We start from the raw sequence: 57,671 nt of genomic DNA on the forward strand, positions 1-57,671 counted from the left end.
AAATGATGTTATTAAAACCAAAGAAATGTTGATTAATGATCAAGGAAATTATAGAGTGACATTAGTTGGATTAAATAAAATTATAAAGGACAATAGTGCCACATTAAATATTGAAAATAGAAAGTCAATCAATGGTAAATTAAAACTGGTTTTGCCAATTTTGTTTTTGTTTTCATTTATTTTCATACACTTATTTTCAAAGTATTATAAAAGTCAAATGAAAAAGCACAATTGATATAATTTCTTTCAAAACACTTCAGAATCAAACAGGCATTTAATTAATTTCAACAAATACAATTTCCTGAAATTTCGAAAAAAATCAATATGGGTTTCAATAAAATAAAAAAAAATCCAATTGTTTTACAGAGTTTTACAACTATGTTTTTAAGAATTATAGGAGTAGTCACTCTTTTTGGGTTTTCATTGTTTTTAACCCATAATTACGACCCAAAAATCATTGGTCAATTTGACTTTATAAGAATGGTTCTATTGGTTCTAAGCAGTATTTGTGTTCTGGGTACGGATCAATCCATACTATATTTTACCGGTATTTTAAAAAGCAGCAATGAAACAGAAAAACTGAAGGCGATTTATAAAAAAATTGTTGTGCTGATTTTTTCAATTTCTATATTGGTATTGACTGTTTTTTTTATCATTGGTCAAGATAGAATTAATCTTTTTTTTAATCAAAAAGGTACTTATTTACTTATAGCTAAGGCCGTTGTTGCTTTGTTTTTCTATTCAATAACCTTATTTAATACAGAAACAATCAGAGCATTAGACAAAATTTATATTGCTGAATTGTTTAGAAACACCTTTAAGTATGTTTCCGTTATTATTGGTGCGGTGGTCTTGTTTTATATCCATCAGGAAACGTATTTGGTTGATACTTTTTTAATCGGGTTTGTTGCCCTTGCGATGATAACGACGGTTATTGTTTTTCGACTTTTTAAAAAACAAAAAAAGGATTCAGTTATAGCGAAAGCCACTGATCTTTTTACCTACTCTTTTATCGTCCACAAATCATATCCTATGGCTGTTAGCAACTTAGCTATTTTCTTGATGATGACCTTTGATGTAGTGTTTTTGAAAAAGTTTAAAGGGGATGAAATGGTGGCCTATTATTCTATTGCAATGAAGTTGGTTTCTGTTTTGTTTATGATTAATAACTCAGTCTACATCTCTGTTTCTTTAAAAATTGCGCAACTTTATACGGAGAAGAATCGAACAGAATTAGTAAAAGTATTGAAAGAAAGTGCCAGAATCATCGTTATGTTGACATTGCCCGTGGTTTTAATTGTTTGTTTGTTTTCCGAAGATATTTTATATTTCTTTGGAGAAAACTATATAGAAGGGAAGCAAGCGCTTTTGATATTAATGCTGGGACAGTTGTTAGCTTCTTTTTTTGGAGTTTCTGCGATCTATTTAAATATGACGGGAAGGCAAAGTACTTTCCAAATCGTCTTGATTTTTGCGGTACTACTTAATTTAATTCTAAATATTATATTAATCCCAATGTATTCACTTACAGGAGCAGCAATTGCTTTTGTTTTGAGTTTATTTTTTTGGAATATAGTTACAACAATATATATTTATAAAAAAGATAAAATATTGGTGCTATTTCATTAAAATGCGATCCAAAATAGCAGTGATTTTTGAACCGAATTATTCACAAACAAAGTAAGGTTTTCTACAAATAGCAAAAATGCGAACACTAATAAAAAAAAATAAGGCAGTATTTATAGGGTTGTTTTTTTGCAATTTATTGGTTGCCTTTTTAACACCATATATTTTACCCGATAGATATTTTAATGATACTGTAATAATTGTATTTGATAAGGGTCGCGAAATAGGATGGTTTGGTAGTTATCCCTTTGCGATTATGTTTTATAAACTTACAGGTTTACGGCATCTTTCTTTTTTTCTTATTGCCTTGATTCAATTTCCCATAGTCACCTACATATTATATAAAATTGGGGTGCCGCATAATTTTCATAAGCTAAACGTAAAAAACATTTTGGTTTATATAGGGCTGTTGCTTTTAGGAATATACATGTCGATGCCTACTAAGGAGTTTATTACATTTTTAATGTTTTGTACCATCCCTTTTATATTTCAATCTAATAAAAAAGCGGTATTTAAAATTGTGCTGTCACTTATTTTAATCGCTTGTTTTTCGTTTTTCAGACCCTATTATCTATTGATGCCAATATTTGCAGTAGGGATGTATCTATTGTCGTTTATCAAATTTGAACACAAAACAGTATCTATTATTTTTTATGGGATATTGATTGCCATTTTTTTATCACTGAGTCACGGAGTTATAAAAGGCGAGTATATTTCGAAACAAACAAGAGAAAATTATGTTGTTGAGAATATAATTAAAAAGAATATAAATACAGCTGTAGTATCGCCAATATCACAAGACAGTTGGTACGGTGAGGCATTTGGTATTGTTTATGGTTTTATGGCTGTAAATGTGCCCGTAATTGAAGCAATCAAACATATTTTATCACCACAAGTCTTGGTTTTTGTATTTTGGCAGTTGTTACTATTTTATATTTTGTTTGTCCGGTTTTCCAGATGTTTAAAAAACAGGAAACAATATCAATTTGAGTTGTGGACCTTATTGATTCTATTTGCTTTTTTTATCGTTCAAGGTATATTTGAACCAGATTTAGGCACTTCTATCCGACATAAAATAGGGCTTTTTCCTTTAATATATTTTGCATTGTATTATGAAGATTTCAGAAAAGACATTCGACAAGGTATTTAATTTATTTTTATTTTTAATTGGGATTACTTTAATTTTCAGAAAACTGTGTACTGTTTTTTTGATTGCTTTTGTAGTTTTCAATTTGCTGTTTTTTAGAAAAATAAAAATTTCAAAAAACCAACTACCCATTATGTTGTTGGTTGCATCTCCATTCTTGATGGAAATATTGTTTTTCTGGAATAATGACTCTTATGCTCTAGGTTTAAAATCATTGGAGAAAAGTGTTTCATTGCTCTTTTTTCCAATATTTATAATTGGAAATTATCAGCGCATTCAATTTATAAAAATTTTGAAAGCCTATTGCATTACTACAACAGCTATTATGACATTCTTTTTTGTGCGTTTTATAGTGTTGGATCCGGAGCATTTCTTTAAATACCTTAACGGGAATGACCTTTGGGAAATGGGCTATGTTTTTGCTGACAGTATTGGTATTCATGCACCAGCGCTCAATATGCATTTGGCTTTTGTGGCTTTTTCAAATCTTTACTTCTTGTTTGAAGCTTCCAAAATTAATCACAGTAAATGGTCCAAAATAAGGGATTTAGTGCTTTTCACTCTTTCCTTCTTTTTTGTTTTGTATGTAAATACCAGAATGGCTTTATTAGCGACCTTAACTGGTTTTCTGATAGTTGTTTATTTCCAAATTTCAAAAAGTTACAGTTCTAAAGTAATCTTCAAAAGAACCATAATTTCGCTAGTTTTGATTGCTTCGGTTTTATTTTTATTCATACAGAACAATCCGTATATGAAGGAAAAGTATTCGACTCAAATTTTTTCGAATATGGACAAAATAGGAAAATTAGACGAGATCGATCATCCCGAATTAGTTGTTTACAGCTCTTTTGTTACAAGAGTATCCATCTGGAAATCGGCTTGGGAATTGTCACTCAACAAGCTTCCTTTTGGAGTAGGAGCCTCAGACGGAAAGCCAGAATTAGTAACCTATTTTAAAGAAACGAATCAAGTATTTCTGGCAGAATATGAGTTTCCAACCCACAATCAATTTTTAGATTTTTTATTAAAATTTGGAATAATGGGGCCCATTGTGGCCTTGTTCTATATTGGGTTTATTGCTTATCTGGGAATTAAGACTAAAAATGCAGTTATAATATCGTTCTTTTGTCTATTTTTCATGTCAAACCTCACAGATGATTTTCTCCTTCGTTTTGATGGAATTGTTTTCAGTGGATTATGGATTTCTATATTTGCGAGCTTTTGGCTGCAGCAAAAAAGCAAACCAATGCTTGTATAATGTTTTGAGATTAAGAAAAAAAAACCGCTTATTTAGCGGTTTGAATGACATCTTTTTTAAATTCTAAATGGGGGTATATTTCTCCTACTTCTGAAAATTGTTGCAGTGTTTCGATGGGCACATTTTTTACAACATAATCTTTTCCAGGAGGTAGTGTCTTAATGTAATCATCTGTTGCAGCGATTGAATTTGTTCTCCAACGAGCGCCTTCTTTTATTAAATACCATTGACCATTAGTTCCTAAAACAATTTTGCCTTCGTAACGGTCAAAGTCAGTAACATCAACTTTTACTTCATTAGATGTTGTAGGGGCAACCTCTTGCATAGCATCTTGCTGCGGTGTTTCCTCGTTCTTGTTCCCGCAAGAGAATGAAAATATTGCAACAACTGTCGCAATCAAAAACCTTTTTTTCATTTGAATTTATTTTAAATAGTAAAAATTAAAATTTTGGTAAATATCGCTATTTTTTTGATCAAAGAAACTGAATATATTTCATAAATCGAAGCGTCTTTTTTTAAAGATTCAAGTAGCATAATCTAAGGAATACTATGTAATTATTAAATTTGTGATACATTTGAGTTTTTAATACTTATTGTACAACAAATAATGAACGGTTATTATTTTTTTACATCAAAAAATGGCAAAAACCAAAATAGCCCATCTGTTACATTCCTTAGGAGGAGTCGATGTTTATGTAAGACTGTTGTTAAATAACATGGATACAGATTCATTTGAAAATATAGTTATTCATGGTACTAAAGACACTGCTGTGACTTTTTTGGATAAAAATAGGGAGAATGTAAAAGAGTATAAAATTTCAATTTTCAGAGAAATATCAGTATTCAATGATCTTAAAGCGACCTATCAAGCCTACCAAATTTTAAAAAAAGAAAGACCAGATGTAATTCATAGCCACAGTGCAAAAGGAGGAATAATAGGAAGGGTTTTGGGACCATTATTAGGTATAAAAGTGATTTATACACCACACGCTTTTTCTTATTTGAGTGCCCAAAGTAAATTAAAAAGAGGAGTTTTTCTGGGTATTGAAAAAATGCTTGAAAAAAGAACTAGTTTGCTATTAGCAACCTCTAATTCTGAGAGAAAACGTGCGATTGAAGAAGTTGGATTCGATCCTCAAAACATTATCGTTTTTAATAATTGTATTGAACCAATATCTAAAATAGAACCTCTATCTATTCCTAAAACATGGCCTGATAATTATGTATGCACTGTGGGAAGACCTTCCTATCAAAAAAACATTGAGCATATGATTAGGGTGATGAACGAGGTGAATAAAGAAGCTAAAATTCATTTAGTGGTAATGGGAGTTGGACCTGTTTCAGATCAATTAGAATCAGTAAAAAGTCTTATTCAAGAACTTGATATGGATGAAGATGTAACACTTTTGAGTTGGACTCAAAGAACAGACGTTTTTAATATAATTGACCAATCTAAATTGTATATTTCGACAGCTCGATATGAAGGCCTGCCATACGCTGTTATTGAAAGTTTAGCATTATCGAAGCCTTGTGTTGTAACCAACTGTGATGGAAATAGGGATTTAATTATAGACGGTTTTAACGGTTTTGTTGTTAATGAAGGCGTGATTCAATTCAAGGAGAAAATTTTAGAGTTGCTAAGAGATGAAAAGTTATTAGAGCGCATGTCAAAAAATTCGCAGCAAGTTTTTGCGAAAAATTTTTCAATTAAATCGAATATTAAGCAATTAGAAACTATTTATAAAAGCTACAATTAATTATAACAATTTCATGTTCAGAGAAATAATTAAAAAAACAATTAAGAAAGAAAAATTTAGTCCCGGGATACTTGGTTTTTTTATCAATTATAATTTTCTGATTAGAAGGTCAATATTTTCAGGAATTAAGGATCACGCTAGTAAATTAAATGGTTCATTATTAGATTTTGGTTGCGGTACAAAACCGTACAAAGATTTATTTGTCAATGCAACCGAATACATAGGAGTTGATTATAAAATTGAAGGGAGAGATCAAAACACTAATGAAATTGACCGATTTTATGATGGAAAAGTGATTCCATTTGAAAACGAAAGATTCGACTCTATTTTATCTACAGAAGTCTTGGAACATGTTTTTAACATTGATGAATTATTGCAAGAGTTTAATCGAGTTTTAAAGCAGAAGGGGAGAGCTATAATAACAACTCCATTTACATGGGAAGAACATGAAATGCCTTATGATTTTGCCAGATATACTACTCCTGCGCTACAGTTTTTATATCAAAAGCATGGTTTTAGGGTTATTGAAAATTTTAAAACAGGGAACTATATTGAAGTCATTTTTCAATTTCAGTTAAATTACATAAAGAACATACTTCCCGGCAATAAGAATTTAAGGCAGGTATTTCTTATTCCTTTTATTGTTTTCTTCAATTTTTTTGGACTACTGTTCAGTTTTTTATTACCAGTAGATAAAAACGCCTATTTTAACAATGTGTTTGTGTTAGAAAAAACATCAAATTTGGCAGAGTAAATAGTGGATTTGATAAATCGATTTACAATACTAAAAATTTTATAGGTATTACTTTCGCAATCCTAATGATAAAGTTATTTTTGACAGAATCAAATTTATCATAAAAGCGGAGGTCCGTTTTTCTATTCCATTCTGTATTTTTTTATACAGGCCTATTTCTAAATGTTTTATTATGAAAAGAATACTGATTACAGGAGCTGCAGGATTTTTAGGGTCACATTTATGCGATCGTTTTATTAAAGAGGGATACTTTGTAATGGGAATGGATAATCTCATAACTGGAGATTTAAAAAATATAGAACATTTGTTCAAACTGGAAAATTTCGAATTTTATCATCATGATATTACAAAATTTGTACATGTCCCAGGAGAATTAGATTATATCTTACATTTTGCCTCACCAGCAAGCCCTATTGACTATTTAAAAATCCCGATACAAACTTTAAAAGTGGGTTCATTAGGAACGCATAATCTTTTGGGATTGGCACGAGTTAAAAATGCCCGAATTTTAATCGCATCGACTTCGGAAGTATACGGAGATCCATTGGTACACCCACAAACGGAAGAGTATTATGGAAATGTAAATACAATAGGACCAAGAGGGGTTTACGATGAGGCGAAACGCTTTCAAGAATCTATAACTATGGCCTATCATACTTTTCATGGTGTGGAGACCAGAATCGTACGAATTTTCAATACTTACGGTCCTAGAATGCGTCTCAATGATGGTCGGGTGATTCCCGCCTTTATCGGTCAGGCAATTCGTGGTGAGGATTTAACCATTTTTGGTACCGGAATGCAAACGCGTTCGTTTTGCTACGTGGATGATCAGGTAGAAGGAATTTTTAGATTATTGCATTCGGATTATGTTTACCCAGTGAATATTGGAAATCCAGACGAAATCACGATTAAAGATTTTGCCGAAGAAATTATAAAATTGACGGGAACCAATCAAAAAATTGTGTATCATGCTTTACCAGAAAATGATCCTTTGCAACGTCAGCCAGACATCACTAAAGCAAAAGAAATTTTGGGTTGGGACGTGACAGTAAATCGTGCCGAAGGAATGAAAATTACGTATGATTATTTTAAATCTTTATCAAAAGAAGAACTTTCAAAGGAAGAGCACAAAGACTTTACCGCTTATATTAAATAGCAGTTCTATAAAGCTAGCGTTGTAAAAATGCGAAACAATAAAGGACAGATTAGCCAATTATGACAATATCCAAAATAGGAAGATATTCAAAATATATCAGGCCCATTAGTGTACTAATGGATCTGATTGTCATTTCAATATTGGCTTATTTTCTGTTTGACGATCTTAATTTAGATATTAATTATTATATTATTTATCTAAATATTGGCTGGGTATTTACTGCTTATTTTTTAAAATTTTACGAGATTTATCGTTTTACAAAAACGATAGGAATAATCTCAAAAATAATAAAACAAGGAGTTATTTTCCTTCTGATTGTCATTGCTTTTTTCCCTTTTTCGAGTCAAGCTATTTTTAGTGTGGAGCGTATTGCTCAATTTATAATTTATAGCTTGCTTTTAATCACGATTTCAAAATTCTTTTTGTTTTATTGTTTAATAAAATACCGATTAATAGTTGGGAATAATTGCAGATACGCTGTAATCGTTGGTTATACACCAGAATCGATTCAGTTAAAAGAGCTTTTTGAAACTAAGAAAGATTATGGGTATCAGTTTTTGGGTTATTTTTCAGATAAAAAAACAAACCAAGAGATTAAGGGTAACTTACTGGACTTAAAGACCTTTTCAATGGCAAATCAAGTGGATGAAATATACTGCTCTTTAAGTGAAGTTTCTAATTCACAACTGAAAGATTTACTGGAATTTGCTAGCGAAACCAGTAAAACGATAAAATTCATTCCAGACACAAAAGAAATTTTTTCAAAGAATTTAAGGATAGATTATTATGATTTTTTTCCTGTACTGTCTTTAAAAGACACGCTTTTAAATGAGCCTGCAATAAAGATATTTAAACGTTTCTTTGATATTACTTTTTCGTTAATTGTAATTATTGGTGTTCTATCTTGGTTAGCGCCATTAGTAGCTATATTAATCAAATTTGAGTCTAAAGGCCCTATTTTATTCAAGCAAGGAAGGCCAGGAATTGATGAAAAACCATTTTATTGTTATAAATTTCGTTCAATGCAAATCAATGCAGTGTCAGAAACTGAGGCCTTAAAAAATGATCCTAGAGTTACTAAAATAGGTAAATTTATGAGGAGATCGAGTATCGATGAAATGCCCCAATTTGTAAACGTTTTTTTTGGGGATATGTCTATTGTTGGACCACGTCCGCATCTGTGGTCACAAAATAAAGCTTATGGAGGTAAAATCAAGAAATACATGAAGCGTCATTATGTAAAACCTGGCATTACGGGTTTGGCTCAAGTAAGTGGTTATAGAGGAGAGATTGAGACAGAAAAAGACATGGTTAATCGAATAAAAATGGATGTTTTCTATATTGAGAATTGGTCTGTTATTTTAGATTTAAAAATAATTTACATGACTATTGTTAATATTTTGAAAGGAGATAAAAAAGCATATTAAAATATGGAAAGTGCACTTGTATCCGTAATTATTCCGACATACAATTCTGAAAAATTTATTTCAGAAGCGATACTTTCTGTGCAAAAGCAAAGCTACTTGAATTGGGAAATCATCCTTGTTGACGATTGTTCTACAGATGCCACTCTCTCTATTGTGTCAAAAATTTCTTTAAATGACAAACGAATTAAATACTCTAAATTGTCCGCAAATTCAGGAACTGGAGTGGCAAGAAATACGGCTTTGGCTGTAGCCAAAGGCAAATATATAGCTTTCCTAGATGCTGATGATTTATGGAAACCCAATAAATTAGAGTTACAGATTACTTTTATGAAAACCAATAATTTGCCATTTACTTTTTCGTTTTATGATTGCATTGATGAAGAGGGAAAACCCTTAAACAAGAGGGTCGAAGCACCATTAAATCTGAGTTATAGGCAATTATTTTTTTGTAATTATGTAGGGAATCTTACGGCTATTTATGAGGTCAATTACTTTGGTAAAATCCCCATTTCTTCTATTCGCAAACGTCAGGATTGGATGCTGTGGTTAACGGTACTTAAAAAAATAAAAATAGCTCATCCAGTACCTGAAAGTTTAGCGTATTATAGAATAAGAGATAACTCCATTTCGACTTCTAAGTTTGATTTGATAAAATATAATTTTGCTGTATATAGAAAGTTTCACGGTTTTATTTTCCCTATTGCCGTAGCCTGTATGAAACTGTTTTTATTCACACAATTGTTTATAAAACCATGGTATATAAAGAAAGTTAAACCATCGATTTAAACTGTTTCAGTTTTCCTCTTTTGTTTCTTTTTAAAATAGCTTTTCTTATAAAACTAAACTTTAAGTTGGGTTCTAGATAAAGAATAATGGCTTCTTCAATTTTTTCGATTTGAGCCAAATTTAATTCTTTATCACTGACATATTTTATCTCAAAAGTATCTGTTTTCGTCTGTTTTATGACAAATTCTTTTACGTTGCCATCATCTTCAATGATACTTTTTGTAATGTAATAAAAGGTTAATCCAGGTGCCTTTTTCCCACTAGGTAGTACGGCAACATCATTTGTTCTTCCAATTAATTTTTTCAGAATCGGTTTTTGAATGGTACTTTTTTCATCCAAGATTCCAATATCACCTATATCATATCTAATAAAAGGATGTGCTTTGTTGTACAGAGAAGTAATAACAATTCGGCCTTCCTGTCCGTGAGGTAAAACGGCATCATTTTCATCTAAAATCTCTACAAATAAGGTTTCTGAATTTACTTGCCATTCTCCTTCGGGATTCTGAAATGCTATTAAATCAAGTTCTGATGCACCATATTCATTGACAATGGGAATCCCTAATTGCTTTTCCAAAAGAATTTTATCATCTTCAAAAAGCATTTCTGAGGTTACCATGCAAACTTTAAGTGAAGGACAGATGTCTTTTAGTACGATATTTTTCCGCTGCAAAAATTTAGTAAAAAGTACAATAGAACTAGTGTACCCGTTAATGTAGTCGAATTTTTTGTTTCTAAAGTGAGTCAGAAATCGTTCTAAAACAGCATCTGACAAGTCAAAAATCGGAAAACGGAAACGGCTGCTTAAAAAATCTTTTAAACGTTCTTTTTTATTACCAGTGAAATCCATTGGAATTCCATAAAAACGTGCTTGGTAGGAAGTATTAAAATCAAGATCATACCAACCAAACCGATAAATGTTTGAAGCCCATGTTAAAGCATGGCAGTATTTGTCTTTGGCAAAAACAAAGGGATCGCCGCTTGAGCCTGATGTTTTGTTTCGATAAATACTTTTAAGCGTATAGCCTTTAGAAAGTCGTTCCTGCAATGGTTTTTGTAGGTTTTTTTTATTCAAAATAGGCAGTTCGTCCCAATTGCTAAAATCTTTTTTGCCAACCAATTCGCGATAAAACGGATTGTTTTCTATATGAAAAGCGACGATTTCTTCTTTTTTTTCTTCAATAAATGCTTTCTTATCCATTTCAGATAACGCTGTGATTTTCAATAAATCGGCATTAGCCCTTTTTATGGGATATCCGTTTAATTGAAGCGATAAGTCAAAAAGAGATAGCATTTTGTGTGTTTATTTCCTCAAAAATAATATTTAACGGCAACTAATAAGGGAGAACCAACAAGTTTTTAAAAATTAATTATTATTTACGTACAAAAGCAATTATTTTTGCACGACAACTAAAATAACAACACATGAATATTTTACTATTGGGTTCAGGAGGAAGAGAACATGCATTTGCATGGAAAATGATTCAAAGCCCGCTTTGTGACACTCTTTTTGTGGCACCGGGAAATGCAGGAACCGCTTCGATTGCAACAAACGTCAACATGAGTCCAACAGATTTTGATGCCATAAAAGCGTTTGTAATCGATGAAAAAGTAGAAATGGTTGTTGTAGGGCCGGAAGATCCTTTGGTAAAAGGGATTTACGACTTTTTTCTAAATGACGATAAATTAAATCAAATACCAGTTATTGGTCCCTCAAAAATTGGAGCACAACTGGAAGGAAGTAAAGAGTTTGCAAAGGAATTTCTTGTGAAACACAATATTCCAACTGCAGCTTATGACAGCTTTACAGCTGATACTGTAGAAAAAGGATGTGATTTCCTTGAAACGTTAAAACCACCATACGTGTTGAAAGCAGATGGGCTGGCTGCAGGTAAAGGTGTTTTGATTATTCATGATTTGGCGGAAGCCAAAGAAGAGTTAAGAAACATGTTAGTGAACAAAAAATTTGGTGCCGCGAGTTCAAAAGTGGTTATCGAGGAATTCCTTGACGGAATCGAATTAAGTTGCTTTGTACTTACAGATGGTAAAAGTTACAAAATCCTTCCTACGGCAAAAGATTATAAACGCATCGGCGAAGGCGATACAGGACTCAATACAGGCGGAATGGGAGCTGTTTCCCCAGTTCCTTACGTAGATGCTGTTTTGATGGAAAAAATAGAAACACGCATCGTTAAACCTACAATTGACGGTTTCCAGAAAGATGGAATACCATACAAAGGGTTTGTGTTTATTGGGCTAATCAATGTTAATAACGAACCTATTGTTATTGAATACAACGTTAGAATGGGTGATCCAGAGACAGAGGTGGTCGTTCCGAGATTGAAAACGGATTTAGTTGAATTGTTTTTGGCTGTAGCCAATGAAAAACTGGACGAAATCTCACTTGAAATTGACGAAAGAAGCGCGACTACTGTTATGCTTGTGTCTGGAGGTTATCCTGAAGATTTTGAAAAAGGGAAAGTTATTTCTGGATTAGAAAACATTACCGATTCAATTGTTTTTCATGCAGGAACAAAATTTATTGACAACGAAGTTGTTACTAATGGAGGAAGAGTGTTGACAATAACCTCTTATGGGAATGATTTTCAAGAGGCCATAAAAAAATCTTATCAAAATATAGACAAGCTACATTTTGATAAGATGAATTTTAGAAAAGATATCGGTAACGATCTACTATAAAATAGTATGTTCCTTAATCCCAAAAATATTTGGGGTTAGGGAATTTTATTTAAAGAAAGAGTGCGCTGTAGTATCTTGGTTTTCTTCGCCGTTGTCTTCAAATATTTTCAATTGTTTGATCCAATATACCATTGCAACCGCACAAATAATCATGAAGATCCAATTGATTGTGTTAGCAGCAAACCAAGATGAAAGTTCCAAAGAACGTAAAAAATCTAGGGGAGTAAATAAAATATTTACAAATAGGTATTGAATTCCTTCAAAAAATGCTTTCATATCGTATAAATTATTTTGTTATTTTTTTAATTCTCAGCGCAAAGGATATTCTTTTTAAACTAAAGGGTTTCCTTTTTAAACAAGTATTATATTTACAGTCACAAAAGTATAAAATATCCTTATGATTACAAGTGTTTTTAAAAAATCTACACCATTAAATTTTTCTCTTGTTGTATTTTTAATTTTGATTTTTTTTTTAATATATCAAATTCAGGATCTGAGTTGGACTAATTCGGCTTTGATGGTTTTTCAAAAAGTGGGATTATTGTCTGTTTTGTTGGGTTCAATTTTTATCTCAAATTTCGTTTCAAAGAAGAACGGACTCAGTAAAGACAGTAGTTATGCGATTTTATTCTACTTCTTATTTCTGCTTTTCTTCCCTTCGATCTTAGATAATATCAACTTAGTTCTAGCTAATTTCTTTGTCTTATTAGCACTTCGAAGATTAATTTCACTTCAGTCGCTAACAGCATCTAAAGAAAAAATATTTGATGCCTCTTTATGGATTTTTGTAGCCTCTATGTTCCATTTTTGGAGTATTATTTTTATTGTTTTGGTTTTTATTTCCATAATGTTTCACGTTGCAAGTGATTATAGAAACTGGATATTGCCGTTTATTGCTTTTTTTGCTGTGGGAGTTATCTTTACATTATTTTCATTAGTATTCCATATTGATGGGATTGAATATATAACGAGAAGTATAAAAACCAGTTTCGAGATTAGTTATTTTACTAATAATTACCAGAATGCCGCATTGTCGATTTATGCAACTGTGGCTATATTTTTTGTTGTGTCAATGTTTGCAACATTGTCAAGCAGACCTTTAGTGCTGCAATCCTCATTCAAAAAAATCATTGCCTCTTTTTTCATAGGAGTGTTGATTTTCTTAGTTTCTTCAAACAAAAGCAATGATTTACTGATTTTTACAATCGCACCTCTGGCAATGATGGCAACTGCTCACATCGAACTGCCGCAAATAAAATTAAAAAAAGAAATGGTTTTAGTGGTGCTTATGGCCTGTTGTTTGTTTACTTTTTTCTCTCAATTATAGTTTAGTACCATAAGCCAAGTCTCCAGCATCGCCAAGTCCTGGGACAATATAGCTATGTTCGTCTAGATTTTCGTCTAAGGAAGCAATCCAAAGATGGCAATTATCAGGTAACTTACTTTCAAGAAGAGCAATTCCTTCTGGAGCGGCAATGACCACCGCGATATGAACTTCCTTAGGACTTCCTTTCTCTATCAGTTTATTAAAAACAGCGACAATAGATTGCCCTGTTGCAAGCATAGGGTCAACAATTAGTAAGTATTTGTCATTATAATCTGCTATGGCTTGATATTCAACTACAATATCAAAGTAATCGTCATTATTGGGATGGTGTCTATAAGCTGAAATAAAACCGTTTTCGGCATTGTCAAAATAATTCAAAAACCCCATATGCAATGGCAATCCGGCACGTAAAATAGAGCAGACAACTAGTTGATCTGAAATTTCCGTTGTTTTTTTTACGCCAAGAGGGGTTTGGACTTCAACATCTCTATAGTGTAATTGTTTACTCAATTCATAAGACATTATTTCACCAATGCGTTCTATGTTTCTTCGGAAACGCATACTGTCATTATGGACATTTACATTTCTTATTTGGCCCAAAAAATGGTTAAGTACACTATTGGTTTCTGATAAATTATGAATTTGCATGATTGTTTATATTTGTAGTTTTATTGAAAAAATCAAGTTTGATATTGATTTTCGGGATCCAAAAATAGAATTGTTATTTGGAATTTTTTTATAAAAGTATAAAAAGTATCTTTGTATCTATAAAAATATAAAATTATGTTTTCAAAACTAGCGTATTCAATATTCGAACAAAGTATAAAAGATTATCATGAATTTGATAATGTAGATCAACCTATAAATAATCCATTCCCTAAAGACAAATTCGAACATTTATTGTATGTGAAAAATTGGATTGACACGGTGCAATGGCATTTTGAAGATATTATTCGTGATCCCAATATTGATCCAGTGGCAGCATTGACTTTGAAAAGAAGAATTGACGCTTCAAATCAAGAGCGTACGGATATGGTAGAATATATTGACGGATACTTTTTACAAAAATACAGTGATGTAAAAGTGAAAGAAAACGCTAAGATAAACTCAGAAAGTCCAGCATGGGCATTTGACAGATTATCTATTTTAGCTTTGAAAATTTACCACATGAATGAGGAAGCGACTCGTGAAGAAGCTTCTCAGGAGCACAGAGATAAATGTCAGACAAAATTAAATATATTGTTAGAGCAAAGAACTGATTTGTCAACTGCTATTGATGATTTATTAGCAGATATTGAAAAAGGAGATAAATTCATGAAGGTGTACAAGCAAATGAAAATGTACAATGACGATGAATTGAACCCAGTTTTGTACCAAGGAAAAAAATAATTGGCAATCCTTTTGCCAAATAAAATTAAACATATAGCCGTCATGAGACTTTCCGCAATGGGAGATGTCGCCATGACGGTTCCTGTTTTACGCGCGTTAGTAAGTCAACATCCAGAAGTTAAAATAACAGTCGTTTCTCGCCCTTTTTTCAAACCTTTTTTTGAAGGGATTCCCCAAGTGTCATTTTTTGAGTTTGATGAAAAAGAACGACACAAAGGGGTTGCAGGATTATTGCGTTTGTACCAAGATTTGCAAAAATTAGATACTGATGCCTTCGCTGATTTGCACAATGTTTTGCGTTCTAAAGTTATCAGGACACTTTTTGCTTTAAGCGGAAAAAAAGTAGCAGCAGTTGATAAAGGCCGTGGAGGAAAAAAAGCATTGACCCGTACTGAAAACAAAATCCTGAAACAACTGCCCAGCATGTTTGAAAGACATGCAGAGGTATTTGCTACATTAGGTTTCTCCATAGATTTAGCAAATCCTATTTTTCCTAAAAAAGCAGTTTTAAAGGAAGACATTACTGCTATAATAGGTACTAAAAGCCAAAAACTAATTGGAATTGCCCCTTTTGCTCAATACGATTCTAAAGTCTATCCTTTGGACTTGATGCGGTCAATAATTGAAGAATTGTCGAAAAATACGAATAATAAAATCCTACTTTTTGGAGGAGGAAAAAAGGAAATTGAAATTCTCGATTCCCTTTCGAATAATACAAATAATGTCACTAATATGGCCGGTAAAATTAAGTTGAAGCAAGAACTTGAATTGATCAGTAATCTTGACGTAATGCTTTCCATGGATTCAGGAAATGCACATATAGCAGCAATGCTTGGTGTAAAAGTGATTTCACTTTATGGTGCAACCCATCCATTTTCCGGATTTATGCCTTTTAATCAGCCTATAGAAAATGCTTTAGTACCTAATAGAGAAAAATATCCTCTATTACCCACTTCAGTTTATGGTAACAAATTAGTCCCCGGCTACGAAGATGCTATGCGAACCATTTCTGCAGAATTTGTAGTTGAAAAAATCAAAGAAAAATTAAACGACTAAATAGTACTAAAAAGTTATTGAATAAAAAAAGCCAAATTTCATCGTTTTGAAACTTGGCTTTTTTTCTTCAATATTATTTTTTAAACATCGTCAAAGTCGATGTAAATGTTTTCAGAAGTAGGATGTGCTTGGCAAGTCAAGATTAATCCGCTTGCAATTTCTTTATCAGTAAGAATCGAATTTTTAGTCATTTCAGCAGTCCCAGAAGTTACTCGTGCTAGGCAACTACTACAAATTCCTCCTTGACAGGAATACGGAGCGTCAATACCTTGTTTTAGCGAAGCTTCAAGGATAGTTTGTTTCTGCGACATTTCAAAAACTGTTTCTTCATCATCAACCATAACAGTGATTTTTGAATGACCTTCAAGTGATTCAGTAATTACTTTTTCATGAGACGAGGTCGTAAAAAGCTCGAATTTTATAGCTGATTCTTTTACATTTTTCTCTTTTAAAACACCTGAAACAAGTTCGATCATTTCCTCAGGTCCGCATAAATAGAACTTATCAAATTCTAATGCTGCGTGTTTGTTATTCAAAACAAAATTCACGGTAGATTTTTCTATTCGGCCAAATAAAGCATTTTCTACTTTCGCTTGGCTGTAAACGTTGTGAACAAAAAAACGGCTTACATATTTTAATTGTAGATCATGTAATTGTTGGTGAAAGATCGTCTCTTCTGGGGTTTTATTTCCGTAAACGAGAACAAAAGAGCTTTTAGGTTCGCTTTTCAACATCGTTTTAATAATTGATATAACAGGTGTTATACCGCTACCTGATACAAAAGCCGCGTAATTTTTTTGACGGTCTGCTTGAGGTTCAAAAGTGAATTTTCCTTCAGGTTTCCCTACTTCAAGTGCATCTCCAGCTTTTAGTTTTGTATTGGCAAACTGAGAAAAAGCACCGTTTTTAACTGCTTTAACGGCAATACGTAATTCGCCACTTTCTGGTGATGAACATATAGAATAAGCACGACGAATTTCTTGGCCGTCTAGTTTTAGTCTTAAATTAACATATTGACCAGCAACAAAAGTATAGTTTGGTTTTAATTCTTCGGGAACGTTAAAGAGAATGGAAACAGCGGCTGCGGTCTCGCGACGTACTTCTTTTATAATTAATTTTAAAAAGGATGGCATATGATATTTTTTTACAAATATACTAAAGAGATTAGGTTTCTTTAAAGCAAAATATTGAAATTTTACATACATAAGAATTCTATGTATAGGAAACTTATGTATATTTGTTTTTCAAAATGGAAGAGCTTATGAAAAACTCACAATTGTATAAAGGAAGTTTAAATACGATCATCATGAAGTTGCTGGAGGAAAACGGCAAGATGTACGGCTACGAAATCACCCAAAAAGTAAAAATAATTACCCAGGGCGAACTCAATATTACCGAGGGTGCTTTGTATCCTGCTTTGCACAAACTAGAAGCCGAAGGTATTCTGGATGTAGAAATAGAAAGGGTGGACAACCGCATGCGAAAATATTATAAACTCACCGAGAGTGGTCAAAAAGAAACCATAAACCGACTTGCGGAACTGGAAGATTTTATTCGAAACATGCAGAGCTTAGTAAACCCGAAACCTAATTTAGAATTTTAAACTTATGAAACTAACCAACCAACAAATAGAATACGTTGAAAACTATATCATTTCGAAGGACATTAAATGGTATGAGTTACAAATAGAGCTGACTGATCACATGGTGACTAGTATGGAGGAATTTTGGAAAAAAGACCCAGAGCTTACTTTTCATCAGGTCAAACAATATGCAGAGGAAAAATTTGGTAGAAACGGGTTTAAGGCTATTGAGGAGGAGCGGACACAAATTTTAAGAAAAGAGTTTAGAAAAGCACAATGGAAGATGATTGCGGAGTATTTAAAATTCCCGAAAATTATAATAAGTATGCTACTAGCTTTTTTAGGTTTTAAAGCCTCTTTTTATTTTGATGATCCCATTAGGTTTGTTACAATTTTATTCGGTTTGTTAATTATAGTTTCTATTCCAGTATTTTACTCTTTTTATTCAAATAGAAAAATTAAGGGGAAACGGTTTTTAGAATTAAATATTAGTCATAGGAGCTTAACAGGAATTTTTGGGTTATTGTATTGGATAATTTATCTATTAGGGTCTATCAAAGAGTCTATTCAATTGCATTCAATTTTGATATTGCCTTTCTGTTGTGTTTGGGTACTAGTATTATTATTTTTAATTACGGGGATTCATCTTCAAAAAAGAACAGTCCAAAATATCACAAGGCAATATCAATTAACTTAATTTTTAAGATGAAACTAACCAACCAACAAATAACCACAATAGAACAGACTTTAGTTTTAAATGGAGTTGTTTACGATGATATAAAACTCGAAATACTAGATCACATTGCTTCAGATATTGAGGCGGAAGTCATTAGTCAGGAAAGACCTTTTGAGACTGTTTTAAAAGAGGTGTTCGAAAAATGGAAACCGCAATTAAGACCAACGTCTCATAATTTATTGCTAGGTTATTCTTTTTCGGCTCCAAAGATTATTTCGGATAAATTAGCAGATGAGGCTAAAAAGGAACTCTTTGCAGCGGGAATTATTGTCAGTTTATTTACGATTTTAATTTTATTGATTAATAATGAGTTTGAAGAGCCATCACTTTTATCAGCAATTGTATTTTTTTTGCAAGCATCAGCCGTAATTGGTGCATTATTGATGATAAGTGGCAAATTATGCCTTTTAAAATCTAAAATAAATACCACTTATCTATTCCGGTTTAAAAGGGCTTTTTATGTTATTCTGCTTTACGGTTTGCTAATTGGGTTTGGTTGTTTCCCTATTCTACCTTTTAATAAAAGCATAGAAATAAAGGTATTTTCCTTAATTACAACGTTGATTTATTTGTTCTTAATTTATGGGAGTCTAAAGCTTTTTTACAAACATTTCCAATTTGAGAAAAAACTGTTTATTTCAAAATCATGAAACTATCCAACGAACAAATAGACCAACTTTTTGCCTTTACCCGCCAGCATTATGTGGAATGGTATGACCTGCAATCAGAGCTCGTTGATCATCTCGCGAATGCCATAGAAACACAATGGCAAGAAAACCCGAAACTTACTTTTGATCAAGCCCTTAATATCGAATTCAATAAGTTTGGTGTATTTGGGTTTATGGATGTGGTTGAAAAGCGCCAAGCTGTTTTAAGCAAGAAATACAGTCGCTTGGTATGGCAACATTTCAAAGACTTTTTTGGTATCCCTAAGATTGTATTGACAATGGCAATGACGCTAGTATTGTTTAGTATTCTAAAAATAAGTAATTATAACGAATGGATTATTATGGGACTATATCTGATTTTGATTGTGTTTACATTTTATAAAATTTTCAAAAACAGAAAAATCAGAAAACAAAAAATGCAATCAGCGCAAAAGAGATGGTTGTTTGAAGAAATCATAAATCAATATGGTAGTTTTTCTGGAGCAATTATTTTGCCTTTAAATATTTTTATTGAGGTAGCGAGTCACTCAGATAAATTTTTGACGAATGATTATTCGGCATTGGGTTTAAGTTTCTTTTTTGTCCTTCTTGCCATTGTTATTTTTATCATCTTTAAAATCATTCCTTCCAAGGCAGAAGATTATTTATTAGCTACTTACCCAGAATATATATTAGAAAAACTGTAACATTTTCTTACTTTTAATTACTTACTATAAAACCAAACCATTAAACTATGTTTAAACACTTTATCGATTTAGAATTAAAAGCTTTTTTTCGGTCGGCCAGCGTAGGGAAAAGTATTGGATTAAAAATACTGATGGGTTTTCTAGTAGTCTATTTTCTACTCGTTTTTTTAGTGTTGGGAATTGCGCTCTACCCACTGTTAGAGAAAAGTTTTCCGGATCAAAAACCTTTGGCTATTGTGAATAGTTTTGTAATTTTTTGGCTTGCATTTGAACTGGTATTCCGTTTTTTTATGCAAAGTTTACCGGTAATGAACATCAAGCCATTACTCATTTTGCCTGTAAAAAGGGAGTCGGTGATTCACTTTGTGTTATTAAAAAGTGCTACTTCAATTTTCAATATTTTTCCATTATTAGTAATTATCCCTTTTGGGATTTTAAATATTATTGAAGGAAATTACAATCCAGTTAATATGATTTTCTGGATGTTCGCAATGTACGTTTTGGCTTTGTCAATTAACTACGCGAATTTCTTAATCAAAAAGAAATTTGCCGAAAATATTGTTGCCTTCCTTCCATTTGTTGCAATAGGGGTTGTTTTATTTGGGTTGGATTACTATGGTACTTTTAAAATTAGCAGCTTGTCGGGGATTCTTTTAGATGGATTAGTGGCTCAGCCAATATTTGTTGTAGCTCCAATACTACTTTTAGTGACATTGTATTTTTTTAATTTCAAGTACTTAAAAACTAATTTTTATCTAGATAGTTCATTACAATCTAAAGTTGAAGAAGCAAAAACGTCTGATTTGACTTGGACCAAACGCTTTGGGGCGATAGCTCCATTCTTATCATTGGATATAAAAATGATTTGGAGAAACAAAAGACCCAAAACCACAATTTGGATTTCGTTAATTTTCTTGGCTTATGGCTTATTGTTTTATAGCAATCCATCTAACAGCGCACCCGCTTTTCTAGTTTTTGTAGGTGTTTTTATGACAGGAGCTTTCATGCTTAATTACGGACAATTTGTACCGTCTTGGGATAGTGATTATTACGGAATGATGATGTCACAAAACATTCCCATGAAACAGTATTTGGCTTCTAAGGCGGCATTAATGTCAGTTTCGGTACTTGTATTAGCTATTTTAAGCACTCCCTATCTTTATTTTGGCTGGAATATATTGGCCATTAATATGGCTTGCGCATTGTACAATTTAGGAGTAAACATTCCGGTTTTAATATTTGCGGGTTCGTTTAATAAAAAAAGAATTGATTTAGATAAAAGTCCTTTCATGAATTACCAAGGAACCGGAGCGACACAATGGATAATGGGATTACCCATCTTGGCATTACCCGCATTAATTTTCTATGCATTTTGTAAATTAGTAAATGTAGAGACGGCAACGATTACTATTGCAGTATTAGGAATCATTGGATTAGGAATGAGAAATGTGATGATGGAAAAAATTGCCCAGAGTTATCGCAAAAGAAAGTACGTTACCATCAGCGGATTTAAGCAGCAAGAAAATTAGTAGAGACAAGTTCTGATTGGAACAATAAATAAGACAAAGATGATACAAGTAAATAATATTTCAAAAAAATATAACGGAACTACAGTTTTAAAAATTGATAGTTTAGAAATTCCAAAAGGACAAAGTCTAGGTTTAGTAGGGAATAATGGAGCAGGAAAAACGACCTTTTTCAGCTTGTTATTAGACTTAATCCAACCTACAACCGGAAGCATTACAAATAACGAAATTCAAGTAAACACAAGCGAAGCTTGGAAGCCTTTTACAGCTGCTTTTATTGACGAGAGTTTCTTGATTGGTTACCTTACTCCGGAAGAGTACTTTTATTTTATAGGTGACTTACGTGGTCAGAACAAAGCAGATATTGATACCTTGTTGTTGAAATACGAAGAGTTTTTTAATGGAGAAATCCTAAAAAATAAAAAGTATTTGCGTGATTTATCTAAAGGAAACCAGAAAAAAGTTGGAATTATTGCCACTCTTATCGGTAATCCAGAAGTGATTATATTAGACGAGCCGTTCGCTAATTTAGATCCTACAACCGTAAACCGATTAAAAAAAGTAATTAAAGATCTTGCAGAAAATCCTGATATAACAATACTGGTTTCTAGTCATGATTTACAACATACGGTAGAAGTTTGTGATAGGATTGTGGCCTTAAACAAAGGAGAGCTTGTAAAAGACATTAAGACCTCTGAAGAGACTCTAAGGGAGTTAGAAGCGTTTTTCGCGGTTTAAATTTCTATATTTCAAAAAGAAACGTATTTTTACCAGTCATTATACTAAAAGACATTTTTTAAAGTTTAATGATAAAAACGTTTACCATTGAAAATCAACTCATTTAAATATTCAATTCCGGTAGGGTTGTTGTTGTTTTTGGTAGCCTGTTCTACTAAGAATAGCAGTTTCTTGTCTAGAAATTCCCATGCTTTAAGTACCCAATACAACATTTTATACAACGGTCAAATAGGATTGGACAAAGGTGTTGAGAGCATAAAATCCAGTAGTAATGATAATTTTTGGAAGCGTTTGCCCATCGAAAGAATGCAAATAAACGAAGATTTAACTGAAGAGGGGAAAGCTAAAAACCAGGATTTTGAATTGGCTGAAACCAAAGCAACAAAAGCCATTCAAAAACACTCCATGAATATTGACGGTACCGAAAGGAACTCACAAATAGATGAAGCTTATCTATTGCTTGGGAAAGCCCGTTATTATGACCAAAGATTTGTTCCCGCATTAGACGCATTCAATTACATATTGTACAAGTACCCAAATAGCAGCAAAATTTATGAAGCCAAAATTTGGCGTGAAAAAGTGAACATGCGATTGGGGAATGATGCTGTAGTAGTTAGTAACATGACTAAACTACTGAAGGATCAAAAACTTAAAAAACAGGTTCTAGCTGATGCAAATGCATTACTATCGCAAGCTTTCTTAAATCTTGAAGAGAAAGACAGTGCAGTTACTAAATTAAAATTAGCCGAAAAATATACAAAACGAAACAATGAAAGAGCAAGGTATCGATTTATCTTGGGCCAACTCTATGAAGAATTAGGCAAGAAAGACAGTGCATTATATAGTTATGAATCAGTAATTGAGATGAATAGAAAATCCGAAAGGAAATACGTTATTCAATCACAAGCAAGGAAAGCGCAGTTGTTTGATTATCAAAAAGGGGATACGACAGCCTTCCTTAAAAACTATAACAAACTAATTGCTGATCGTGAAAACAGACCTTTTCTGGACTTAATTTTCTATCAGAAAGCTGTTTTTTATGACAAAAATAACAATCAAAAACAAGCTTCTGAATTTTACAATGCTTCACTAAAAAAAGCCACAACAGATGAATATTTGATTGCTTCAAATTATAGAAATTTAGGAAATATGTATTTTAAGGATGCAAAATACCCAGTTGCAGCGAAGTATTATGACAGTACCTTAGTCAAACTCGATATAAAAACTAGAGAATTCATTCACATTCAGAAAATCAGAAAAGACTTAGACGAAGTTATACTATACGAAGCAATAGCTTCAAGAAATGACAGCATCATAAATATCGTTTCGTTACCTGAAGCATCAAGAATAAAGTATTTTGAAAACTATATTGAGAGATTAAAGAAGGAAGACGAAGATAAAAGAGTAGCGGAAGAGAAATTAAAGAGCAAACTCGAGAACATTGAAATAAATAGCAAAACAGCGTCGATAGACCCAGCTACTTCTAACCAAAACCCGGGGATGTCAGTGCAAAAATCACCGCTGTTGCCCCCGTCAATGTCAAACATAAATCAACAAGTAAGTATTTTTTACTTTTATAATCCTACAACGGTAGCGTTTGGGAAAGTAGAATTTAAAAAATCATGGGGACAAAGGGCTTTAAAGGGCAATTGGAGACAATCGTCGTTTACTCCAACTGCAATTTCTGCCTCATTTTCAACAGATTCAATTAATTCCAATAAAGTATCTGATGAGGATGTTCTTGCCGAAACGGAGCAAATTATAGAAGAGTACAGCACAGATTTTTACCTAAAACAACTTCCTACAAGTCAAAAAGTGATTGACAGTATTGCCAAGGAACGCAACTCAGCCTATTATCAGCTAGGTGTGATTTATAAAGAAAAATTCAAGGAATATGAATTGGCCACCAGTAAACTGGAACAGTTATTGAAGAATAATCCAGAAGAAAAGTTGATCCTTCCAGCAATGTATAATTTATATAAAGTATATCAAATTACCGATAGTGCCAAAGCAGAGGCGATGAGAAACAGTATAAATAGCAGGTTTCCAGATTCCCGTTACGCACAATTGATAAATAATAAAACAGCAGATGAAATCTCGTTGGTTGGTACTCCTGAAGGGGTTTACAATAAGTGGTATAAATTGTATGAAGAAGAGGATTATGTTCCAGTTTTAGAAGAAATAGACGGCTTGATCAACCAGTTTTCTGGGGATGAAATAGTTTCAAAATTCGAATTGCTAAAAGCAAATACAATTGCGAAATTAAAGGGGTTATCATCGTATAAAATGGCATTGCAATATGTAGCTGATAATTACCCGAACAGTGAAGAAGGCAAAAACGCTCAGGAAATTTTAGTGAATCAAATTCCTTTTTTAGAGCAGATGGCTTTTAATTCTAAAGACACTAAAAACTGGAAGATCCTTTATAAAGTGGCAGCAAAAGAAGATAAAAGTACTAAAGCAATAGAGGATAAAATCAAGAAATTTATTACAACTGTAAACGGTCAGGGTTTAAGATATTCATTTGATGTTTATACTGGTAAAGAGAATTTCATTACAATCCACGGTTTAAACAGTGCTGCTCATGCTCAAAATATAGCTTCGCTATTAAAAGTAAATAAAGAGTATAAAATTGATGAACTTGCAGTTGTGATCACTAATGAAAATTATAAAGTTGCCCAAATCAATAAAAATCTCGATGCTTATTTAGCATCAAAAATCGAATAAACATGTTTAATAGAAAAGCAAAGCCCTACACTGAACTTTTAGGAAAAACCAATAGAATAGTTGAAGGAACCGTTATTAAGGGAGATATCATCTCTACAGCCGATTTTAGGCTAGACGGAGAATTAATTGGTAATTTTCAGTCTACGGGTAAACTGGTTATCGGACCCTCTGGAAGCATTATTGGGGATATTATATGCAATAATGCCGATATCGAAGGGAAATTTAATGGAAATATTCAAGTTTCTGAAGTGCTTAACGTGAAATCTAAAGCAAGTATTCACGGTGAGGTTACGGTAGGAAAATTATCGGTAGAACCAGGTGCTGATTTTAGTGCTTCTTGTGTAATGAAGATTAATGTAAAAAACCTCTACATAACGGATGGACAAGAAACCGAACAAAAAAAAACAAGCTAGTAAGTGGCTTGCCCTTATTAATATCCCAATCCAAATGGGAGTTATCATCTTCGTGTTTTCTCTTTTAGGAAACTGGCTTGATGAAAACTACCCCAGCCCCAAAGTGTATTACAATAAAATACTTGTAATGGTGGGAGTTGCTTTGGCTTTATACAATGTCATACGACAAGTGAACGAAATCAACAAAACACAATAATTTGTTTCGAATAAGAGTAACAGCAGTCAATATTTAACATTGACGGTTTGTGACAACTTAAATTTAAAATAACTTTGTGGCCTTGTGCCTTTGTGGCCAAAACCAATCCAATGAATTTAAAAAATTACAAGCCGATTCTAAATTTGGTAGTACTAGTAGGAATTGTTTATTTGACTCATAAATTGATTTTATTCCTGTTGAAAATTGAAGAAAGTACTTTCGTGTATTCAATGGAGACCCTTTATTTGTTGTTTTTAGCAATGTCTACTCTGGTTTTTATCATCGTACTAAAAGTGAAAGAACGAAGTTTTGATAATGTAGGAATGTCTTTTCTTTTAGCAACATCTGTCAAAATGATATTTTGTTATTTAATTTTAAAGCCTATCTTGCGCATTAATTCTCATGATAATTCATTAGAAAAAGTTAATTTTTTTGCAATATTCGTTATTTTTTTAACAATTGAAACGGTTTTAACGATAAGAATATTGAGTAAAAATTAATAAATCTCAAATGACATTAATGAATTGGAAAAAATAAGGTTTTTTATTCTTTTGAATATTAATAAAAAATGTACATTTGCACCAAATTTCAGAAACGTAAAAAATTAAGATATTTAATAGTTATGGTGATTTCAAACAGACCACTTAGATTTATAATAGCGACTTTTGTAGCGTGTCTTCCTTTAATGAGTTTTGCAAATCCAGAAGTGGATTCTGTAAAAGTTAATACCGAGATGGCTCACGAGGTTACGGAAGGATCACATGAAGGAGCTCATGCTGAACCGACAGATGTAAAATCTAAAATTAAAGCATTTATAGGTCATCACGTACTAGATTCTCATGACTTTACTTTTTTCTCAGATGAAGTTGAAGGAAAACATTATGGTTTTTCTTTACCCGTAATCCTATGGGATAACGGACTTCAGGTTTTCTCTTCTTCTAGATTTGAACATGGGGAAGCAGTAGCCGAATCAAACGGTAATTTCTACCAAATTAATCACCACGACGGGAAGGTATACAAATTGGATTCTGCTGATGGAAAAATCACAGAAAATGAAGAAACGGGATATCCAACTAATATTCGTCCAATTGACTTTTCAATTACAAAAACGGTATTGTCTATAATGATAGCATCATTATTAATGTTCTTGTTATTCACTGGTTTGGCAAAATCATATGCTAAAAATAAAGGAATTGCCTCAGGTCCAGGAAGAATTTTTGAACCAATCGTATTGTACATTCGTGACGAGATTGCGATTCCAAACATTGGAGAAAAACATTACAAGAAATACATGAGTTATTTATTAACTATCTTTTTCTTTGTATTGTTCTTAAATATATTTGGTTTAATGCCATTTGGAATAAACGTAACAGGAAATTTGACAATTACATTTGCATTAGCAATAATGACTTTTTTAATAACAAACTTGACTGCTAACAAAAATTACTGGGGACACATTTTCTGGATGCCAGGTGTACCAAAAGTAATGCGTATCGTTTTAGCGCCAATTGAGTTGTTGGGGATTTTTATTAAACCGTTTTCATTGATGATTCGTTTGTATGCAAATATCTTTGCAGGACATATCGTATTGATGAGTATTATTGGTTTAATGTTTATTTTCAAAAGTTGGTTAGGAAGTAGTTTATCTTTTGGATTGTCATTTGTACTTTCTATACTTGAGATATTAGTTGCTTTTCTACAAGCGTATATTTTCACCATGTTATCTGCATTGTACTTCGGTTCAGCTGTAGAGGAACATCATCATGAGGAAGCTCATTAATAAATTGAATGTTTAATTTTTAATATATATATTATGCAAATTCCAACTATTGTAGGAGCAGGGTTAATTGTTATCGGAGCAGGTTTAGGTATTGGTAGAATTGGTGGTTCAGCAATGGACGCTATTGCTCGTCAACCAGAAGCTTCAGGAAAAATCCAAACAGCTATGCTTATCGCAGCTGCATTAATTGAAGGTATTGGTTTTGCTGCGTTGTTCGCATCATAATTAAAACTTAAAAACAGTAGTTGCGACGGTTGGTCGTAACTATTGTTTTATCATTAAATTAAAATATTTTTATAAACATATATTATGGATAAGTTAATACATCAGTTTGAGTTAGGTTTGTTCTTTTGGCAAGTATTATTATTTGTTGGATTGATATTCCTATTGAAAAAATTTGCTTGGAAACCAATTCTTGATGCAGTTAATGATAGAGAAGAAGGAATTAAAAACGCATTGCTTTCTGCTGAAAATGCTAGAAAAGAAATGCAAAACCTTCAAGCTGACAATCAACGTATATTGCAAGAAGCAAGAATGGAACGTGATAACATGCTAAAAGATGCACGTGAAATTAAGGAGAAAATGATTGCTGATTCAAAAACTGAAGCGCAAGCACAAGGCCTTCAAATGATCGAGCAAGCAAAAGCAGCGATTGAAAGCGAAAAAAATGCAGCTATGGCTGAATTGAAACTTCAAGTTTCTACTTTGTCCCTAAGTATTGCAGAAAAATTATTGAAAGAGGAATTATCTAATAAAGAAGCTCAAACTAAATTAGTTGAGAAAATGTTAGGTGACGTAAAGCTAAACTAATATTATGGCAAGTACAAGAGCAGCAATTCGTTATGCAAAAGCAATTCTAGAGATCGCAGAATCTAAAGGAGTAGCTGTAGCAGTTAGTGAGGATATGAATTCTATAGCTTCCACTATAAATGGAAACCTAGAATTGAGCACTTTTATTCAAAACCCAACTTTAAAAGTTGAAGTTAAAGAAAATGCCTTATTGGAAGTTTTTGCAAATACCAATAGCGTAACTAAGATGTTATTTCATTTGTTATTTGAAAACAAAAGATTTGAAATTCTAGAAGCGATTGCATTAGAGTACAGTAATTTATTTGATGAGATGAATGGTGTTGAAGTAGCGAAAGTTACTACAGCTATTGCAATGGATGCGGCATTAGAGGCTAAAGTATTAGCTAAAATTGCAACTTTATCAGATAAAAAAATTACGATAGAAAATATAGTAGATGCTTCAATTATTGGAGGATTTATATTAAGAATAGGTGATAAGCAGTATAACGCTTCAATTGCCAACAGATTACAAGTATTAAAAAGAGAATTAAGTAACTAATTTTATTGCACATTTAAGTGTCTAAATTATAAATTAAGATGGCGGAAATCAAACCTGCTGAAATTTCAGCAATATTAAGAAAGCAAGTAGAAGGTTTTGAATCTGGCGCAACGCTAGAGGAAGTAGGAACCGTACTTCAAGTTGGAGATGGTATTGCTCGTGTTTACGGGCTTTCTAATGTTCAATACGGTGAGTTAGTAGAATTTGACAATGGTTTAGAAGCTATTGTATTGAATCTTGAAGAAGATAATGTTGGTGTGGTACTTTTAGGACCATCAACAGGAATCAAAGAAGGTTCTACTGCAAAAAGAACACAACGTATCGCTTCTCTTAAAGTTGGAGAACAAATGGTAGGACGTGTAGTGAACACACTTGGTTTTCCAATTGATGGAAAAGGACCAATTGGTGGAGACTTATACGAAATGCCTTTGGAAAGAAAAGCTCCTGGAGTTATCTTCCGTCAACCTGTTACTGAACCATTACAAACAGGTATCAAAGCAGTAGATGCAATGATCCCAGTTGGTAGAGGACAACGTGAGTTGGTTATTGGTGACCGTCAAACAGGTAAGTCAACTGTTTGTATTGACACTATCTTAAATCAAAAAGAATTTTACGATGCAGGAAAACCTGTATTTTGTATATATGTTGCAATTGGACAAAAAGCGTCAACTGTGGCAGGAATTGCAAAAATGTTAGAAGAAAAAGGCGCAATGGCATATACCATTATCGTTGCAGCTAATGCTTCTGATCCAGCTCCGATGCAAGTGTATGCTCCTTTCGCAGGTGCTGCAATTGGAGAGTATTTTAGAGATTCAGGTCGTCCAGCTTTAATTGTTTATGATGATTTATCTAAACAAGCCGTTGCTTACCGTGAGGTTTCTCTTTTATTGAGAAGACCACCGGGACGTGAAGCATATCCTGGAGATGTATTTTACTTACATAGTCGTTTATTAGAGCGTGCTTGTAAAGTAATTGCTGATGATGGAATTGCTAAAAACATGAATGATTTACCAGATTCATTGAAACCAATTGTTAAAGGTGGTGGTTCATTAACTGCTTTACCTATTATCGAAACACAAGCTGGTGACGTTTCTGCATATATCCCAACAAATGTAATTTCGATTACAGATGGTCAAATTTTCCTTGATGGAGATTTGTTTAACTCTGGGGTTCGTCCAGCGATTAACGTAGGTATCTCGGTATCTCGTGTTGGAGGAAATGCACAAATTAAATCAATGAAAAAAGTAGCAGGTACTTTGAAACTAGATCAGGCACAATTCCGTGAATTGGAAGCGTTTGCTAAATTTGGTTCTGATTTAGATGCAGTTACTTTAAATGTAATTGAAAAAGGAAGAAGAAACGTTGAAATCTTGAAACAAGGCTTGAATGATCCTTATACAGTTGAAGACCAAGTTGCAATTATCTATGCTGGTTCAAAAAATTTATTGAGAAATGTTCCTGTGAACAAAGTAAAAGAATTTGAGAAAGATTTCTTGGAATTCCTTAACAACAAACACAGAGCAACTTTAGATGCTTTGAAAGCAGGTAAGTTAACAGATGAAATTACTGAAGTAATTCAAACTGTTGCAAAAGAAATTTCAGCAAAATATAACTAGAAGTTATTTTAAGTTTTGAATTTTAAATTATGAAAAGTGAGTCTTTTTTTAATTTAAAATTCAAGATTTATAATTCAAAATAGAAAAAAATAAATGGCAAATTTAAAGGAAATCCGTAATAGAATTACTTCCGTTTCATCTACGATGCAAATTACATCAGCGATGAAAATGGTTTCTGCAGCAAAGCTAAAGAAAGCACAAGATGCAATTACAGCAATGCGCCCTTATGCCGAAAAATTGACGGAATTATTACAAAGCCTTTCTGCTACACTTGAAGGTGACGCAGGCGGTGAGTTCACGACACAACGTGAAATAAAGAAAGTTTTAGTTGTTGCCATTACTTCTAATAGAGGATTATGTGGTGCTTTTAATTCAAATGTAATTAAGGAAGCTAAAAGACGTTCTGAATTTTATACTGGAGTACAAGTTGATATTTTTGCTATTGGTAAAAAAGGAAATGATGTATTAGTTAAGACAAATTCAGTAGTTGATAATCAAAGTGCTGTTTTTGACGAATTGACGTTTGATAATGTAGCGGTAATTGCAGATACATTAACTCAAAAGTTTGTTACAGGAGAGTATGACAAAATTGAATTGATTTACAATCAGTTTAAAAATGCTGCTACTCAAATTGTTCAAGTAGAACAGTTTCTACCTTTGGCAGCTATAAAATCTGATTTAACTGTTTCAACAGGTGATTATATCTTTGAACCTTCAAAAGAAGAAATTGTATTGACATTGATTCCAAAATCATTAAAAATGCAACTTTACAAAGGAATTCGTGATTCATTTGCTTCTGAACATGGTGCTCGTATGACTGCTATGCACAAAGCGACAGATAACGCTACCGAATTGAGAAATCAATTGAAATTGACATACAACAAAGCGCGTCAGGCATCTATTACTAACGAAATCTTAGAGATTGTTGGTGGAGCTGAAGCTTTGAACGGATAGTACTTATTGCTACCATCTATAAATTAAGAGCTGACATTTGTCGGCTTTTTTTATTTATATAATTTTTGAAACCACGTATTTACACCCGCAGTGAGGTTAGAATTTTAATCTAATTTTGTTTATTTAAAAATGTATTTGTAATGGTATCAGGTATGGCTAATTTTCCTGTTCAGTTGTCTGAAAGTATTTTATTGCATGCGCAAGTAGGGCAAGACTCTTGCTCGTTGCGTAGAGAGCTCTATTTTATAAAGAAAGATAAATTAGAAATGTATCTAAGTACCGATCAATTAAAATGTGTTTTTTGGGTAAATATTTACAATGCTTACTCTTTAATAATGGCTGATGAAGGTGTTCAAACTGCAGAGGCTTACAAGCGTAAGAGAATAAAAGTAGCCCACACCGCTTTTTCTTTAGATGATATTGAATTTAAAATTCTTCGTATAAATGATCGTAATCCCCTTTATAAATTCATTGATAATTTATTCTGTTGTTCCTATATTAGAAAGCTAGCAGTGAAAGAGGTTGATTATAGCCTTCAATCAATGTTAGACCGTACAGCTTTAGCTAAAGGCCTTAGCAAATATAGAAGTAGCATCTAGCAGCTGGTTGTTCATTATAAGAACTAAAAATAGCTGCTATTGTAATAAAATTATAACACAACATACAAAATTATCCTGTTAAGTAGTATTTATGATTTTTTTTAATACTCTTTGCACTTGCAAATTCTTTTTAAATCTTTAATTTTGAGTTTTAATTTAATACTGAACTCGCAATGCAATTGGATATTAAGGAACTGACTACAATAGAAGAAATGCTTTGTAATATTGAAGTAATGCGTTTTTCATATCCTACATTTACCACCGAAAAATACGAAGGTTATCTTAAAGAAATGATACCTCATAACTACAAACAAGTCGTAATCTTTGAAAACGATGTATGTGTTGCCGTTACGGGATATTGGACTGGTTTTAAGCTGTGGTGTGGAAAATATATAGAAATCGACAATTTCATCGTTCATCCAGATCACCGCTCTAAAGGCTTAGGTAAGATGTTGACGGATTATGTTGACACCAAAGCCAAGGAGGAAGCATGTACCATGATTGTACTCGATGCATATACGGGCAACTTTACGGCACACCGTTTTTATTATAATCAAGGCTATGTACCTAAAGGTTTTCATTTTTTAAAAATATTAAATGAAGACGGACTATCGTAAATCACTTTGCAATGGAGTTTTTTAAAAAATCAATTTTTTTAGTGTTGGTGGTTTTGTGTTTTAGTAATTGCGGATCTAAGCAGCAAAGGCAAATGGACTTTACACAAGAAATAGCGCAGACTTATTATCAAACTCAGCTAGTAGATGAGCAGCAACAAGTTGTCAGAATATATTTCTATATTGAATTTAAAGAGCCAGTTTCTGAGGAATTTAGCTTGCTAAAGATCTATTTCAGAAACAAAGAAGCAGAAATTACAAAAGTATCTGACAGGAAATACCTTGCTCGTTTTACCCATATTGCAGTAAGAGGAGATCTCTTTTTAGAAAGTGAAGGCGCAAAGGAATATGGTAACAAAGCTCCGATAATTACCAAGGGAAAATTCGAATTAAACAAGGACGAGGCCGTATTGGAATACCAGAAGAACAACAAAACTTTTTTTTTCAAACTAACAAGAATTGATGAAAAGCAATGATTCTGCAACCTTCAATGATTAAACCAAAGAATTAGCTATTTTTGTTCTTTTAAATAGAAATTAGAAACGACATTTTGGGATTATATAAAAATCTTTTTAAACAAACAGTTATTTACGGACTTGCCACGGTTTTGCCGAGAATGTTCAGCTTTTTGTTAGTACCGTTATACACTGACTTGCTTCCTAAAGAGGAGTATGGAAAGCTATCCGTTATTTTTGCCTTTATGATATTTTTCAATGTTATTTTGGCTTACGGTATGGAAACGGCGTTTTTTAGGTTTTATAGCAAGGAATCGAATAAAGATTCGGTTGTTGAAACGTCCATGGTATCCATTTTTTGGACTACGATTACATTTTTATTCATCGCACTATTGTCTCGCAATTATTTGGCTGAATGGTCTGGAATAGATGCGCAGTACATCGGTTATACAATTTGGATTTTGGCATTAGATGCGCTGGTTATTATCCCTTTTTCAAAATTGAGGGCTTTCCAGAAACCCATGGTGTATGCTGTTATAAAAATTGGTAACGTACTTGTCAATCTTATTCTGAGTATCGTTTTCTTACTCTATATCCCACAGTTGATTGAAACAAGCCCAAATGGTTTATTGAGTTCCCTATATGTTGAAAACTTCCAAATAGGATATATATTCTTGGCTAATATCATTGCTAGTCTATTGACCTTTGTTGCCCTATCGCCAGATTACGTTTACTTAAAATGGAAGTTTGACTTTGATTTATGGAAGCGAATGATGGGGTACGGATTGCCCATATTGGTAGCCGGAATCGCATTTGCCATCAACGAACAATTTGACAAAATTCTTCTGGTAAAATTACTGCCTTCAAACATCGCTACAGCCCAAGTAGGAGTTTATTCTGCCTGCTATAAACTAGGTTTGTTCATGGTTTTGTATAGAACTGCATATACTCTGGGGATTGAGCCATTTTTCTTCAGCCATTCATCTGACAAGAATGCGCCACAAACCTATGCGACGGTGACTAAATATTTTGTCATCTTTGGATCATTCATTTTATTGTCAGTAATTGTTTTTGCTGATTTGTTCAAACTCCTGATGATTCGTGACAGCTCCTATTGGGAAGCTATGAAAGTAGTACCTCTAATTATTTTAGCCAACTTTTTCTTGGGGATTTACACTAATCTATCCGTTTGGTACAAACTCATCGATAAAACATACTATGGCGCTTACATTTCCATTGTGGGAGCAATAATAACTTTAGTACTTAACTTCTTATTGATTCCCAGTATGAGTTATTACGGTTCGGCGATAGCGACAATTGCGGCTTACGGTAGTATGATGTTTATTTCGTACTATTTGGGTAATAAATACTACCCCATTCCTTATGACTTAAAGAAAATAGGAGGCTATCTCTCCTTGTCCATATTCTTCTCGGCCGTATCTTTTTACGGTTTCAGGGAGAACTATATTGTTGGAATTTCATTGCTGATACTATTCCTATATTTTATTTATTATCACGAAAAAGAAACATTAATAAAAATAATAAAAGGTTCAAAAGCTTAAAAATAATCGGGAGCTATTCGCGCTGTGCGCTACAAGCATTTTCATAAAATTATTTTTTCAAAGGCCATAAAGGAGCTTCCTTCGGTCGCTCTTTCTTTCCTAGAAAAAAATCAATTTTATTTCAAATGGCTTTCCGCTTCCATCACGGCTAAGAACCCGAACTTAAAACAGAAATAATGACAGTAAACATTATCAATAAATCACAGCATGCCTTGCCTAACTATGAAACGATAGCTTCGGCTGGGATGGACTTAAGGGCTAATCTAACTGAATCGATAACTATGGAACCATTAGGAAGAACGGTTGTTAAAACAGGTCTTTTTATCGAATTACCAATAGGATACGAAGCGCAGGTAAGACCAAGAAGTGGCTTGGCTTTTAAAAACGGAATCACTGTGCTGAATAGCCCCGGAACCATAGATGCCGATTATCGTGGCGAAATTGGGGTGATTTTAGTAAATTTATCTGATAAAGCTTTCGTTATACAAAACGGAGAGCGCATCGCTCAACTCATTATCGCAAAACACGAGCGAGCTGAATGGATAGAGGTAAAGGAACTATCTGAGACCTCAAGAGGAGAAGGCGGATTTGGTAGTACAGGAGTAAAATAGAGCCCCCTGCCCCCCAAAGGGGGAATGAAAAGAATTAAAAAATAGTATAAATTAAAATCCTACTTACCTCTAGTAGTAGTTTCCCCTTTGGGGGATAGGGGGCTTATATGAAAATAATAGTACCAATGGCCGGACGTGGATCACGTCTTCGCCCACATTCATTAACTGTTCCTAAACCGTTAATTCCTGTTGCAGGAAAACCTATTGTACACCGTTTGGTAGAAGATATTGCTAGAATATTAAAAGAACCTATTGACGAGATTGCTTTTATCCTTGGTGATGAAGCTTTTTTTGGAGAGGATGTGGTAAAAAGTTTAGAGGAACTAGCTGAAGGTTTGGGTGCAAAAGCTTCTATTTACCGTCAGGATTTACCTTTAGGAACTGGACATGCAATTATGTGTGCTAAAGAATCTTTGTCAGGACCTGCGGTTATCGCTTATGCAGACACGCTTATCAGAGCCGACTTTGATTTAGATCCTACTGCAGATGCTGTTATATGGGTAAAACAAGTAGACGAGCCAGAAGCTTTTGGTGTAGTTAAAATGAACGAAAATAATGAAATCACAGAATTAGTTGAAAAACCAGCTGAATTTGTGAGTGACCTAGCTGTTATCGGGATATACTATTTCAAGGAAGTAGGTGATTTGAAAAACGAACTACAAAAAGTATTAGACAATAACATTCAAAACGGCGGCGAATACCAGATTAATGACGGAATCAAAGCGATGATGGCTAATGGTAAAGTTTTTAAAACGGGTAGTGTTGATGAATGGATGGACTGTGGAAATAAGAATGTAACTGTTGAGACTAATTCAAGAATGCTTGGATTTCTTCACAAAGACGGTGCTGAATTAGTAGATAGAACGGTTAGACTAGAAAATGCAACGATAATTCCACCTTGCTTCATTGGCGAAGATGTATCCTTGACAAACACGACTGTGGGACCAAATGTGTCTTTAGGAAAAGGATGTCATGTATTAGGTGGTACCATTAAAAATAGTTTGATTCAATCGCATGCACACATATCCAATGCAAATTTGGACAATGCAATGATAGGGAATCATGTTACTTTTAAAGGTGATTTCACTAGTGTTAGTATAGGCGATTATTCGGTGTTAGAATAAGTTTTTATAACATAAAGTTAAAAATGCAGTAAAGCATAACAAGTTTTAAATTGTTGCGTTTCTATGATAAAGGGCTCAATGAAAAAATCACGTTTATTACTTCTTTTCCTAGTTTTGCTAAGCAATTCTGCCATGCTATTGGCACAAACGGAACCGGGAGATATTAAGCAGGAGGTAAACAAATTCCAAGATTATTTCTTTGAGTCACTGAAGCAAAAAGGGATTGAAAATTATGATAAGGCAATTATAGCTTTAGAGCAATGTTTGATAATCGAACCTGAAAACGCCACGATTCATTTTGAATTAGGAAAAAACTATCTGGCATTAAAAGACTATAAAAATGCCTACACTTCATTTGAACATGCAGCGCAGATTGACCCTACAAACAAATGGTTTTGGGTGGGGATGTATGATGTTAATTATGCAACCAAGAACTATAATGGCGCGATATATGTTATCAATAAATTAATTCCCTTTGATGCGAAATTCAAGGAGGATTTGACGTCGCTTTATATGAGTACGAATCAATATGATAAAGCATGGGCTCTGATCAATGAGCTTAATGAAACTAACGGAAAATCAGACAGAAGAGAAGCGTATAAAATGCAGATTTTATCACAAGGAAAGTATCAGAATACAGAAATTGAAAATTTAATTGGACAAATTCAAGCTAACCCCAAGGAGGAATCTAATTATATTTCGCTGATTTTCTTGTATTCAAAGAATAATGAAACAAACAAAGTGCTGGAGACAGCGCGTAAACTGGAATTGGCAATCCCAACTTCTGAATGGGCACAAGTGAGCTTGTTTAAAACCCATTTGGAGAACAACGATGGGGCAAAGGCAGTTAAAGCAATGAATATGGCTTTGGCTAGTACCAAGATAGATTCTAAAATAAAACATCGGGTTTTAAACGAGTTTCTGATTTTTGTAAATGCAAACCCACAGTTTACCCCTGATTTAGAAAAAGCCATCGGCTATTTTGACAATGATCCGGATGTAAATGTGGCAAAAGAAGTAGGGAAGTTTTATCAGACCAAGAAACAATGGGAATCGGCGGTGAGGTATTATGAACTGGCAAATAAAAAGAGTTCAGATGTAGATATCGAAACTAATTTACTTTTGCTTCAAGCATACACCGAAACCAAGCAGTTTGAAAAGCTAACGAAAAATGCCACGGAGATGATTGATGTTTTTCCAACGCAACCACAGTTTTACTACTATGCTGGTTTGGGGAGCAATCAATTGACTCAATTTAAAAAAGCAAAAGAGATATTGGAAATGGGATTGGATTATCTGGTTAATGATCTATCACTGGAAACTAATTTCAATATTCAACTTGGCGAAGCATACAATGGTTTGGGAGACGCAAAGAAAAAGGATTTCTATTTCTCAAAAGCCAATCAATTATTAAAAAAATAAAATTCAAATGAATAGATTTTTAGCAGTATTAGTAGTGGTTTTTATGGTCTCTTGTAAGTCTAAAGCCGTTGTGGCAGGAGCAACAACTCCAGTAACTTATATGAAATCAAAGAACATAATTGCGAAGCATTACGACAACAAAAGTGATTTTTCGACATTGTATATAAAGGCAAAAGCAAAATATTCTGATGACAAACAGTCCCAGAATGTTACCGCTGAAATAAAAATAAAGAAAGACGAACAAATATTGGTAAGCATTCGTTTTCTGGGAATAACGATGGCCAAAGCATCGATAACGCCAACATCGGTTAGTTATTATGAAAAGATTAAAGGAACCTATTTTGAAGGTGATTTTAGCGCGTTGAGCCAATGGCTGGGAACTGATTTGGATTTCAATAAAATTCAAAACATGCTATTAGGGGAGGCATTAGATGATTTGAAAAAAGGGAAATATACGGAGTCCTTAGTAGAAGGTTTGTACCGTCTTGATGATACAGCAAACGATAACACAAAAAAGACATTCTACATAAATGGAGGTGATTTTAGTGTAAACCGACAAGAAATTACGCAAACGGCAGAAGGAAGAATGATCCAGGTGGCCTATACTTACATCAAAGAATATAAAGAAGCAATTGTGCCGGCGACTGTCGTTATTCATACCTATCAGCCAAAAGGAAAATCTGAAATTAATTTAGAATATGATACCATAACCTTCAATGAAGAACTTTCTTTTCCATATAGTGTTCCAAATGGTTACAATAGAATTATAATTAAGTAAATTTGCACAAATATATTTTTAAGATGCCAAAATTTCTCGTAAGCCTACTATTTATATGCATGACTTCTGTGCTTTGGAGTCAGTCTTCCCAACAAGAAAAATTAGAACAGCGTAAAGCCGAAATCCAAAAAGAAATTAGGGATAATGAGAAGTTATTACTTTCCGTTAAGTCTAAGGAAAAGTCGGCGATGAATGTGTTTATGATTCAAAAAAACAAGATTAGACTGAAAGAAATCTTAATTAATACTACTGAAAAGCAAGCTAAATATTTAGCCAATGACATGTATATTAATCAGATGAAAATCAACAAGCTTAATAAGGAATTGGCCGTACTTAAGGAAGATTATGCAAAGATGATTGTGAAGTCTTATAAAAGCCGTTCAGAACAAAGCCGCGCGATGTTTATATTGTCATCAGATAATTTTCTGCAGGCTTATAAAAGAGCGCAATACTTAAAGCAATACACTAGTTTTAGAAAAAATCAGGGAGAAGAAATAAAATCAAAATCAGTTGAACTTGTAAATTATAACAACAAGTTAAAAGCTCAAAAAATTGCAAAACAAAAATTGATTGTCGAAAACGAGAAAGAAAGAGTCAGTTTAGTAAAGGAAAAAGAAGAGCAAGAAAAACTGGTAAATTCGATTAAGAAAGACAAAAACAGAATTGTATCTGATATCAGGAAAAAACAAAGAGAGTCAAAAACTATTGATAAGCAAATCGATCGCTTGATTCGTGAAGCTATTGCTGAGGCAAATAGAAAAGCGGCATTAGAGAAAGCGAGAGCTAAGGCTCTGGCAAATAATTCCAAGGCAAGTCCAAAGGAAGTTGCTGCTGCGGTTGCCAAAGAACCAGTGTCATCATCAAGAATTGAATTGACACCTGAAGCAAAATTAATAGCAGATAACTTTAGAGCAAATAGAGGTAGCCTACCTTGGCCAGTTGAAAAAGGATTTATTTCATTAGGATACGGAGATCAAGCCCATCCTATTTATAATACTTTGGTGATTCATAATAGTGGAGTAGAAATCACTACCAATGAAGGTGCTTCGGCAAGAGCCGTATTTGGTGGGGAAGTGGCCAGTGTCATGATTTTATCTCCAGTTAATAAAGCAGTGATGATCCAGCACGGAGATTACTTTACAATTTATCAAAACTTAAGTTCCGTATCTGTTAATAAAGGAGATAAGGTAAGTATAAAACAGACTTTGGGAAGAGTGAGAACTAACGGTGATACCGGTAAGACGGTAATTAAATTTTTGCTGTTGCAAAACACCTCTTACACTAATCCACAAGGGTGGTTGAGCAATAAATAACAGCTCAGCTATTTTCTATAAAAAGAAACAGCCTGGTTTCATTCAGTCGAATGAAACCAGGCTGTTTCTTTTTTGGATTCTATTTAGAGGTAATATCAAATAGCAATGTGTTCTGTTTTTTTAAACAAACAGTTGCTGATTTCTACAAGGAATTAATTTACTAATCTATTTATCAAAAGACGATTCAATAGAACGCATCATTCCCTCAGTTGACCAAGTACCAGAAACGATTATACGCCTAATGGTATAAAGGGGATCAATAGAATCTCTCTTGGTTGACAAGATAAACGCCATATCATAGCCACTTTCTTTTATTTTAGGAATAGCTTCTTTGTTCCATAAGCCAAAAGGATAAGCAAAGTAGGTAACTGGTTTTCCCGTGATGTCTTCCAGTTTTTTCTTTGGTTTAACCAATTGTGTATTCCAATCGTCGCCAGTATACTTAGTGACCATATGATGATCCCAAGTATGCGCTGCGACAACATGCCCATCGTCTGATAATTTTTTAATTTCATCAGATGTCAAATAATTAGGTCGGTTGATAGAAACCGTCATAACAAAGAAAACCCCTTTGAAACCGTATTTGTTCATTTCGGCAGCTCCAATGCTGAATTGTTCCCCACGTGTATCGTCAAAAGTAATCATGACTGGTTTTTCAGGTAATGGCGCGTCATGCACAAGATATTCGTACAATTGATCTGGTAAGATGGAGTGATAACCAGCATCAGACAGCGCTTTCATTTGCGTCGCAAAGTTGGCCGGTTTTACTGAATAGACTTTGGTCATGGGACCAGCACTAGCATCAAAATTCTTAATATTGTGGTAGCACAAAATAGGTACTTCTTTTTTTGCAAGAATGGCTGCTGCATCATTGGTCACTTTTTGTACTTCAGTTTCCTTTGCAACAGCATTTACCAAAGTTGTTTTCTGCGGAGCATCTTCTTTGCTTGTTTCCTCCGCTTTTGATTGGCAGCCTTCTAAAATGACAAGTCCTAAAATCAGACAGGCAATATAATTTTTCATTGTACTGTTTTTATTGAAATTGAATGTAGCTTGGTTTTGGTGTGAATTTTAACAATTCTTCCGGAGTATACATTTTTGAATTGTTCCAATTGTCATTTTTGTAAAACAATTTAAAACCAGTAAACTGTACCGGCTCTCTATAAATATAAGTCAGATAGGTTGATCTTTTTAAGACTCTGCTCCCAAAACCATCCATATCCATCACTACCTGAACCTCAGGAAGCGTTTTTATTCTCTTATAGTCAGTTACCATTCCTTGAGTGAAACGGTGTACAACAAGAACTTTAGGCGTCAGTTTGTTTTCGCGAACAACCTTAGCTAGAATATCAATAGCGTCATTTATATCATCGGCTGTAAAACTACCAATTTTAGTTCCAGGAACATGACCGTTTTTTAGTGAAAACTCAGGGTCAATTCCTAGATGAACATTGGGTAAGGAAAGGTATTTTACCAATTCGCTTACTTCGGCCTTTACGGTGCTGTGTCCCACTTGGATGTCTAAAAACACTAAAGCATCTATGGGTTTAGCCCAACTTATTATGGTGTCTATTTGTTTGAACGGCATGCGCATGCGATACATGTTTGCGCTTCCTGGCGATCCTTGAGCCGTAACGGCTATGTAATGCAATGCCGGAATCGCTTTTACCGTAGAATCGGCTGCGTTCCATTTGGCAACCTCTCCTTGCAATTTTGCTATCATTTGGGCTCTTGGAATTTCACCTAAAATCCCCATTCTTGTGGAATATAAATTTCCGTAAAAGGCAATGATTCTATTGTAAGGCAATAGCGCTCCGGGTAAAGGATATGGCGTTTTAACGGGCCACCTTCCAGTAGTATCGTTGTTGCTTAGCGCAATCATTCTTTTATTATAGTCTAAAGTGTCTATCGTAGATTGCACCTTTTTCTTTACAGAATCTATCTTTACTTCTGTAATTTTTTCATTTCCTTTTACTTCATCGGCAGCTTTACCTTGATTGCAACTAGAAACTAAAATTAATTGGGTAAAAATAAGGAAGATAATTGCTGTCTTTTTCATAAAATAAATATAGAGGTTTAATACTGCAAATGTAAAGTATTTTAGGACCTAAGAGCAATTATATACGATGATCTTAGGTTTGGAATTTATATAATTCACGGATCCGAATGTAGCATTTCCGTTATTTAAATATTCTATCAGAATTGGATTATAATATCAGTTTTGCGTGCAATTAATTTTTGGAATCGTAATCGAGAGTAAGCGCGAAAGTTTCTTTTGTTGTATTAAGCCAATACTTTCTACTAATTTTTCCTTGTCGAATTTTAAAAAAATATGTAGTTAATATACAATAAATACCTTTAGAAATGGCGGTATTTGTTGTATTATAAAGTAGTAGCCCTGCTAGGAATCGAACCTAGATCAAAAGTTTAGGAAACTCCCATTCTATCCGTTGAACTACAGGGCTGTAAATTAGAAAAAGCTGTCATTAAAATTGCATCAGTAGGAAGGATTAAATATAAGGTAACAAATAATCTTCCTCTTCATTTTCCGGGTCTTTTTGATATTTCAAAGGTATTATATTTCCTTTAACTTTAAAAATGGAGTTTCTGAGAATAGTCCTTTTTATTAAAAACATTTTGGTTTTGTAGCAAGCAATTAAAAGGCTAATTTTATAAATAATTTCAATCTTTATTTAAATCTAAGTCCTTGAATACAAAAGCACGTTTGGTTTTTAGTCTTTTTATAATCCAATTTTACTTTTCCCCAGTTTTTGGACAAGTAAAAAAAGACACGACTTCGCTTGCTGAAATAGTTATAAAAGCGGCTCCTATTCAGGTATCATTGCAAAATTCAGCTTCTTCTGTGGCAGTGATCCAAAGAACGGATTTGGACAAAAGTGATGGAATAATCCTGACTTCGGTATTGAATAAAATTCCGGGGATTAATATGCAGCAAGGAAGTTTGAATACCAATCGAATCAGTATTCGCGGAATAGGCGCTCGTTCTCAATATGGAACTAGCAGAATTAAAGCTTACTTTGAAGATATTCCATTGACAAATGGGGAAGGAGATACGACTATCGAAGATATCGATCTAGAAACTATTGGCGGAATCGAAATTAGTAAAGGTCCTAACAATACTAGCTTTGGCTCGGGACTAGGCGGTGTGATTCATTTGTTTGCTCGAGAAACTTCTAAAAAAAAAACTTTCGCAAAATCGGTGACGACTTATGGTAGTTATGGTTTAATCAAACAAAGTCTGGGCGCTGGTTATAGTGATGCTAATTCGAATTTGTTTTCTAATTATACACATTTACAAAGTGATGGCTTTCGGGCTAACAGTTCTTATGATCGGAAGTCGGTTAACGTGCATGCAAAACAAAAATTAGGAGTAAAAGGGAGTTTGTCTTTTTTGGGAATATTTACTCGTCTGAAAGCATTTATTCCAAGTTCTATAAATGAAAATGATTTTAGAAATCATCCCGAAAAAGCAGCGAGCACTTGGGCAGCTGCACAAGGGTATGAGTCGTATGACAAATCACTTTTGGGCATAGGATACCAACATTTATTTTCTGATAAATGGTCTTTTAAGAGTAGTGTTTTTTCTAATTTCAAAAAAGCGTACGAGCCAAGGCCTTTTAATATTTTGGACGAAAAAACAAATGGATTAGGTTTTCGATCTTCATTAAATTATAAAGCTAGATTATTTTCATTGCCTTTTGAAGCCAGTGTTGGAACTGAAATTTTAGCGGAGCAATATAGATTTTCTCTTTTCGAAAATTTGTATGTATCGCAGCCTGGTCAGGGAAGTATTGCAGGAGCCGAATTTAGCAAGATGAAACAGAATCGGAATTATAGTAATTATTTTTTAGAAGTGAATATTGAGCTTGTGAAAAACCTTCATTTAGAAAGTGGCTTGGCTTTAAATACTACAAAATATACACTGGAAGATGTTTTCCTAGAAAACGGAAAACAATTAGAACAAGGCTATACTTTTGGGAAAGTTTGGTCGCCCAGAGTAGGAATGTCTTATCAGTTAAGCGGCGGAAAAAATATATTTGGCTCTATTAGTAAAGGATTTTCAGTGCCTTTAGTTGCCGAAACGCTCACTCCCGAAGGTCAAATCAATACCGACTTAAAGCCAGAAGTCGGACTTAATTATGAATTGGGTTTTAAAGGGCATTGGTTAAAATCAAAATTACACACAGAAGTCGTTTTCTATAGCACCCAAATCAGCAATTTATTAGTAGCGCGTCGTACTGCTGATGATCAGTTTGTGGGGATTAATGCAGGAGAAAGTTCACATCGTGGAATTGAATTCGCCTTTAATTATGCGCTTTTAAAAACGACCAATTTTGAAATAAGCACTTACTTCTCCGCTTCTTTGAATGACTTTAAATTTAAAGATTTTGTTGATAATGGAATCGATTATTCTGGTAATCGATTGACCGGAGTTCCCAATCAACAATGGAACGCAGGGATTGACTTGAAAACAGCTAGCGGATTTAGTTTCAATAGCTCTTTTACGAGTATGGGAAAAATCCCTATGAATGATTCGAATACAAAATACAGCGAGTCCTATTCGCTTTTGGATATCAAAGTAGCTTATAGTTGCACTCTCCTAAAAGTTTTGAAAGCAACAGTAAGCAGCGGAATTAATAATGTACTAGATCGCAAGTATGCCGCTAGTATTTTGCCTAATGCTACTGCTTTTGGCAACGCAGCGCCGCGGTATTATTATCCAGGAAGTCCAATCCAGTTTTATGGCGGGCTTTCCGTTACTTATCTTTTTTTATAAAATAACTTGCTTATTGCTTTACGGCTTCAACTTGTTCCAGACTAATTATTTTTGGATTTTTGTTGCTCCAAGAGTTTCTAATATAATTCATCACATCAGCCACTTCTTGATTTGATAATCCAATGGAAGGCATAGTACTATTAAACTTTTTTCCGTTGACCACAATTTCACCGCTTTGCCCAAATTTTATAGCATGAATACTTTGAGTGTTTTTTTTGCTGAGCCAATCAGAACCGTCCAAAGTAGGAAAGTTTTTAGAATCTCCCTTGCCGCTCGCAAGATGGCATTGCATGCAGAAATCAGCATAAACTTCTTTGCCATTAGCGATGCTTTTTTCTAAGGCAGTCTTTTCCTGATCGACTTTGGCAACAGCCAGATAATCACTTTCTTTATGTAAAGTAAAGGCTTGAATAGTATTCGAAAAATAGAACGCAGACGAGAGTGAAATGGCGAATCCTAAAATTAGTTTAGATGTTAACATATTAATTGGGGATAATTTTAAGAATTCCTTTTCCTTCTACACCTATGTAAATGTAGCCGTCTGGACCTTGAGCTACATTTCGTAAACGCCCAATATCAGTGGCAATTTTTTGTCGCCCAATGATTTTATTTCCGTCTAATTTCACTAATTCTAAGTATTGAAATTTTAGGGAACCTACAAGCAAATGTCCTTTCCAGTCAGGATAGCGATCGCTAGTTACAAAAGCCATTCCGCTTGGTGCGATAGAAGGAAGCCAATAGTAAATAGGGTCTTCAATTCCCGGTTTTTGCTGTATTTTGCTTATGGTCGTGTTGTCATAATCGATTCCGTAAGTAACAATAGGCCAGCCGTAATTTGCGGCTTTTTTGATAATGTTGATTTCATCGCCTCCTTTTGGACCGTGTTCGTGTTCCCAAATGTCTCCTGTAAGAGGGTTCATCGCTAATCCTTGTGGATTTCTGTTACCATAAGTATAAATGGCTTCTTTTGCGTTTTCTTGACCTACAAAAGGATTGTCTTTTGGAATACTACCATCGTCATTTAGACGGTATATTTTTCCGTTGTCGCGAGTGATGTCTTGTGGATTTACAAAATGGTTGCCTCGTTCTCCTGCTGAGAAATAAAGAAATCCCGCTTTATCAAAAACAATTCGAGAACCAAAATGTTGGCCTTTGGTCGTATTAGGACCTGCTTTGTATAAAGATTCAATCTGTGTCAGTGCTCCGTTTAGCAATTTAGCACGAATGAGTTTGGTGTTTCCGCCCTCGCCTTCTCCCTCAGTAGAGGCATACGTGATATAAATCCAGCCATTTTTAGCATAGTCAGGATGCACGGCAATATCAAGTAATCCTCCTTGTCCGCGATTGTAAACAGCAGGAACATTTTTTATTTCTGTTTTCAGCCCATTTTTAATTTGGTTTAGAGTCCCACTTTTTTCGGTAACTAACAAAGTTCCGTCGGGCAGCCAAGTCATTCCCCAAGGATTTTGAATGTCTGAAGCGACTGTTTCAAAAGTATAACTTATCACTTCATCCTGTATGGGAATATCGTTTGGCTTTTCCTGTGCTTTGCAGCTAATAAAAAAAAACAGAAGTAGTATGGGTGTGATTCTTTTCATGATTTTCTTTTTTTAAATCGCTTTTCAATAAATCAAAGTACTCGAAGATAGTAAAAGAAGCGAAGCGAAACAATCTAATTTAGAAAATCGAGCAGAGCCGTTTGTTAAATCAGAGTTTGTTTCCAATTGGTTTTGGAAGAAAAAATTAGGATTATAGTCAGTAAAGAAGGTCAGATTTTAAATTGAGTGGATCAGCGTATGACATTTTTTTATCGCGATTCAGATTGAATTGTGCAGAGGGTTTTTGTTTTTTTTGTTTATCTTTGCTTCATAAATGTTAAACAAAAGGCTTTGGTGTTTTAAAATATAGCTTTTGAAGCTTGTAGATAGACTTTTGCTTAACATAAAACATTGGTAAACAGAAAAAAGAGGGGAGCTAATAGTTAATTATTTAGATCTCTTACATTAAAAGAAAATCACATGAAAAGTAAAATACCCGATAATGTTGTCTACTCCGCTGAGGAAGGATTTAATGCCAATATATTGCCTTACGCTACAAATGTGGGTGCTCCAGTAATTAGAGTTGATGATGTTGTTTCTTGGAAAAGTAGGGGAATTGATAATGTAAACAAAGAGCTAGGAAATAAATTCAACGAATTACGAATTCAATATCAAAAGTTGATGGAAGAATACGAATGGAATGAGTTGGTTTATAGTGCTAAATTTTCATTTGAGCCTGTTATTGGCGAAATCTATCATTTATATAGAGATGCTAATGGGGTAAACTTTCTCTCTTTGATAGGGCCGCAAGAATGGAATAGAGAACACATTGGTACCTTTAAACTCAATAGTGATAAAAAATGGATACTACTAAAAGCACAGAACTCTGCTATATACTAGATTTAGTTTGTCCTATTCATAAAGAGTAGGTAGTACTATTAATTAGTGCTTCATTATAAGAAACGGATTCTAATGTATTTTCTGCGATGGTATCGCAGGTCAAAATATAAACCGTAAATCGTCAATGAATTGCACATGTATCGAAATTTATTCCACATAATATTGTTTTAATCTAAAGATACGGAATTTTAAAGGAAGTGTGATCTAAGACGTTAATTTTTTGTGAGTGGAAGTTGGTTTGAAATATTAAAATGAATATTTTGAGATCGAATCATTATTTAATTATTTGTGGTAATAATTGAAACAAACTCCCCAACAACTCTCATAGAAGCACTATTTTCTTCATTGATAATAATATCTTTATAGGAAGAATCAAATGAATTAGGTTTTAAAGCAATTGATTTGTGTTCATAACCTTCTTCAGTTACTGATTTTTCACTTGAATAGGTCTTAATTGTAAAAGCCGAATTGAAATCTTGATCTTGAATGTCAATATTTTCAACTAAAACTATTTTTCCGTTTCTACTACCACCGGTATAAGGCTTAAATAAACAAATTGAGCCATTAGGAATCACTCTACTCATTGATTCTCCAATTATTTTACATGCAAAATAGTCACTTTGAGAATTTGCAGGTCCTTCAATTAGTGTAAATTCTTTCTCAGATTGAATTTCACTAAATGTTCCAGCTGCTGCATAGAAATCATATAAAGGGATTGGATTCTGTAAAATTGGTTCAAAATCTATAGTTGATTGAAACTCGTTCTTTTCTGCTTTCTTTTGAGGTTTTTCAGCTTTAACGGTTATTTTTTCTTCCAAATAATTATACATCGAAGGTGAAACCGGATTTGCTAAATTGAACCGGATTTTAACAACTGAAACTTGTTTCCCGCTATCGTTACCCATCGTGGTTTGCTCAATCTGATTCATTTCAGGGCTGACTTCTCCCATATAATAAAAGTCCATTCCTTCATCATTATTTTTTTTGATAAAAAGAGGAAGTCTAATTGGACCGTTTTCGCCCAGAATAGATTGAACGTCATTACTATTTATTTTTCTATTTGATTTTGACATCCAATCAAATTCCTTAGTATTTACAAACTTATCTTCATATTTAGTAGATTCAGATATGTCTTCTTCTTTGTGATAGTTTACAAAAATAGGACAATGAGTATTGTCGGGACTTACTAAATACCCTCCTACATTTTGTGCTACTGGATTTTCTTTAGTGTTCAATATTCTAAAAACATCTTTTCGCGAATATTTTCGATAAAGTAAAAACCCTTTTTGCCAATTATGAGCTTCAAATAGTTTGTTAAATTCATAGATGGAATAATCGGTACAATCAATTAGAAATGTTTTAAATGTCTCTTGACTTAAATAAGAGAGAAATGTAGTTGAGAATATAAAATTTTCGTTCTCTAATCTTATAATATTCAAATTATAAATATCCTTTACAGAAATCAGCTTCCCTTCTTTTTTTTCTCTAATAAATTCAAAATTTAAGTTTGTGATACAAGATTGAATTGTTTCATCAGAAACGGTATAATAATACTTTTTTAATATAGTTTCTTTTAAACTAGTTAATGAAAGCTGTCCATTGCTAATTAATAGTTTGATGATTAAGCTTTCTTCAACTCTTTTTGAATTATTTATTTCTTTAGCAAACAATTCTAAAAGTTTAATTTGTTCTCTTTCAAATTCGGAATTGTATTCTTGCTCAACTTTGATAATGAAATTATAATACGAATTAGAATAAGTAACATATAAATATGGATCTCTAGAGCCATGCTTTATAAAATCCATCATCATTGGTATTCTACCAAGCTTAAATTTTAACAAGTTGTAATCTTTCTTCAAATCAGAGAACAATTGCATGTTTGCAGAGTCAATGGATTGAAATATTTTCTCTTTAGTGATTTCGTCAAAGTTAATTGTCGACGAGCCGGGAATCATCCTACTACCTTCAGTGACTAATTTTCGAAGGGAATCTTTGTTGTATGAAGTATCGCCATAAAGTGCAATTGGAATTAGATAGTTGTTTTCATAGTTTCCAATAAAATCAATAACAGTCACATAGTTTTTCCCTTCAACTTTTCTTAATCCTCTACCTAATTGCTGAATAAAAATGATAGCTGATTCAGTTGGTCGAAGCATAATAATCTGATTGATTTTAGGAATGTCAATACCTTCATTGAAAATATCAACTGTAAAAATGTAATCAAGTTTGTCACGTATGTTATCCGATTCTAATCTTTCAATTGCGTTTGCTCTTTCTACTTCTGTACTATCACCAGTTAAGGATATTGATTTAAGTCCATTTGAATTAAATAAGTCGGATAGTTCAATAGCTTCTTTTTTTCTAGAACAAAAAATTAATCCTCTAGTAATACCGTTATCACTTCCGTAAAACTTCGCTTGTTCTATTATTCTTTTTACTCTTTCGGCAGAAACTAATAAGTTAAAGTCTGATTTATTGTCAATCACATTACTGTCGATTAATAAATCGGAGACACCATAATAATGAAATGGGCTGAGCATTTCTTCTTCCATTGCTCGGTTTAACCGAATCTCATAAGCAATATTGTGGTCAAATAATTGAAATATATCGTTACCATCAGTTCGTTCAGGAGTAGCTGTCATTCCCAAGAGAAACTGTGGTTCAAAATAATCTATTAAACGCAAGTATGAATCTGCACCAGATCTATGCGTTTCATCAATGATTATATAATCAAAATGATCTTTTGCAAAGCTTTTGAGATGTGCTGATTTTGAAATTGTTTGAATTGTTGAAAACACGAAATCACATTCTAATTCTCGCTTTTCACCAGAATACAACCCCATTGTTTTATTTTCTCCAAAAACTTTTTGAAAGGTCTTTAATGAATCCTTTGCAATGGTCAATCGATGTACTACAAACAGCAACTTTTTAGGATTAAATTCTTTTGCATCGAATGCTGATAAATAAGTTTTTCCTGTTCCTGTTGCAGATATTATTAAAGCTTTGTTTTTATTGTCCTTTCGTAAATTTTCTAAATTTCCCAATGCTTCTATTTGCATTGCATTAGGAGTTGTTGGAGTTATGGTTTCATTTAACCCTTCGATTTTACTTGTTAGAAATTGCTTTTTATAAATTTCTTCGTAACGAAAAATATAATCAGTTGTAACTGGTGTTGCTTTTGCAAAATCAGTTTGGAATTCACCGAGTACATTTTCAACTAAACCACTTTCATCTAAGGCCGAGACTTTAATATTCCATTCCTTGTTGGTTGATAAGGCTTGGGCCGTTAAATTACTACTACCAACAATTAGATTGTAATGATCATTATTTTTAAAAATGTAACCTTTGGCATGCGCGTTTCCAGTTGTAGCAATTCTTAAGTCAATATTTTTAAAACGTAATAACCTCTTTAATGCCTCAGGTTGGGTAAAATTCAGATATTGTGAAACTAAAATTTGGCCTTTTATTTCACGATTTTCTAATTCTTTTAATTTGTTAATTATTGTTGCAACTCCACTTGTTGTAACAAACGCTACAGAAATATAAAACTGATTGCAATTTTCAAGTTCTTGAAGTATTGTTGAAAGTACTTTTTTTGCTGGTTTTTTTTGATTGACAAGTAACTCCGGCTGATAAGCTGCGTCAGATAAAACATTTTTATCCACGTAGCCAGTTTGTAAACTGGAATTGAAAATTTGAATTATCTTATCCATTCATTATTAATTTATTTACAATCGGGATATCTGCCGCTGCCCAATCAAGCTTTTTAAGTTCGCTAATAGGTAACCATTCTTGAGCAATATGTTCATTTAGGATGAGTTCTTTAGATGTTGCTTCACAAATAAAACTATGCATTGTTAATTCAAAATCTGGGTATTGATGAATAACTGTAAGAAACAAAGATTTAATATCTGTTACAACATCAAGTTCTTCAACTAATTCACGTTTTAAGGCTTCTTTTTGTGTTTCACCTTCTTCTATTTTTCCGCCTGGAAATTCAAATTTCTCTGATATATACGATAACTTATTTTTGGGTCTTTGAACACACAAAATTTTATCTTCAAAATATATTATTGCTGCAACGACTTCAACTTTTTTCATTCTTAACCTTTGTTTCTCGTACATACTCTTTCTATGTAGAATGAGTGTTCTACTATATTTTTATTTTTAAGCTATACAAATATATAGGTTTATTCTCAACAACTGCGACGTTTTGAGTTCTTATCATTTTTTTCCTTTTGCAAATTTTAAGTAGTAAAAAACAACGTTTTTTAAATTGAATAGACTTTAATTGAAATATCAAATTCTCGTAGAATCAAATCTCTTATAGCCCTGACTGCAATCGAATTCCTGATGCAATAGACTGTTGTTTTTCGAGGGGTAAAAGTGCGAGTGCAAGAAGCTACGCTTTTACATTTTACAGAAAGAAGGCTAATTTATCGAATGATTTCAGTATTAAGTACTTTAGAAAGACTTTCAAACCAGACTCCATTTACAAACGAGGTTAACTGAATCTAGGGGTTATTAAAAAAGCGCATCGGTAATCTTGAAAAACTATATAGATAAAAAGGTTGTAGTAAAAGAGGATTTAGTTATTTTGGGGATAATAACGAAGTTGATGTAAAAAACACAGCAAATGGAAATAATTGATAAGCTAGCTTGGATTGAAATTGTAAACAAGAAAATTCTTTCTACAAGATCTTTTGGAAAGGATAAATTCTATATCCCCGGAGGTAAAAGGGAAAATTTTGAGACTGACGAGCAAGCTCTATGTAGAGAAATAAAAGAAGAGCTTAGTGTTAATTTAATTTCTGATACACTAGAATTTATTGGGGTTTTTCAAGCTCAAGCTCATGGACATTCTGCAGGCACCTTTGTAAAGATGACTTGTTATTCTGCAAACTATACTGGACTACTAAGAGCAGATTCAGAAATCGAAGAAATGGTATGGCTAAATTATTCAGATAAAGATAAAATATCTGAAGTGGATAAGTTGATTTTTGATTTCTTAAAAAAGAAAAACGTGTTAGAGTAAGCACTTGTCAGTCAGTCATTCTTTGAATTTTCATACAAGAAAAGCCGTTCTATCTTGCATCTTCAGTATCAAACATCTTAGAAATACTTTTTTGCAATTTTTGGCTGGTATTTTGACCACTCTCAATTGAATGTGTTTATAGCTTTAGCTCCTGGCTTTTTTCAGGTAGTTTTAAGCGCTTGTAAATGCGTTCCTATGTATTTGTAAGAATTTTAGTTTTTGGCTTGTTGTGGTGTGTCGAGATGTAGTATGTAAAATAAAAGCTACTCCAAATCGCGAGCTTTCATCAAATACGAAAGTAGTAAAAACAAAAAAGACCTTACATTGCTGTAAAGTCTTTTTAAAAAGCTCCCTCTCTTGGGCTCGAACCAAGGACCCTCTGATTAACAGTCAGATGCTCTAACCAACTGAGCTAAGAAGGAAACTGTATGTCTATATTCTGGTAATGAATGAACGTTTTTGTGTGCTTATTGCTGATGTTTGTTTCAGCTGTAAAGCGGTGCAAAGATAGGGGTAAATTTGATATCTGCAAGCAAAAATTAAACTTTTTTCACTTTTTTTTTACTTGCCTACAATTGCTTTATAAATGTCATTTCCGTTAGCAAATAGTAGTAGTGTTATAAGTAATACGAAACCAACCATTTGTGCATTCTCTAGGAATTTGTCGCTTGGTTTTTTACCTGAAATTATTTCGTATAATAAAAACATTACATGTCCACCATCAAGTGCCGGAATAGGTAATAAGTTCATAACACCTAGCATAATTGATAATAATGCCGTGATGGTCCAGAAAGTTTCCCAGCTCCATGTACTTGGGAAAATATCAAATATGGCTTTAAAACCACCTACTTGTTTGTATGCACCTGTACTTGGACTAAAAATCATCTTTAGTTGTTTCCCGTAACCTACTAACTGATCTTTTCCTTTTGTGATTCCTACCGGAATTGATTCCATAAAAGTGAATTCTTGCGTACTCACCTTGTAGTAGCCTAGTTTTTCTAGGTTAGCGATGCTTAAACCTCCTACACCTACACCTAGTTTTCCTTCTTTATCAACCGTTATTGGAACTTGTGTTTCTTTTTGATCTCTAAGAACAACAGTTGAAATCGTTTTTCCTTTGTTGTTATCCAAAATTGTCTTTGCTTCATCAAAGTATTTTATTTTTTGACCATTAAGGGCAAGAACTAAATCCTTTGGCTCTAAAGCAGTATTCACTGATCCTTCTGAAACGCCACTAATTACAAATGGCATTCTGATTCCTACAAGGGTGCTTTTTTCAAACTTTGACAATTGATCGATAAAATCAATAGGCATTTGTATTTCTTGTTGGCTTCCGTTTCTTTCGATCAACACTTTTTTAGACATGATGATTTTCATGTTGATGTCGTTGTCAAACCTAGCTATTTTTTGGCCATCTGCTGAGATGATTTTATCTCCAGTTTTAAAACCTGCATTTATCATGGCTTGATTCTCGATCAATACACCGTCTTGAAAGTCAGAGTTAGCAATATAAGTATCACCGTAAGCAAATGCCATCCCGATGTAAATGATGAATGCCAAAATGAAATTTACCGTAACACCACCCAACATGATGATCAAACGTTGGTAAGCCGGTTTAGATCTGAATTCCCATGGTTGAGGTGGCAAAGCCATTTGTTCCTTGTCCATGCTCTCATCAATCATTCCAGAAATTTTCACATAGCCACCCAAAGGCAACCAGCCAATTCCGTATTCCGTTTCTCCGATTTTCTTTTTTATAAGAGAATATTTGACATCAAAAAACAAGTAAAATTTTTCGACTCTGGTTTTAAATAACTTAGCAGGAATAAAATGTCCTAGTTCGTGAAGTATAATAAGTAATGATAAACTCAATAAAAATTGAGAAAGCTTGATAAATAAATCCATTTTTAAATTTTAATTCTTTTTACAACTCACAAAAGTAAGGTTTTCTATTTGTTTAATTTACAATAATTGTTCCATAGCATTTTAAATGTTTGTTAATTAATAGAATTTGAATGTTTCCTTTGACGGATGTCCCGTAACTTTACTTTTCGAAAACGGTTTTACCGTTAGCCTTATTTATAATGTAATAAAAACAACAAGTATGCCTTCAAAATTATTTTCACCACTCCAAATAAAAAGTACTACGCTAAAAAACAGAATCGCCATTTCACCCATGTGTCAATATTCAGCAACAGATGGTTTTGCCAATGATTGGCATCTCGTACATCTAGGCAGCCGTGCCATTGGTGGTGCGGGACTCATCATTCAGGAAGCGACCTCAGTTTCTCCAGAAGGCCGTATCTCTCCAGGAGATTTAGGGCTTTGGAAAGATGAACAAATGGATAAGATGAAAGTTATAAATCAATTCATCATTGGTCAAAATGCAGTTCCCGGAATACAATTGGCGCATGCCGGTCGTAAAGCCAGTGCAGCATCGCCTTGGGAAGGCAGTAAGAAAATTTTCCCCGCTGATGGTGGATGGGAAACCGTAGCGCCAAGCGCAATAGGGTATCATGATGATGAGACGCCAATTGCCTTAGATAAAACAGGAATCCAAAAAGTGATTTCCGATTTCAAATCAGCTACTAAAAGAGCAGTGGAAGCGGGTTTTCAAGTAATGGAAATTCATGCAGCACATGGCTATTTGCTACATCAGTTTTTATCGCCATTGTCTAATTTAAGAACGGACGAATATGGCGGAAGTTTTGAGAACAGAGCGCGCTTGACGATGCAAGTGTTGGAGGTGGTTCAATCAGAATGGCCAAAAGACTTTCCGTTATTTGTTAGAATTTCAGCCAGCGACTGGGCAGCGGGAGGATGGAATATTGAGGAATCAGTACAACTTTCGAAAATACTAAAAGAAAAAGGCGTTGATTTAATCGATGTCTCTTCAGGGGGATTGGTTTCTCACCAACAAATTCCGTTGGGACCGAATTACCAAGTTCCTTTTGCCGAAAGCATAAAAAAAGAAGTAGGAATTATGACTGGCGCCGTAGGTCTAATTACCGAAGCCAAGCAAGCCGAAGAAATTGTGGCTTCTGGAAAAGCTGATTTGGTGTTGTTTGCTAGAGAGTCGTTGAGAGATCCTAATCTGGGATTGACATTTGCATATGAGCTACAGGAAGATGTGAAATGGCCTAATCAATACGATAGAGCTAAAATCAGATAATTTTTTGAAACATATAAGTCATATAAGTTTTTTAACTGCTGGTTTTTTGTAACATATAAGTCATGGAAGTTTTAGATAGTGTAAAATAATAACGAGTAAGCTTATTCTATTTCTTAGATGACTTATATGTTTAAATTTAAAGACAAAGAATTTAAAAAAAATCCGCGATAATCTGTTTCATCCGCGTCCCATAAGAGAATACAGAGTAATTCCAATCTAAGTCTTATATGACTTATAAATTAAAGATTAAAAACGCGATTAATCCGCGTTCCATAAAAACACAACAACCTATGAAAAAAATAAAAACAGCTTTGCTTTCCTATGGAATGTCCGGAAAAGTGTTTCATGCACCATTTCTGGAATTTCATTCTGGATTTGAATTGCTGGGATCTTGGGAAAGAAGCAAGAAATTGATACAACTGGATTATCCAGATGTGAAGAGTTATCCCACTTTGGAATCAGTTCTCGAAGAGGATGTTGATTTGGTAGTCGTTAATACACCAGTGGGAACTCATTTTGAATATGCCAAAAAAGTGCTGCTAGCAGGAAAACACGCCATAGTCGAAAAAGCATTTACTACCACTGTGGCCGAAGCAGAGGAACTGGCAGCATTGGCTAAAGAAAAAGGAGTGAAACTGTCGGTTTTTCAAAACAGAAGATGGGACAGTGATCTAAAAACGGTACGACAAGTCCTTTCGGATGGCGTTTTGGGTGATATTGTGGAAGCCGAATTTCATTTTGACCGCTACAATCCTAACTTGAGTCCAAAGCAACATAAGGAAACTGCCAATGCTGGAGCAGGTACTCTGAAAGATTTAGGTCCGCATTTGATAGATCAGGCGCTATATTTATTTGGATTTCCGAACTCTGTTTTTGGTGATGTAAGAATAACACGTGAGCATTCCTTAGTAGATGACTGGATTGACATCGTTTTATATTACGATACTTTTAGAGTGAGATTGAAAGCCAGTTTTTTTGTCAGAGAAGCCATTCCGGCCTATCAGCTTCATGGTAAGAAAGGGTCATTCCTGAAACCGCGCGGAGACGTGCAGGAAGACGATTTGAAATTAGCTAAAAAACCAAATTTAGACAGATGGGGAAAAGAGTCCATAGAACTAGAGGGAATAGTACACACTGATATAGATGGATCCACTATGCATGGAAAAATCCCGACATTACAAGGGAACTATTATGCCTTTTTTGATGGGGTTTACAATTCAATTGCTAATGATACTATCGAGCCAGTAACAGCCCAAGATGGTGTAAGAGTAATGCAAATTATTGAAGCTGTAATTCAAAGTAGCGCTCAGAAAAAAGCTGTCTATTTGTAGCGTTTTTTAGTAAAAATAGAAAAAAGGACCGCAGATTCGCAGATTTTATAAATTTATAGAATCAGTGAATCTGCGGTCTTTTTTTTATAAAAAATAGTACTAGTTTGAGACTTAATTTTTTTGTTTCATTTTTGATCAAGCAAAAAAGAAAATTACAATTATTAAACCATAATTTTTCACTAAAAACTATCTACAACCAAAGGGTTAATGTAATCTTCACTTATTTTATAAACAATAACGTTATAATTCTTGCCACAAAATTTATTTAATGACTACGGCTGATTGCTTTTTGTATTTTTGCCGCTCAAATTGTAAAATCCCGTTATTTTGATAGATATAAAATTTATTACCAAGTTTAAAGCAAAAGGTAAGTACAAGAAAACCTACGGTAATGCAAAGATTTCCTATCTCAACAAAATCCGTTGGGCAGTTTCCTCTTTTTATTTTGGTATGGGATTGTGTTTTGCCACTTGGGCAAGCCGAATTCCGGATATTAAAACAACCTTAGATTTAGGATCGGCAGAGCTAGGAAGCATTCTGTTTGCAGTTCCTGTAGGGCAGTTGTTGATTATGCCTTTTTCAGGAAAATTGGTAACCCGTTATGGGAGTCACCGCATCCTGATATTCGCCTCTTTACTATATGTATTAAGTCTCGTTAATCTTGGGTTAGCAACTACAGCCTGGCAATTGTCCTTCGCATTATTTTTGTTTGGACTATTTGGAAACCTAAACAATATTGCAGTAAACACACAAGGCGTTTATACCGAAGTACTTTTCAAGAAAACCATCATGTCGTCTTTTCACGGTATGTGGAGTTTTGCAGGCTTTACAGGAGCTTTGGTAGGACTGGGAATGCTGGCTTTGCAACTCTCGCCATTCCATCATTTTCTGATTATTGGCGCCATTGTAATTTTGATGATGGCATTCAATTATAAATTCCTGATCAAGGCCAAAGAAATACCTAAGGCCGAAAAGAAAAAATTATTTACAAAGCCAGACAGCGCACTTATTTGGTTAGGTGTCATAGGTTTTTGCTGCATGGCCAGCGAAGGAGTAATGTTTGACT

55 protein-coding genes and 2 tRNA genes (2 of these 57 only partly in view) are annotated in these 57,671 nt (G+C 33.6%); 43 read left to right on the top strand and 14 right to left on the bottom strand.

Features of this window, described 5'->3' with window-relative positions; all coding sequences use genetic code 11:
• The 4 genes from HJ01_RS03150 to HJ01_RS03165 all read left to right on the top strand — a co-directional run.
• Nucleotides 1–235: the 3' end of a hypothetical protein gene (locus HJ01_RS03150; protein ID WP_007136839.1), read on the top strand. It extends 749 nt beyond the left edge of the window; the window shows 235 of its 984 coding nt (coding positions 750–984); its start codon lies beyond the left edge, outside the window; its stop codon occupies nt 233–235.
• A gap of 89 nt (nt 236–324) precedes the next feature.
• On the top strand, nt 325–1,629 hold the full coding sequence (locus HJ01_RS03155; protein ID WP_007136840.1) for an MATE family efflux transporter: 1,305 nt from the start codon (nt 325–327) through the stop codon (nt 1,627–1,629).
• A gap of 76 nt (nt 1,630–1,705) precedes the next feature.
• Nucleotides 1,706–2,776 carry a hypothetical protein gene (locus HJ01_RS03160; protein ID WP_007136841.1) on the top strand — a complete coding sequence of 357 codons (1,071 nt, stop codon included), beginning with the start codon at nt 1,706–1,708 and terminating at the stop codon, nt 2,774–2,776.
• A complete protein-coding gene (locus HJ01_RS03165; RefSeq protein ID WP_007136842.1) occupies nt 2,739–4,031 on the top strand; it encodes an O-antigen ligase family protein in 1,293 nt (430 codons plus the stop codon). Before HJ01_RS03160 ends, HJ01_RS03165 begins: the two co-directional genes overlap by 38 nt.
• 28 nt (nt 4,032–4,059) lie before the next feature.
• Here the strand turns inward: HJ01_RS03165 and HJ01_RS03170 are convergent, their stop codons facing one another.
• On the bottom strand, nt 4,060–4,446 hold the full coding sequence (locus HJ01_RS03170; protein ID WP_007136843.1) for a hypothetical protein: 387 nt from the start codon (nt 4,444–4,446) through the stop codon (nt 4,060–4,062).
• Between the two features lie 223 nt (nt 4,447–4,669).
• On the opposite strand from HJ01_RS03170, the gene HJ01_RS03175 reads away from it, so the two are divergent.
• The 5 genes from HJ01_RS03175 to HJ01_RS03195 all read left to right on the top strand — a co-directional run bounded on the left by HJ01_RS03175 (nt 4,670) and on the right by HJ01_RS03195 (nt 9,911).
• On the top strand, nt 4,670–5,788 hold the full coding sequence (locus HJ01_RS03175) for a glycosyltransferase (RefSeq protein WP_040473643.1): 1,119 nt from the start codon (nt 4,670–4,672) through the stop codon (nt 5,786–5,788).
• A 13-nt stretch (nt 5,789–5,801) separates the two neighbouring features.
• A complete protein-coding gene (locus tag HJ01_RS03180; protein WP_007136845.1) occupies nt 5,802–6,542 on the top strand; it encodes a class I SAM-dependent methyltransferase in 741 nt (246 codons plus the stop codon).
• Between the two features lie 172 nt (nt 6,543–6,714).
• On the top strand, nt 6,715–7,698 hold the full coding sequence (locus HJ01_RS03185) for a UDP-glucuronic acid decarboxylase family protein (protein ID WP_007136846.1): 984 nt from the start codon (nt 6,715–6,717) through the stop codon (nt 7,696–7,698).
• Nucleotides 7,699–7,757: 59 nt separating this feature from the next.
• Nucleotides 7,758–9,125: an exopolysaccharide biosynthesis polyprenyl glycosylphosphotransferase gene (locus tag HJ01_RS03190; RefSeq protein ID WP_100208511.1), complete on the top strand. Its 1,368-nt coding sequence runs from the start codon at nt 7,758–7,760 to the stop codon at nt 9,123–9,125.
• Between the two features lie 3 nt (nt 9,126–9,128).
• Nucleotides 9,129–9,911, top strand: coding sequence for a glycosyltransferase family 2 protein (locus tag HJ01_RS03195; RefSeq protein ID WP_007136848.1), 783 nt, complete (start codon nt 9,129–9,131; stop codon nt 9,909–9,911).
• Here the strand turns inward: HJ01_RS03195 and HJ01_RS03200 are convergent.
• A complete protein-coding gene (locus tag HJ01_RS03200) occupies nt 9,895–11,205 on the bottom strand; it encodes a phenylacetate--CoA ligase family protein (protein ID WP_007136849.1) in 1,311 nt (436 codons plus the stop codon). The two genes, HJ01_RS03195 and HJ01_RS03200, sit on opposite strands and share 17 nt — an antisense overlap.
• Nucleotides 11,206–11,336: 131 nt before the next feature.
• Between HJ01_RS03200 and purD the strand changes: the two genes are divergently transcribed.
• Nucleotides 11,337–12,611 carry a phosphoribosylamine--glycine ligase gene (gene purD / locus HJ01_RS03205; RefSeq protein WP_007136850.1) on the top strand — a complete coding sequence of 425 codons (1,275 nt, stop codon included), beginning with the start codon at nt 11,337–11,339 and terminating at the stop codon, nt 12,609–12,611.
• A 45-nt stretch (nt 12,612–12,656) separates the two neighbouring features.
• Here purD and HJ01_RS03210 read toward each other — a convergent pair whose 3' ends face one another.
• On the bottom strand, nt 12,657–12,887 hold the full coding sequence (locus HJ01_RS03210; RefSeq protein WP_007136851.1) for a DUF6341 family protein: 231 nt from the start codon (nt 12,885–12,887) through the stop codon (nt 12,657–12,659).
• A gap of 121 nt (nt 12,888–13,008) precedes the next feature.
• On the opposite strand from HJ01_RS03210, the gene HJ01_RS03215 reads away from it, so the two are divergent.
• Nucleotides 13,009–13,938, top strand: coding sequence for a DUF6427 family protein (locus HJ01_RS03215; protein ID WP_007136852.1), 930 nt, complete (start codon nt 13,009–13,011; stop codon nt 13,936–13,938).
• On the opposite strand, the gene upp is transcribed toward HJ01_RS03215, so the two are convergent.
• Nucleotides 13,933–14,586 (bottom strand): uracil phosphoribosyltransferase, encoded by a 654-nt coding sequence (gene upp / locus HJ01_RS03220; RefSeq protein ID WP_007136853.1) that lies wholly within the window; start codon nt 14,584–14,586, stop codon nt 13,933–13,935. The two genes, HJ01_RS03215 and upp, sit on opposite strands and share 6 nt — an antisense overlap.
• Before the next feature lie 135 nt (nt 14,587–14,721).
• Between upp and HJ01_RS03225 the strand changes: the two genes are divergently transcribed.
• The gene (locus HJ01_RS03225; RefSeq protein WP_007136854.1) at nt 14,722–15,327 is read left to right on the top strand and encodes a DUF4254 domain-containing protein; all 606 of its coding nucleotides are present in this window, start codon (nt 14,722–14,724) and stop codon (nt 15,325–15,327) included.
• Between the two features lie 42 nt (nt 15,328–15,369).
• Nucleotides 15,370–16,383, top strand: a complete 1,014-nt coding sequence (locus tag HJ01_RS03230) for a glycosyltransferase family 9 protein (RefSeq protein WP_007136855.1) — start codon at nt 15,370–15,372, stop codon at nt 16,381–16,383.
• Between the two features lie 80 nt (nt 16,384–16,463).
• Here the strand turns inward: HJ01_RS03230 and HJ01_RS03235 are convergent, their stop codons facing one another.
• Complete coding sequence (locus HJ01_RS03235) at nt 16,464–17,516, bottom strand: ferredoxin--NADP reductase (protein WP_007136856.1); 1,053 nt, start codon at nt 17,514–17,516, stop codon at nt 16,464–16,466.
• A gap of 128 nt (nt 17,517–17,644) precedes the next feature.
• Between HJ01_RS03235 and HJ01_RS03240 the strand changes: the two genes are divergently transcribed.
• The 24 genes from HJ01_RS03240 (at nt 17,645) to HJ01_RS03360 (ending at nt 39,831) form a co-directional block, all read left to right on the top strand.
• Nucleotides 17,645–17,986: a PadR family transcriptional regulator gene (locus HJ01_RS03240; RefSeq protein ID WP_007136857.1), complete on the top strand. Its 342-nt coding sequence runs from the start codon at nt 17,645–17,647 to the stop codon at nt 17,984–17,986.
• Nucleotides 17,987–17,990: 4 nt separating this feature from the next.
• Nucleotides 17,991–18,662: a hypothetical protein gene (locus tag HJ01_RS03245; RefSeq protein ID WP_007136858.1), complete on the top strand. Its 672-nt coding sequence runs from the start codon at nt 17,991–17,993 to the stop codon at nt 18,660–18,662.
• A gap of 8 nt (nt 18,663–18,670) precedes the next feature.
• Nucleotides 18,671–19,351, top strand: a complete 681-nt coding sequence (locus tag HJ01_RS03250; protein WP_040473644.1) for a hypothetical protein — start codon at nt 18,671–18,673, stop codon at nt 19,349–19,351.
• The gene (locus HJ01_RS03255; RefSeq protein WP_007136861.1) at nt 19,348–20,055 is read left to right on the top strand and encodes a hypothetical protein; all 708 of its coding nucleotides are present in this window, start codon (nt 19,348–19,350) and stop codon (nt 20,053–20,055) included. Before HJ01_RS03250 ends, HJ01_RS03255 begins: the two co-directional genes overlap by 4 nt.
• A gap of 47 nt (nt 20,056–20,102) precedes the next feature.
• Nucleotides 20,103–21,584 carry a DUF5687 family protein gene (locus HJ01_RS03260; RefSeq protein ID WP_040473645.1) on the top strand — a complete coding sequence of 494 codons (1,482 nt, stop codon included), beginning with the start codon at nt 20,103–20,105 and terminating at the stop codon, nt 21,582–21,584.
• Between the two features lie 39 nt (nt 21,585–21,623).
• Nucleotides 21,624–22,319, top strand: coding sequence for an ABC transporter ATP-binding protein (locus tag HJ01_RS03265; protein ID WP_007136863.1), 696 nt, complete (start codon nt 21,624–21,626; stop codon nt 22,317–22,319).
• An 87-nt stretch (nt 22,320–22,406) separates the two neighbouring features.
• Nucleotides 22,407–25,046, top strand: a complete 2,640-nt coding sequence (locus tag HJ01_RS03270; protein WP_040473646.1) for a tetratricopeptide repeat protein — start codon at nt 22,407–22,409, stop codon at nt 25,044–25,046.
• A gap of 2 nt (nt 25,047–25,048) precedes the next feature.
• Nucleotides 25,049–25,459, top strand: coding sequence for a polymer-forming cytoskeletal protein (locus tag HJ01_RS03275; RefSeq protein ID WP_007136866.1), 411 nt, complete (start codon nt 25,049–25,051; stop codon nt 25,457–25,459).
• Nucleotides 25,425–25,655, top strand: a complete 231-nt coding sequence (locus HJ01_RS03280) for an AtpZ/AtpI family protein (protein ID WP_040473647.1) — start codon at nt 25,425–25,427, stop codon at nt 25,653–25,655. The genes HJ01_RS03275 and HJ01_RS03280 overlap by 35 nt, the downstream gene beginning before the upstream one ends.
• Nucleotides 25,656–26,277: 622 nt before the next feature.
• Entirely contained in the window at nt 26,278–27,435 is a 1,158-nt protein-coding gene (gene atpB / locus HJ01_RS03290) for a F0F1 ATP synthase subunit A (RefSeq protein ID WP_007136869.1), read from the top strand.
• 33 nt (nt 27,436–27,468) lie between these two features.
• Nucleotides 27,469–27,660 carry an ATP synthase F0 subunit C gene (atpE, locus tag HJ01_RS03295; protein WP_007136870.1) on the top strand — a complete coding sequence of 64 codons (192 nt, stop codon included), beginning with the start codon at nt 27,469–27,471 and terminating at the stop codon, nt 27,658–27,660.
• A gap of 84 nt (nt 27,661–27,744) precedes the next feature.
• Nucleotides 27,745–28,245, top strand: coding sequence for a F0F1 ATP synthase subunit B (locus tag HJ01_RS03300; protein ID WP_007136871.1), 501 nt, complete (start codon nt 27,745–27,747; stop codon nt 28,243–28,245).
• Nucleotides 28,246–28,249: 4 nt separating this feature from the next.
• Nucleotides 28,250–28,783 carry an ATP synthase F1 subunit delta gene (gene atpH, locus HJ01_RS03305; RefSeq protein ID WP_007136872.1) on the top strand — a complete coding sequence of 178 codons (534 nt, stop codon included), beginning with the start codon at nt 28,250–28,252 and terminating at the stop codon, nt 28,781–28,783.
• 38 nt (nt 28,784–28,821) lie between these two features.
• On the top strand, nt 28,822–30,399 hold the full coding sequence (gene atpA / locus HJ01_RS03310; protein WP_007136873.1) for a F0F1 ATP synthase subunit alpha: 1,578 nt from the start codon (nt 28,822–28,824) through the stop codon (nt 30,397–30,399).
• 93 nt (nt 30,400–30,492) lie between these two features.
• Complete coding sequence (gene atpG / locus HJ01_RS03315) at nt 30,493–31,353, top strand: ATP synthase F1 subunit gamma (protein ID WP_007136874.1); 861 nt, start codon at nt 30,493–30,495, stop codon at nt 31,351–31,353.
• A 140-nt stretch (nt 31,354–31,493) separates the two neighbouring features.
• Nucleotides 31,494–31,952, top strand: coding sequence for a DUF547 domain-containing protein (locus HJ01_RS03320; protein WP_007136875.1), 459 nt, complete (start codon nt 31,494–31,496; stop codon nt 31,950–31,952).
• Between the two features lie 173 nt (nt 31,953–32,125).
• Nucleotides 32,126–32,569 (top strand): GNAT family N-acetyltransferase, encoded by a 444-nt coding sequence (locus tag HJ01_RS03325; protein WP_007136876.1) that lies wholly within the window; start codon nt 32,126–32,128, stop codon nt 32,567–32,569.
• Nucleotides 32,570–32,661: 92 nt separating this feature from the next.
• A complete protein-coding gene (locus HJ01_RS03330; RefSeq protein WP_138984266.1) occupies nt 32,662–33,042 on the top strand; it encodes a hypothetical protein in 381 nt (126 codons plus the stop codon).
• A 74-nt stretch (nt 33,043–33,116) separates the two neighbouring features.
• A complete protein-coding gene (locus HJ01_RS03335; RefSeq protein ID WP_007136878.1) occupies nt 33,117–34,583 on the top strand; it encodes a lipopolysaccharide biosynthesis protein in 1,467 nt (488 codons plus the stop codon).
• Nucleotides 34,584–34,759: 176 nt separating this feature from the next.
• Nucleotides 34,760–35,194, top strand: a complete 435-nt coding sequence (gene dut / locus HJ01_RS03340; protein WP_007136880.1) for a dUTP diphosphatase — start codon at nt 34,760–34,762, stop codon at nt 35,192–35,194.
• 107 nt (nt 35,195–35,301) lie between these two features.
• Nucleotides 35,302–36,318, top strand: a complete 1,017-nt coding sequence (locus HJ01_RS03345) for a sugar nucleotidyltransferase (protein WP_040473648.1) — start codon at nt 35,302–35,304, stop codon at nt 36,316–36,318.
• 78 nt (nt 36,319–36,396) lie between these two features.
• Entirely contained in the window at nt 36,397–37,740 is a 1,344-nt protein-coding gene (locus HJ01_RS03350) for a tetratricopeptide repeat protein (protein WP_007136882.1), read from the top strand.
• Nucleotides 37,741–37,747: 7 nt separating this feature from the next.
• Nucleotides 37,748–38,518, top strand: coding sequence for a DUF4292 domain-containing protein (locus HJ01_RS03355; protein ID WP_007136883.1), 771 nt, complete (start codon nt 37,748–37,750; stop codon nt 38,516–38,518).
• A gap of 23 nt (nt 38,519–38,541) precedes the next feature.
• Complete coding sequence (locus tag HJ01_RS03360) at nt 38,542–39,831, top strand: murein hydrolase activator EnvC family protein (RefSeq protein ID WP_040473649.1); 1,290 nt, start codon at nt 38,542–38,544, stop codon at nt 39,829–39,831.
• Between the two features lie 165 nt (nt 39,832–39,996).
• Here HJ01_RS03360 and HJ01_RS03365 read toward each other — a convergent pair whose 3' ends face one another.
• From HJ01_RS03365 to HJ01_RS03375, 3 genes are all read right to left on the bottom strand, one after another.
• Nucleotides 39,997–40,854, bottom strand: a complete 858-nt coding sequence (locus tag HJ01_RS03365) for a polysaccharide deacetylase family protein (RefSeq protein ID WP_007136886.1) — start codon at nt 40,852–40,854, stop codon at nt 39,997–39,999.
• Nucleotides 40,855–40,864: 10 nt separating this feature from the next.
• A complete protein-coding gene (locus HJ01_RS03370; protein WP_007136887.1) occupies nt 40,865–41,890 on the bottom strand; it encodes a hypothetical protein in 1,026 nt (341 codons plus the stop codon).
• 334 nt (nt 41,891–42,224) lie between these two features.
• A tRNA-Arg gene (locus HJ01_RS03375) sits at nt 42,225–42,296 on the bottom strand.
• Between the two features lie 242 nt (nt 42,297–42,538).
• Between HJ01_RS03375 and HJ01_RS03380 the strand changes: the two genes are divergently transcribed.
• Nucleotides 42,539–44,629 (top strand): TonB-dependent receptor family protein, encoded by a 2,091-nt coding sequence (locus HJ01_RS03380; protein WP_007136889.1) that lies wholly within the window; start codon nt 42,539–42,541, stop codon nt 44,627–44,629.
• Nucleotides 44,630–44,639: 10 nt separating this feature from the next.
• On the opposite strand, the gene HJ01_RS03385 is transcribed toward HJ01_RS03380, so the two are convergent.
• Both HJ01_RS03385 and HJ01_RS03390 read right to left on the bottom strand, forming a co-directional pair.
• Nucleotides 44,640–45,110 carry a c-type cytochrome gene (locus HJ01_RS03385; RefSeq protein WP_007136890.1) on the bottom strand — a complete coding sequence of 157 codons (471 nt, stop codon included), beginning with the start codon at nt 45,108–45,110 and terminating at the stop codon, nt 44,640–44,642.
• Nucleotide 45,111: 1 nt separating this feature from the next.
• Entirely contained in the window at nt 45,112–46,227 is a 1,116-nt protein-coding gene (locus HJ01_RS03390) for a PQQ-dependent sugar dehydrogenase (RefSeq protein WP_007136891.1), read from the bottom strand.
• A gap of 420 nt (nt 46,228–46,647) precedes the next feature.
• Between HJ01_RS03390 and HJ01_RS03395 the strand changes: the two genes are divergently transcribed.
• Nucleotides 46,648–47,067 carry a DUF2452 domain-containing protein gene (locus tag HJ01_RS03395; RefSeq protein WP_007136892.1) on the top strand — a complete coding sequence of 140 codons (420 nt, stop codon included), beginning with the start codon at nt 46,648–46,650 and terminating at the stop codon, nt 47,065–47,067.
• 278 nt (nt 47,068–47,345) lie between these two features.
• Here HJ01_RS03395 and HJ01_RS03400 read toward each other — a convergent pair whose 3' ends face one another.
• Nucleotides 47,346–50,780, bottom strand: coding sequence for a DUF3427 domain-containing protein (locus tag HJ01_RS03400; RefSeq protein WP_007136893.1), 3,435 nt, complete (start codon nt 50,778–50,780; stop codon nt 47,346–47,348).
• A complete protein-coding gene (locus tag HJ01_RS03405) occupies nt 50,773–51,168 on the bottom strand; it encodes a (deoxy)nucleoside triphosphate pyrophosphohydrolase (protein WP_007136894.1) in 396 nt (131 codons plus the stop codon). Before HJ01_RS03405 ends, HJ01_RS03400 begins: the two co-directional genes overlap by 8 nt.
• Before the next feature lie 535 nt (nt 51,169–51,703).
• Here HJ01_RS03405 and HJ01_RS03410 point away from each other — a divergent pair.
• Nucleotides 51,704–52,102, top strand: coding sequence for an NUDIX hydrolase (locus HJ01_RS03410; protein ID WP_007136895.1), 399 nt, complete (start codon nt 51,704–51,706; stop codon nt 52,100–52,102).
• 348 nt (nt 52,103–52,450) lie between these two features.
• Here the strand turns inward: HJ01_RS03410 and HJ01_RS03415 are convergent.
• Both HJ01_RS03415 and rseP read right to left on the bottom strand, forming a co-directional pair.
• A tRNA-Asn gene (locus HJ01_RS03415) sits at nt 52,451–52,524 on the bottom strand.
• 139 nt (nt 52,525–52,663) lie between these two features.
• Complete coding sequence (gene rseP, locus HJ01_RS03420; RefSeq protein ID WP_007136896.1) at nt 52,664–54,007, bottom strand: RIP metalloprotease RseP; 1,344 nt, start codon at nt 54,005–54,007, stop codon at nt 52,664–52,666.
• A 199-nt stretch (nt 54,008–54,206) separates the two neighbouring features.
• Here rseP and HJ01_RS03425 point away from each other — a divergent pair, with 199 nt between their 5' ends.
• The 3 genes from HJ01_RS03425 to HJ01_RS03435 all read left to right on the top strand — a co-directional run.
• Complete coding sequence (locus HJ01_RS03425) at nt 54,207–55,274, top strand: NADH:flavin oxidoreductase/NADH oxidase (RefSeq protein ID WP_007136897.1); 1,068 nt, start codon at nt 54,207–54,209, stop codon at nt 55,272–55,274.
• Between the two features lie 290 nt (nt 55,275–55,564).
• Nucleotides 55,565–56,605 carry a Gfo/Idh/MocA family oxidoreductase gene (locus tag HJ01_RS03430; protein WP_040473678.1) on the top strand — a complete coding sequence of 347 codons (1,041 nt, stop codon included), beginning with the start codon at nt 55,565–55,567 and terminating at the stop codon, nt 56,603–56,605.
• 327 nt (nt 56,606–56,932) lie between these two features.
• On the top strand, nt 56,933–57,671 hold the 5' portion of the coding sequence (locus tag HJ01_RS03435) for an MFS transporter (protein ID WP_007136899.1). Its footprint extends 473 nt past the window's final position; the window shows 739 of its 1,212 coding nt (coding positions 1–739); its start codon is at nt 56,933–56,935; its stop codon lies beyond the right edge, outside the window.

This window comes from Flavobacterium frigoris PS1, from assembly GCF_000252125.1.
GTDB classification, from domain to species: Bacteria; Bacteroidota; Bacteroidia; order Flavobacteriales; family Flavobacteriaceae; genus Flavobacterium; species Flavobacterium frigoris_A.

Coding starts and splice junctions, on each gene's coding strand:
- HJ01_RS03250 (WP_040473644.1), top strand. CDS start 18,671: ATGAAACTAACCAACCAACAAATAACCACAATAGAACAGACTTTAGTT.
- HJ01_RS03365 (WP_007136886.1), bottom strand. CDS start 40,854: ATGAAAAATTATATTGCCTGTCTGATTTTAGGACTTGTCATTTTAGAA.
- purD (WP_007136850.1), top strand. CDS start 11,337: ATGAATATTTTACTATTGGGTTCAGGAGGAAGAGAACATGCATTTGCA.
- HJ01_RS03345 (WP_040473648.1), top strand. CDS start 35,302: ATGAAAATAATAGTACCAATGGCCGGACGTGGATCACGTCTTCGCCCA.
- HJ01_RS03265 (WP_007136863.1), top strand. CDS start 21,624: ATGATACAAGTAAATAATATTTCAAAAAAATATAACGGAACTACAGTT.
- HJ01_RS03425 (WP_007136897.1), top strand. CDS start 54,207: ATGCCTTCAAAATTATTTTCACCACTCCAAATAAAAAGTACTACGCTA.
- HJ01_RS03195 (WP_007136848.1), top strand. CDS start 9,129: ATGGAAAGTGCACTTGTATCCGTAATTATTCCGACATACAATTCTGAA.
- HJ01_RS03350 (WP_007136882.1), top strand. CDS start 36,397: ATGAAAAAATCACGTTTATTACTTCTTTTCCTAGTTTTGCTAAGCAAT.
- atpA (WP_007136873.1), top strand. CDS start 28,822: ATGGCGGAAATCAAACCTGCTGAAATTTCAGCAATATTAAGAAAGCAA.
- HJ01_RS03245 (WP_007136858.1), top strand. CDS start 17,991: ATGAAACTAACCAACCAACAAATAGAATACGTTGAAAACTATATCATT.
- HJ01_RS03280 (WP_040473647.1), top strand. CDS start 25,425: ATGGACAAGAAACCGAACAAAAAAAAACAAGCTAGTAAGTGGCTTGCC.
- upp (WP_007136853.1), bottom strand. CDS start 14,586: ATGCAAATTCATAATTTATCAGAAACCAATAGTGTACTTAACCATTTT.
- HJ01_RS03405 (WP_007136894.1), bottom strand. CDS start 51,168: ATGAAAAAAGTTGAAGTCGTTGCAGCAATAATATATTTTGAAGATAAA.
- HJ01_RS03230 (WP_007136855.1), top strand. CDS start 15,370: ATGAGACTTTCCGCAATGGGAGATGTCGCCATGACGGTTCCTGTTTTA.
- HJ01_RS03370 (WP_007136887.1), bottom strand. CDS start 41,890: ATGAAAAAGACAGCAATTATCTTCCTTATTTTTACCCAATTAATTTTA.
- HJ01_RS03275 (WP_007136866.1), top strand. CDS start 25,049: ATGTTTAATAGAAAAGCAAAGCCCTACACTGAACTTTTAGGAAAAACC.
- HJ01_RS03210 (WP_007136851.1), bottom strand. CDS start 12,887: ATGAAAGCATTTTTTGAAGGAATTCAATACCTATTTGTAAATATTTTA.
- atpE (WP_007136870.1), top strand. CDS start 27,469: ATGCAAATTCCAACTATTGTAGGAGCAGGGTTAATTGTTATCGGAGCA.
- HJ01_RS03320 (WP_007136875.1), top strand. CDS start 31,494: ATGGTATCAGGTATGGCTAATTTTCCTGTTCAGTTGTCTGAAAGTATT.
- HJ01_RS03260 (WP_040473645.1), top strand. CDS start 20,103: ATGTTTAAACACTTTATCGATTTAGAATTAAAAGCTTTTTTTCGGTCG.
- HJ01_RS03155 (WP_007136840.1), top strand. CDS start 325: ATGGGTTTCAATAAAATAAAAAAAAATCCAATTGTTTTACAGAGTTTT.
- HJ01_RS03400 (WP_007136893.1), bottom strand. CDS start 50,780: ATGGATAAGATAATTCAAATTTTCAATTCCAGTTTACAAACTGGCTAC.
- HJ01_RS03255 (WP_007136861.1), top strand. CDS start 19,348: ATGAAACTATCCAACGAACAAATAGACCAACTTTTTGCCTTTACCCGC.
- HJ01_RS03235 (WP_007136856.1), bottom strand. CDS start 17,516: ATGCCATCCTTTTTAAAATTAATTATAAAAGAAGTACGTCGCGAGACC.
- HJ01_RS03225 (WP_007136854.1), top strand. CDS start 14,722: ATGTTTTCAAAACTAGCGTATTCAATATTCGAACAAAGTATAAAAGAT.
- rseP (WP_007136896.1), bottom strand. CDS start 54,007: ATGGATTTATTTATCAAGCTTTCTCAATTTTTATTGAGTTTATCATTA.
- HJ01_RS03200 (WP_007136849.1), bottom strand. CDS start 11,205: ATGCTATCTCTTTTTGACTTATCGCTTCAATTAAACGGATATCCCATA.
- HJ01_RS03385 (WP_007136890.1), bottom strand. CDS start 45,110: ATGTTAACATCTAAACTAATTTTAGGATTCGCCATTTCACTCTCGTCT.
- HJ01_RS03165 (WP_007136842.1), top strand. CDS start 2,739: ATGAAGATTTCAGAAAAGACATTCGACAAGGTATTTAATTTATTTTTA.
- HJ01_RS03390 (WP_007136891.1), bottom strand. CDS start 46,227: ATGAAAAGAATCACACCCATACTACTTCTGTTTTTTTTTATTAGCTGC.
- HJ01_RS03355 (WP_007136883.1), top strand. CDS start 37,748: ATGAATAGATTTTTAGCAGTATTAGTAGTGGTTTTTATGGTCTCTTGT.
- HJ01_RS03175 (WP_040473643.1), top strand. CDS start 4,670: ATGGCAAAAACCAAAATAGCCCATCTGTTACATTCCTTAGGAGGAGTC.
- HJ01_RS03325 (WP_007136876.1), top strand. CDS start 32,126: ATGCAATTGGATATTAAGGAACTGACTACAATAGAAGAAATGCTTTGT.
- dut (WP_007136880.1), top strand. CDS start 34,760: ATGACAGTAAACATTATCAATAAATCACAGCATGCCTTGCCTAACTAT.
- HJ01_RS03190 (WP_100208511.1), top strand. CDS start 7,758: ATGACAATATCCAAAATAGGAAGATATTCAAAATATATCAGGCCCATT.
- HJ01_RS03185 (WP_007136846.1), top strand. CDS start 6,715: ATGAAAAGAATACTGATTACAGGAGCTGCAGGATTTTTAGGGTCACAT.
- HJ01_RS03180 (WP_007136845.1), top strand. CDS start 5,802: ATGTTCAGAGAAATAATTAAAAAAACAATTAAGAAAGAAAAATTTAGT.
- HJ01_RS03160 (WP_007136841.1), top strand. CDS start 1,706: ATGCGAACACTAATAAAAAAAAATAAGGCAGTATTTATAGGGTTGTTT.
- HJ01_RS03170 (WP_007136843.1), bottom strand. CDS start 4,446: ATGAAAAAAAGGTTTTTGATTGCGACAGTTGTTGCAATATTTTCATTC.
- HJ01_RS03360 (WP_040473649.1), top strand. CDS start 38,542: ATGCCAAAATTTCTCGTAAGCCTACTATTTATATGCATGACTTCTGTG.
- HJ01_RS03430 (WP_040473678.1), top strand. CDS start 55,565: ATGAAAAAAATAAAAACAGCTTTGCTTTCCTATGGAATGTCCGGAAAA.
- HJ01_RS03395 (WP_007136892.1), top strand. CDS start 46,648: ATGAAAAGTAAAATACCCGATAATGTTGTCTACTCCGCTGAGGAAGGA.
- HJ01_RS03330 (WP_138984266.1), top strand. CDS start 32,662: ATGGACTTTACACAAGAAATAGCGCAGACTTATTATCAAACTCAGCTA.
- atpB (WP_007136869.1), top strand. CDS start 26,278: ATGGTGATTTCAAACAGACCACTTAGATTTATAATAGCGACTTTTGTA.
- atpH (WP_007136872.1), top strand. CDS start 28,250: ATGGCAAGTACAAGAGCAGCAATTCGTTATGCAAAAGCAATTCTAGAG.
- HJ01_RS03300 (WP_007136871.1), top strand. CDS start 27,745: ATGGATAAGTTAATACATCAGTTTGAGTTAGGTTTGTTCTTTTGGCAA.
- HJ01_RS03410 (WP_007136895.1), top strand. CDS start 51,704: ATGGAAATAATTGATAAGCTAGCTTGGATTGAAATTGTAAACAAGAAA.
- HJ01_RS03240 (WP_007136857.1), top strand. CDS start 17,645: ATGAAAAACTCACAATTGTATAAAGGAAGTTTAAATACGATCATCATG.
- HJ01_RS03215 (WP_007136852.1), top strand. CDS start 13,009: ATGATTACAAGTGTTTTTAAAAAATCTACACCATTAAATTTTTCTCTT.
- atpG (WP_007136874.1), top strand. CDS start 30,493: ATGGCAAATTTAAAGGAAATCCGTAATAGAATTACTTCCGTTTCATCT.